The organism is Micromonospora sp. NPDC047730 (assembly GCF_043204765.1).
Lineage (GTDB): Bacteria > Actinomycetota > Actinomycetes > Mycobacteriales > Micromonosporaceae > Micromonospora.
The window spans coordinates 554,817-603,480 of record NZ_JBIDCU010000002.1 but is presented as its reverse complement, the minus strand read 5'-3'; the positions used below and the strand labels follow the sequence as shown (position 1 = coordinate 603,480).

At 69.8% G+C, this 48,664-nt stretch carries 90 protein-coding genes (2 of these 90 only partly in view); 17 read left to right on the top strand and 73 right to left on the bottom strand.

Translation table 11 applies throughout. From position 1 onward, the window contains the following. Positions 1–1,428 carry the 5' portion of a DUF2637 domain-containing protein gene (locus tag ACGF5G_RS08910; protein ID WP_393260434.1) on the bottom strand. Its footprint begins 369 nt before the window's first position, so the window shows 1,428 of its 1,797 coding nt (coding positions 1–1,428); it begins with the start codon at positions 1,426–1,428; its stop codon lies off the left edge, out of view. A 125-nt stretch (positions 1,429–1,553) separates the two neighbouring features. On the opposite strand from ACGF5G_RS08910, the gene ACGF5G_RS08905 reads away from it, so the two are divergent. Further along, positions 1,554–2,255 (top strand): GntR family transcriptional regulator, encoded by a 702-nt coding sequence (locus ACGF5G_RS08905; RefSeq protein WP_393260431.1) that lies wholly within the window; start codon positions 1,554–1,556, stop codon positions 2,253–2,255. Here the strand turns inward: ACGF5G_RS08905 and ACGF5G_RS08900 are convergent. From ACGF5G_RS08900 to ACGF5G_RS08545, 72 genes are all read right to left on the bottom strand, one after another. After that, positions 2,245–2,574, bottom strand: a complete 330-nt coding sequence (locus ACGF5G_RS08900) for a hypothetical protein (RefSeq protein ID WP_393260429.1) — start codon at positions 2,572–2,574, stop codon at positions 2,245–2,247. The genes ACGF5G_RS08905 and ACGF5G_RS08900 overlap by 11 nt on opposite strands. 94 nt (positions 2,575–2,668) lie before the next feature. Beyond that, positions 2,669–2,941 (bottom strand): hypothetical protein, encoded by a 273-nt coding sequence (locus ACGF5G_RS08895; protein ID WP_393260427.1) that lies wholly within the window; start codon positions 2,939–2,941, stop codon positions 2,669–2,671. After that, the gene (locus tag ACGF5G_RS08890) at positions 2,938–3,225 is read right to left on the bottom strand and encodes a hypothetical protein (protein WP_393260424.1); all 288 of its coding nucleotides are present in this window, start codon (positions 3,223–3,225) and stop codon (positions 2,938–2,940) included. The genes ACGF5G_RS08895 and ACGF5G_RS08890 overlap by 4 nt, the downstream gene beginning before the upstream one ends. A gap of 87 nt (positions 3,226–3,312) precedes the next feature. Continuing rightward, positions 3,313–3,627 carry a hypothetical protein gene (locus ACGF5G_RS08885; protein ID WP_393260421.1) on the bottom strand — a complete coding sequence of 105 codons (315 nt, stop codon included), beginning with the start codon at positions 3,625–3,627 and terminating at the stop codon, positions 3,313–3,315. Beyond that, complete coding sequence (locus tag ACGF5G_RS08880; RefSeq protein ID WP_393260419.1) at positions 3,624–3,914, bottom strand: hypothetical protein; 291 nt, start codon at positions 3,912–3,914, stop codon at positions 3,624–3,626. Before ACGF5G_RS08880 ends, ACGF5G_RS08885 begins: the two co-directional genes overlap by 4 nt. A gap of 82 nt (positions 3,915–3,996) precedes the next feature. Next, positions 3,997–4,392 carry a hypothetical protein gene (locus ACGF5G_RS08875; protein ID WP_393260417.1) on the bottom strand — a complete coding sequence of 132 codons (396 nt, stop codon included), beginning with the start codon at positions 4,390–4,392 and terminating at the stop codon, positions 3,997–3,999. Continuing rightward, positions 4,389–4,730, bottom strand: coding sequence for a hypothetical protein (locus ACGF5G_RS08870; RefSeq protein ID WP_393260414.1), 342 nt, complete (start codon positions 4,728–4,730; stop codon positions 4,389–4,391). The genes ACGF5G_RS08875 and ACGF5G_RS08870 overlap by 4 nt, the downstream gene beginning before the upstream one ends. Next, on the bottom strand, positions 4,727–4,921 hold the full coding sequence (locus ACGF5G_RS08865; RefSeq protein WP_393260411.1) for a hypothetical protein: 195 nt from the start codon (positions 4,919–4,921) through the stop codon (positions 4,727–4,729). The genes ACGF5G_RS08870 and ACGF5G_RS08865 overlap by 4 nt, the downstream gene beginning before the upstream one ends. A gap of 203 nt (positions 4,922–5,124) precedes the next feature. After that, positions 5,125–6,120: a hypothetical protein gene (locus ACGF5G_RS08860; protein WP_393260408.1), complete on the bottom strand. Its 996-nt coding sequence runs from the start codon at positions 6,118–6,120 to the stop codon at positions 5,125–5,127. Positions 6,121–6,210: 90 nt separating this feature from the next. After that, positions 6,211–6,498, bottom strand: coding sequence for a hypothetical protein (locus tag ACGF5G_RS08855; protein WP_393260405.1), 288 nt, complete (start codon positions 6,496–6,498; stop codon positions 6,211–6,213). A 75-nt stretch (positions 6,499–6,573) separates the two neighbouring features. Continuing rightward, on the bottom strand, positions 6,574–7,110 hold the full coding sequence (locus tag ACGF5G_RS08850) for a hypothetical protein (protein ID WP_393260402.1): 537 nt from the start codon (positions 7,108–7,110) through the stop codon (positions 6,574–6,576). Positions 7,111–7,199: 89 nt separating this feature from the next. Next, positions 7,200–7,622 carry a hypothetical protein gene (locus ACGF5G_RS08845; protein WP_393260399.1) on the bottom strand — a complete coding sequence of 141 codons (423 nt, stop codon included), beginning with the start codon at positions 7,620–7,622 and terminating at the stop codon, positions 7,200–7,202. An 85-nt stretch (positions 7,623–7,707) separates the two neighbouring features. After that, positions 7,708–7,920 carry a hypothetical protein gene (locus ACGF5G_RS08840; protein ID WP_393260396.1) on the bottom strand — a complete coding sequence of 71 codons (213 nt, stop codon included), beginning with the start codon at positions 7,918–7,920 and terminating at the stop codon, positions 7,708–7,710. Positions 7,921–7,971: 51 nt separating this feature from the next. Then, positions 7,972–8,217 carry a hypothetical protein gene (locus ACGF5G_RS08835; RefSeq protein WP_393260393.1) on the bottom strand — a complete coding sequence of 82 codons (246 nt, stop codon included), beginning with the start codon at positions 8,215–8,217 and terminating at the stop codon, positions 7,972–7,974. Beyond that, positions 8,214–8,564 carry a hypothetical protein gene (locus ACGF5G_RS08830; protein WP_393260390.1) on the bottom strand — a complete coding sequence of 117 codons (351 nt, stop codon included), beginning with the start codon at positions 8,562–8,564 and terminating at the stop codon, positions 8,214–8,216. The genes ACGF5G_RS08835 and ACGF5G_RS08830 overlap by 4 nt, the downstream gene beginning before the upstream one ends. Positions 8,565–8,641: 77 nt before the next feature. Further along, the gene (locus ACGF5G_RS08825) at positions 8,642–9,016 is read right to left on the bottom strand and encodes a hypothetical protein (protein WP_393260387.1); all 375 of its coding nucleotides are present in this window, start codon (positions 9,014–9,016) and stop codon (positions 8,642–8,644) included. A 72-nt stretch (positions 9,017–9,088) separates the two neighbouring features. Next, on the bottom strand, positions 9,089–9,478 hold the full coding sequence (locus tag ACGF5G_RS08820) for a hypothetical protein (RefSeq protein WP_393260384.1): 390 nt from the start codon (positions 9,476–9,478) through the stop codon (positions 9,089–9,091). Positions 9,479–9,568: 90 nt separating this feature from the next. Beyond that, on the bottom strand, positions 9,569–9,811 hold the full coding sequence (locus ACGF5G_RS08815) for a hypothetical protein (protein WP_393260382.1): 243 nt from the start codon (positions 9,809–9,811) through the stop codon (positions 9,569–9,571). 74 nt (positions 9,812–9,885) lie between these two features. After that, positions 9,886–10,263 carry a hypothetical protein gene (locus tag ACGF5G_RS08810; protein WP_393260379.1) on the bottom strand — a complete coding sequence of 126 codons (378 nt, stop codon included), beginning with the start codon at positions 10,261–10,263 and terminating at the stop codon, positions 9,886–9,888. 72 nt (positions 10,264–10,335) lie between these two features. After that, positions 10,336–10,665 carry a hypothetical protein gene (locus tag ACGF5G_RS08805; protein WP_393260376.1) on the bottom strand — a complete coding sequence of 110 codons (330 nt, stop codon included), beginning with the start codon at positions 10,663–10,665 and terminating at the stop codon, positions 10,336–10,338. A 74-nt stretch (positions 10,666–10,739) separates the two neighbouring features. Continuing rightward, complete coding sequence (locus ACGF5G_RS08800) at positions 10,740–11,264, bottom strand: hypothetical protein (protein ID WP_393260374.1); 525 nt, start codon at positions 11,262–11,264, stop codon at positions 10,740–10,742. An 80-nt stretch (positions 11,265–11,344) separates the two neighbouring features. After that, positions 11,345–12,562 carry a DUF932 domain-containing protein gene (locus ACGF5G_RS08795; protein ID WP_393260372.1) on the bottom strand — a complete coding sequence of 406 codons (1,218 nt, stop codon included), beginning with the start codon at positions 12,560–12,562 and terminating at the stop codon, positions 11,345–11,347. Between the two features lie 174 nt (positions 12,563–12,736). Next, positions 12,737–12,982: a hypothetical protein gene (locus ACGF5G_RS08790; protein ID WP_393260369.1), complete on the bottom strand. Its 246-nt coding sequence runs from the start codon at positions 12,980–12,982 to the stop codon at positions 12,737–12,739. After that, positions 12,979–13,275 carry a hypothetical protein gene (locus ACGF5G_RS08785; protein ID WP_393260367.1) on the bottom strand — a complete coding sequence of 99 codons (297 nt, stop codon included), beginning with the start codon at positions 13,273–13,275 and terminating at the stop codon, positions 12,979–12,981. Before ACGF5G_RS08785 ends, ACGF5G_RS08790 begins: the two co-directional genes overlap by 4 nt. A gap of 15 nt (positions 13,276–13,290) precedes the next feature. After that, on the bottom strand, positions 13,291–13,746 hold the full coding sequence (locus ACGF5G_RS08780; RefSeq protein ID WP_393260364.1) for a hypothetical protein: 456 nt from the start codon (positions 13,744–13,746) through the stop codon (positions 13,291–13,293). A gap of 97 nt (positions 13,747–13,843) precedes the next feature. After that, positions 13,844–14,110, bottom strand: a complete 267-nt coding sequence (locus ACGF5G_RS08775) for a hypothetical protein (RefSeq protein ID WP_393260361.1) — start codon at positions 14,108–14,110, stop codon at positions 13,844–13,846. Positions 14,111–14,229: 119 nt separating this feature from the next. Then, positions 14,230–14,670: a hypothetical protein gene (locus ACGF5G_RS08770; RefSeq protein WP_393260358.1), complete on the bottom strand. Its 441-nt coding sequence runs from the start codon at positions 14,668–14,670 to the stop codon at positions 14,230–14,232. A 73-nt stretch (positions 14,671–14,743) separates the two neighbouring features. Beyond that, entirely contained in the window at positions 14,744–15,256 is a 513-nt protein-coding gene (locus ACGF5G_RS08765) for a hypothetical protein (RefSeq protein WP_393260355.1), read from the bottom strand. Positions 15,257–15,347: 91 nt separating this feature from the next. Further along, a complete protein-coding gene (locus ACGF5G_RS08760; RefSeq protein WP_393260353.1) occupies positions 15,348–16,253 on the bottom strand; it encodes a hypothetical protein in 906 nt (301 codons plus the stop codon). A gap of 176 nt (positions 16,254–16,429) precedes the next feature. Beyond that, positions 16,430–16,717, bottom strand: coding sequence for a hypothetical protein (locus ACGF5G_RS08755; protein ID WP_393260350.1), 288 nt, complete (start codon positions 16,715–16,717; stop codon positions 16,430–16,432). Positions 16,718–16,788: 71 nt separating this feature from the next. Beyond that, positions 16,789–17,223: a hypothetical protein gene (locus ACGF5G_RS08750; protein ID WP_393260347.1), complete on the bottom strand. Its 435-nt coding sequence runs from the start codon at positions 17,221–17,223 to the stop codon at positions 16,789–16,791. Then, entirely contained in the window at positions 17,220–17,546 is a 327-nt protein-coding gene (locus ACGF5G_RS08745; protein ID WP_393260345.1) for a hypothetical protein, read from the bottom strand. Before ACGF5G_RS08745 ends, ACGF5G_RS08750 begins: the two co-directional genes overlap by 4 nt. 72 nt (positions 17,547–17,618) lie before the next feature. Beyond that, positions 17,619–17,939: a hypothetical protein gene (locus tag ACGF5G_RS08740; protein WP_393260342.1), complete on the bottom strand. Its 321-nt coding sequence runs from the start codon at positions 17,937–17,939 to the stop codon at positions 17,619–17,621. A 75-nt stretch (positions 17,940–18,014) separates the two neighbouring features. Then, positions 18,015–18,191 (bottom strand): hypothetical protein, encoded by a 177-nt coding sequence (locus ACGF5G_RS08735; protein WP_393260340.1) that lies wholly within the window; start codon positions 18,189–18,191, stop codon positions 18,015–18,017. 74 nt (positions 18,192–18,265) lie between these two features. Next, the gene (locus ACGF5G_RS08730) at positions 18,266–18,571 is read right to left on the bottom strand and encodes a hypothetical protein (RefSeq protein ID WP_393260339.1); all 306 of its coding nucleotides are present in this window, start codon (positions 18,569–18,571) and stop codon (positions 18,266–18,268) included. A gap of 70 nt (positions 18,572–18,641) precedes the next feature. Continuing rightward, a complete protein-coding gene (locus ACGF5G_RS08725) occupies positions 18,642–19,049 on the bottom strand; it encodes a hypothetical protein (RefSeq protein ID WP_393260337.1) in 408 nt (135 codons plus the stop codon). Between the two features lie 65 nt (positions 19,050–19,114). Beyond that, positions 19,115–19,348: a hypothetical protein gene (locus tag ACGF5G_RS08720; RefSeq protein WP_393260334.1), complete on the bottom strand. Its 234-nt coding sequence runs from the start codon at positions 19,346–19,348 to the stop codon at positions 19,115–19,117. 81 nt (positions 19,349–19,429) lie between these two features. Continuing rightward, the gene (locus ACGF5G_RS08715) at positions 19,430–19,813 is read right to left on the bottom strand and encodes a hypothetical protein (protein ID WP_393260331.1); all 384 of its coding nucleotides are present in this window, start codon (positions 19,811–19,813) and stop codon (positions 19,430–19,432) included. 87 nt (positions 19,814–19,900) lie between these two features. Further along, positions 19,901–20,368 carry a hypothetical protein gene (locus ACGF5G_RS08710; protein ID WP_393260329.1) on the bottom strand — a complete coding sequence of 156 codons (468 nt, stop codon included), beginning with the start codon at positions 20,366–20,368 and terminating at the stop codon, positions 19,901–19,903. An 81-nt stretch (positions 20,369–20,449) separates the two neighbouring features. Continuing rightward, positions 20,450–20,686, bottom strand: a complete 237-nt coding sequence (locus ACGF5G_RS08705; RefSeq protein ID WP_393260326.1) for a hypothetical protein — start codon at positions 20,684–20,686, stop codon at positions 20,450–20,452. Between the two features lie 81 nt (positions 20,687–20,767). Beyond that, the gene (locus ACGF5G_RS08700; RefSeq protein WP_393260323.1) at positions 20,768–21,181 is read right to left on the bottom strand and encodes a hypothetical protein; all 414 of its coding nucleotides are present in this window, start codon (positions 21,179–21,181) and stop codon (positions 20,768–20,770) included. Between the two features lie 78 nt (positions 21,182–21,259). Continuing rightward, positions 21,260–21,694, bottom strand: a complete 435-nt coding sequence (locus tag ACGF5G_RS08695; RefSeq protein WP_393260321.1) for a hypothetical protein — start codon at positions 21,692–21,694, stop codon at positions 21,260–21,262. A gap of 75 nt (positions 21,695–21,769) precedes the next feature. Beyond that, positions 21,770–22,093, bottom strand: coding sequence for a hypothetical protein (locus ACGF5G_RS08690; protein WP_393260319.1), 324 nt, complete (start codon positions 22,091–22,093; stop codon positions 21,770–21,772). Positions 22,094–22,169: 76 nt separating this feature from the next. After that, complete coding sequence (locus ACGF5G_RS08685; RefSeq protein ID WP_393260317.1) at positions 22,170–22,511, bottom strand: hypothetical protein; 342 nt, start codon at positions 22,509–22,511, stop codon at positions 22,170–22,172. Between the two features lie 3 nt (positions 22,512–22,514). Further along, complete coding sequence (locus tag ACGF5G_RS08680; RefSeq protein WP_393260314.1) at positions 22,515–23,000, bottom strand: hypothetical protein; 486 nt, start codon at positions 22,998–23,000, stop codon at positions 22,515–22,517. 73 nt (positions 23,001–23,073) lie between these two features. Next, positions 23,074–23,349: a hypothetical protein gene (locus ACGF5G_RS08675; RefSeq protein WP_393260311.1), complete on the bottom strand. Its 276-nt coding sequence runs from the start codon at positions 23,347–23,349 to the stop codon at positions 23,074–23,076. 85 nt (positions 23,350–23,434) lie between these two features. Beyond that, positions 23,435–23,896: a hypothetical protein gene (locus tag ACGF5G_RS08670; RefSeq protein WP_393260308.1), complete on the bottom strand. Its 462-nt coding sequence runs from the start codon at positions 23,894–23,896 to the stop codon at positions 23,435–23,437. A 92-nt stretch (positions 23,897–23,988) separates the two neighbouring features. Continuing rightward, complete coding sequence (locus tag ACGF5G_RS08665; RefSeq protein WP_393260305.1) at positions 23,989–24,381, bottom strand: hypothetical protein; 393 nt, start codon at positions 24,379–24,381, stop codon at positions 23,989–23,991. Positions 24,382–24,461: 80 nt separating this feature from the next. After that, positions 24,462–24,989: a hypothetical protein gene (locus ACGF5G_RS08660; protein ID WP_393260302.1), complete on the bottom strand. Its 528-nt coding sequence runs from the start codon at positions 24,987–24,989 to the stop codon at positions 24,462–24,464. 64 nt (positions 24,990–25,053) lie between these two features. After that, positions 25,054–25,350, bottom strand: a complete 297-nt coding sequence (locus ACGF5G_RS08655; protein WP_393260299.1) for a hypothetical protein — start codon at positions 25,348–25,350, stop codon at positions 25,054–25,056. Between the two features lie 82 nt (positions 25,351–25,432). Then, the gene (locus ACGF5G_RS08650; protein WP_393260296.1) at positions 25,433–25,903 is read right to left on the bottom strand and encodes a hypothetical protein; all 471 of its coding nucleotides are present in this window, start codon (positions 25,901–25,903) and stop codon (positions 25,433–25,435) included. A 79-nt stretch (positions 25,904–25,982) separates the two neighbouring features. Continuing rightward, positions 25,983–26,462: a hypothetical protein gene (locus ACGF5G_RS08645; RefSeq protein WP_393260293.1), complete on the bottom strand. Its 480-nt coding sequence runs from the start codon at positions 26,460–26,462 to the stop codon at positions 25,983–25,985. Positions 26,463–26,538: 76 nt separating this feature from the next. After that, on the bottom strand, positions 26,539–26,730 hold the full coding sequence (locus ACGF5G_RS08640) for a hypothetical protein (RefSeq protein WP_393260291.1): 192 nt from the start codon (positions 26,728–26,730) through the stop codon (positions 26,539–26,541). Between the two features lie 82 nt (positions 26,731–26,812). After that, a complete protein-coding gene (locus tag ACGF5G_RS08635; RefSeq protein ID WP_393260288.1) occupies positions 26,813–27,112 on the bottom strand; it encodes a hypothetical protein in 300 nt (99 codons plus the stop codon). An 81-nt stretch (positions 27,113–27,193) separates the two neighbouring features. Next, complete coding sequence (locus ACGF5G_RS08630; RefSeq protein WP_393260286.1) at positions 27,194–27,613, bottom strand: hypothetical protein; 420 nt, start codon at positions 27,611–27,613, stop codon at positions 27,194–27,196. Between the two features lie 76 nt (positions 27,614–27,689). Continuing rightward, positions 27,690–27,947: a hypothetical protein gene (locus tag ACGF5G_RS08625; RefSeq protein ID WP_393260284.1), complete on the bottom strand. Its 258-nt coding sequence runs from the start codon at positions 27,945–27,947 to the stop codon at positions 27,690–27,692. Positions 27,948–28,026: 79 nt separating this feature from the next. Next, positions 28,027–28,740, bottom strand: a complete 714-nt coding sequence (locus tag ACGF5G_RS08620) for a hypothetical protein (RefSeq protein ID WP_393260282.1) — start codon at positions 28,738–28,740, stop codon at positions 28,027–28,029. 81 nt (positions 28,741–28,821) lie between these two features. After that, a complete protein-coding gene (locus ACGF5G_RS08615) occupies positions 28,822–29,067 on the bottom strand; it encodes a hypothetical protein (protein ID WP_393260280.1) in 246 nt (81 codons plus the stop codon). 80 nt (positions 29,068–29,147) lie between these two features. Beyond that, the gene (locus tag ACGF5G_RS08610) at positions 29,148–29,477 is read right to left on the bottom strand and encodes a hypothetical protein (protein ID WP_393260277.1); all 330 of its coding nucleotides are present in this window, start codon (positions 29,475–29,477) and stop codon (positions 29,148–29,150) included. Positions 29,478–29,557: 80 nt separating this feature from the next. Then, positions 29,558–30,154, bottom strand: coding sequence for a hypothetical protein (locus ACGF5G_RS08605; RefSeq protein ID WP_393260275.1), 597 nt, complete (start codon positions 30,152–30,154; stop codon positions 29,558–29,560). Between the two features lie 79 nt (positions 30,155–30,233). Beyond that, positions 30,234–30,524 carry a hypothetical protein gene (locus ACGF5G_RS08600; RefSeq protein ID WP_393260273.1) on the bottom strand — a complete coding sequence of 97 codons (291 nt, stop codon included), beginning with the start codon at positions 30,522–30,524 and terminating at the stop codon, positions 30,234–30,236. Between the two features lie 66 nt (positions 30,525–30,590). Next, positions 30,591–30,947, bottom strand: a complete 357-nt coding sequence (locus tag ACGF5G_RS08595; protein ID WP_393260271.1) for a hypothetical protein — start codon at positions 30,945–30,947, stop codon at positions 30,591–30,593. A gap of 77 nt (positions 30,948–31,024) precedes the next feature. Further along, entirely contained in the window at positions 31,025–31,591 is a 567-nt protein-coding gene (locus ACGF5G_RS08590) for a hypothetical protein (protein ID WP_393260269.1), read from the bottom strand. A gap of 290 nt (positions 31,592–31,881) precedes the next feature. After that, positions 31,882–32,247 carry a hypothetical protein gene (locus ACGF5G_RS08585; RefSeq protein WP_393260266.1) on the bottom strand — a complete coding sequence of 122 codons (366 nt, stop codon included), beginning with the start codon at positions 32,245–32,247 and terminating at the stop codon, positions 31,882–31,884. Between the two features lie 79 nt (positions 32,248–32,326). Next, the gene (locus tag ACGF5G_RS08580; protein ID WP_393260263.1) at positions 32,327–32,707 is read right to left on the bottom strand and encodes a GNAT family N-acetyltransferase; all 381 of its coding nucleotides are present in this window, start codon (positions 32,705–32,707) and stop codon (positions 32,327–32,329) included. A 90-nt stretch (positions 32,708–32,797) separates the two neighbouring features. Continuing rightward, positions 32,798–33,223, bottom strand: a complete 426-nt coding sequence (locus tag ACGF5G_RS08575; RefSeq protein WP_393260260.1) for a hypothetical protein — start codon at positions 33,221–33,223, stop codon at positions 32,798–32,800. A gap of 79 nt (positions 33,224–33,302) precedes the next feature. Then, on the bottom strand, positions 33,303–33,872 hold the full coding sequence (locus tag ACGF5G_RS08570) for a hypothetical protein (RefSeq protein WP_393260257.1): 570 nt from the start codon (positions 33,870–33,872) through the stop codon (positions 33,303–33,305). Between the two features lie 78 nt (positions 33,873–33,950). Continuing rightward, complete coding sequence (locus tag ACGF5G_RS08565) at positions 33,951–34,202, bottom strand: hypothetical protein (protein ID WP_393260254.1); 252 nt, start codon at positions 34,200–34,202, stop codon at positions 33,951–33,953. Positions 34,203–34,212: 10 nt separating this feature from the next. After that, positions 34,213–34,581 (bottom strand): hypothetical protein, encoded by a 369-nt coding sequence (locus ACGF5G_RS08560; RefSeq protein WP_393260251.1) that lies wholly within the window; start codon positions 34,579–34,581, stop codon positions 34,213–34,215. Positions 34,582–34,660: 79 nt separating this feature from the next. Further along, positions 34,661–35,029 carry a hypothetical protein gene (locus ACGF5G_RS08555; RefSeq protein WP_393260249.1) on the bottom strand — a complete coding sequence of 123 codons (369 nt, stop codon included), beginning with the start codon at positions 35,027–35,029 and terminating at the stop codon, positions 34,661–34,663. 107 nt (positions 35,030–35,136) lie between these two features. Beyond that, a complete protein-coding gene (locus ACGF5G_RS08550; protein WP_393260246.1) occupies positions 35,137–35,529 on the bottom strand; it encodes a hypothetical protein in 393 nt (130 codons plus the stop codon). 87 nt (positions 35,530–35,616) lie between these two features. Further along, positions 35,617–36,099 carry a hypothetical protein gene (locus ACGF5G_RS08545; RefSeq protein WP_393260244.1) on the bottom strand — a complete coding sequence of 161 codons (483 nt, stop codon included), beginning with the start codon at positions 36,097–36,099 and terminating at the stop codon, positions 35,617–35,619. A 1,912-nt stretch (positions 36,100–38,011) separates the two neighbouring features. On the opposite strand from ACGF5G_RS08545, the gene ACGF5G_RS08540 reads away from it, so the two are divergent. From ACGF5G_RS08540 to ACGF5G_RS08465, 16 genes are all read left to right on the top strand, one after another. Next, positions 38,012–38,383 carry a hypothetical protein gene (locus ACGF5G_RS08540; RefSeq protein ID WP_393260242.1) on the top strand — a complete coding sequence of 124 codons (372 nt, stop codon included), beginning with the start codon at positions 38,012–38,014 and terminating at the stop codon, positions 38,381–38,383. Beyond that, positions 38,380–38,613 (top strand): hypothetical protein, encoded by a 234-nt coding sequence (locus ACGF5G_RS08535; RefSeq protein WP_393260241.1) that lies wholly within the window; start codon positions 38,380–38,382, stop codon positions 38,611–38,613. The genes ACGF5G_RS08540 and ACGF5G_RS08535 overlap by 4 nt, the downstream gene beginning before the upstream one ends. A 24-nt stretch (positions 38,614–38,637) precedes the next feature. Continuing rightward, positions 38,638–38,934, top strand: a complete 297-nt coding sequence (locus tag ACGF5G_RS08530) for an HNH endonuclease (protein WP_393260238.1) — start codon at positions 38,638–38,640, stop codon at positions 38,932–38,934. 21 nt (positions 38,935–38,955) lie between these two features. Beyond that, on the top strand, positions 38,956–39,513 hold the full coding sequence (locus ACGF5G_RS08525; RefSeq protein ID WP_393260235.1) for a hypothetical protein: 558 nt from the start codon (positions 38,956–38,958) through the stop codon (positions 39,511–39,513). After that, positions 39,510–39,878 carry a hypothetical protein gene (locus ACGF5G_RS08520; protein ID WP_393260233.1) on the top strand — a complete coding sequence of 123 codons (369 nt, stop codon included), beginning with the start codon at positions 39,510–39,512 and terminating at the stop codon, positions 39,876–39,878. The genes ACGF5G_RS08525 and ACGF5G_RS08520 overlap by 4 nt, the downstream gene beginning before the upstream one ends. A gap of 73 nt (positions 39,879–39,951) precedes the next feature. Then, a complete protein-coding gene (locus ACGF5G_RS08515) occupies positions 39,952–40,431 on the top strand; it encodes a hypothetical protein (RefSeq protein ID WP_393260230.1) in 480 nt (159 codons plus the stop codon). 3 nt (positions 40,432–40,434) lie between these two features. Continuing rightward, positions 40,435–42,132 carry a hypothetical protein gene (locus ACGF5G_RS08510; protein WP_393260227.1) on the top strand — a complete coding sequence of 566 codons (1,698 nt, stop codon included), beginning with the start codon at positions 40,435–40,437 and terminating at the stop codon, positions 42,130–42,132. 10 nt (positions 42,133–42,142) lie between these two features. Next, on the top strand, positions 42,143–42,517 hold the full coding sequence (locus ACGF5G_RS08505; protein WP_393260224.1) for a hypothetical protein: 375 nt from the start codon (positions 42,143–42,145) through the stop codon (positions 42,515–42,517). Between the two features lie 102 nt (positions 42,518–42,619). Further along, a complete protein-coding gene (locus ACGF5G_RS08500) occupies positions 42,620–44,218 on the top strand; it encodes a phage portal protein (protein WP_393260221.1) in 1,599 nt (532 codons plus the stop codon). Position 44,219: 1 nt separating this feature from the next. Beyond that, the gene (locus ACGF5G_RS08495; RefSeq protein WP_393260218.1) at positions 44,220–45,527 is read left to right on the top strand and encodes a hypothetical protein; all 1,308 of its coding nucleotides are present in this window, start codon (positions 44,220–44,222) and stop codon (positions 45,525–45,527) included. A 112-nt stretch (positions 45,528–45,639) separates the two neighbouring features. Beyond that, positions 45,640–46,032, top strand: a complete 393-nt coding sequence (locus tag ACGF5G_RS08490; RefSeq protein ID WP_393260216.1) for a hypothetical protein — start codon at positions 45,640–45,642, stop codon at positions 46,030–46,032. 63 nt (positions 46,033–46,095) lie between these two features. Further along, positions 46,096–46,374, top strand: a complete 279-nt coding sequence (locus ACGF5G_RS08485) for a hypothetical protein (RefSeq protein WP_393260213.1) — start codon at positions 46,096–46,098, stop codon at positions 46,372–46,374. Continuing rightward, positions 46,371–46,859 carry a head fiber protein gene (locus tag ACGF5G_RS08480; protein WP_393260211.1) on the top strand — a complete coding sequence of 163 codons (489 nt, stop codon included), beginning with the start codon at positions 46,371–46,373 and terminating at the stop codon, positions 46,857–46,859. Before ACGF5G_RS08485 ends, ACGF5G_RS08480 begins: the two co-directional genes overlap by 4 nt. A 424-nt stretch (positions 46,860–47,283) precedes the next feature. Next, complete coding sequence (locus tag ACGF5G_RS08475; RefSeq protein ID WP_393260209.1) at positions 47,284–47,865, top strand: hypothetical protein; 582 nt, start codon at positions 47,284–47,286, stop codon at positions 47,863–47,865. A gap of 48 nt (positions 47,866–47,913) precedes the next feature. Then, positions 47,914–48,306: a head decoration protein gene (locus tag ACGF5G_RS08470; RefSeq protein WP_393260207.1), complete on the top strand. Its 393-nt coding sequence runs from the start codon at positions 47,914–47,916 to the stop codon at positions 48,304–48,306. A gap of 17 nt (positions 48,307–48,323) precedes the next feature. Continuing rightward, positions 48,324–48,664: the beginning of a major capsid protein gene (locus ACGF5G_RS08465; RefSeq protein WP_393260204.1), read on the top strand. Its footprint extends 691 nt past the window's final position; only the first 341 of its 1,032 coding nucleotides appear in the window; its start codon is at positions 48,324–48,326; its stop codon lies beyond the right edge, outside the window.

Sequence of the window (48,664 nt, the reverse complement as noted above, 5' to 3'; positions counted from 1 at the left end):
GGCCAGCACCCTGAGGCCGGCCTCAGGGGACTGAGGCCGCGAGGCCGGGGCCGGCGAGGCCACGCCGGCGAGGCCGGCCTCATGGGGCCGAGGCCGCGAGAGTGGGGCCGTCGAGGCCGGGCTGGCCTCGTGAGGCCGGGGCTGAGCGTTGGCCTCAGAGGCTGCGAGGCCGGCCGGGACGAGGCTGCCGTCGATGGTGAGGCCGGCCCCAGTGGCCGGGCTGGCCTCAAGGGCCGGCTGCCCCGCGAAGGCCTCCGAGCCGACCTCGGCCACGCGGGCCAGGTGCGTCAGCGCGAGGCCGGCGTCACCCTTCTTGCCGGCCTTCACCGCGGCCTTCGCCGCGGCCTTGCGCAGGATCGCGTTGGCTCGCGCGACCTGGCGACGCTGCTTCTTCCGAGCGATCCTCTCGGCCCGCTCGGCCCGCATCTCGGCGCCGACCCGGATGGCCTCGGCACGGTTGCGCACCCACGGTCGGGCGACCATCGCAGACCAGGCCCAGAACGCGGTGCCCGGGTAGCGAAGCGCCAGGTCAAGGCCCAGGCTCGCCTTCGGCGCGGCCTTCTTCTCCGCCTTGCGCAGCTCCTTGCGGGTACGGGCGTTGGTCCGCATCTCCCACAGGACGATGCCGGCGATCGAGGAGGCGGCCAGGACGACGCCCATGACCTGGGCGACCCAGGGTTCCAGGCTGGGGTCGCCGGCGTGGGCGGTGTAGTTGACCCAGGCACCGAAGCCCGCCGCGGTGGCCGTCAGGCCGCGCAGCAGGAACGCCTTCTCGCCCTGCATGCGCTGCTTGTGGGCGGTGAGGGCGAACGCCAGGGCCAGGCCCTCAATGAACGCCGCGCCGCCGATGGCGCGCGGCCACGACCAGTCGAACAGGTCGTGTGCGACCTGCGCCTGAGAGGTGCCCGCCACGCCAACCGCAGCCCCGTAGATGCCCATCGAGTACACCGAGTCGGCGTGCTCCCGGGCGTAGGTCACGGCGCGGCCGGCGGCCCCAAGGGTGCGGGCCACGGCCTCACGCATCGCCGCGCGCCTGGCCTCCTTGCGGGCCAGCCTCTTGGCCTCGCGGGCCTCAGCCTGCCTCGCCTTGGTGGCCTCAACGGTCACCTTCTGCTCGGTGTGGGCCCTGAGGCGGATGGCCTCGGCCTCGGCCTCAGCGATGGCCCGCTGGCCTCGCGCGGCGATGTTGCTGGCCGTGCGCGAGGCCTTGAAGGCGGGGGCCTGCCTCACGGCTCCTGGCCTCATGGGGTCGGCCCCGTTGAGGCCGGCCGAAGCGGCGGCCTCAGTCGGCCTCGCCGTCGAGGCCTCGTCGGCCTCACGGGGGCCGGCCTCATCCTGGCCCACCGTTGCGGCCTCGTTGGCCCCATCGGCGGCCTCGTGGCCTCGTGGCCTCGTGGCCTCAGAGGCCGGCCTCATCGCGTCGATCATGGGGGCACCGTACTCCTGTCTATGCCAATCTGTCTAGTCAGATCTGACTATTCGGGCTAGAGTCTGCTGTCGTGTTCGAAGCGGCCAGCCCGGGCCCTTGCAGAAGAGGCGGTACCGTGATCACCATGTCGCCTGCGGACCCCGCTCGTTACCGGCAGATCGCCGACTCCCTCCGGAGCCGCATCGAGTCGGGCGAGTTGCCCGCCGGGTTCACGCTCCCGGGCGAAGTCACGCTCGCCGAGGAGTACGGAGTCGCCCGAGGCACCCTCCAGAGGGCCCTCGAAACACTGCGCGCCGAGGGGCTCATCGAGACGATCGTCGGCCGCGGCACCCAGGTCCGCGCCCGGCAACCCGTGCAGGAACTCGGTCCGGACCGGTACCGCGCCGGCTGGGGCGACCGCCTCACCGTCTACAACGTCGACCGCAGCCCCGCCACGGCCGACCTCGCCGAGCGGCTACGCGTCGAGGTCGGGACGCCGCTGCTCTGGCAGCGCTCGGTCCACTACGTCGACGACCGTCCGCGACGCCTGGAGACCAGCCACATTCCACTGGAGCTGGTCGACGGGCGCGAGGACATGTTCGGTGCCGCGAAGGCCGGCGACAACGTCGCGCAACTGGCAGCCGCCGGCATCCATGTCGACGAGATCTGGGAGAGCCCGCACTGCCGACTGGCGACCGAGGCCGAGGCGGCAGCGCTGATGATCCCCGGCGTCTCCCGGGTCACCGTCATCGCCCGCTGGATGACCGTCGGCGACCTCCGCGTGGAGACCGCCGACATCGTCATGCCCGCAGACCAGGTCCGCCCGGTCTACCGCGTCACGCCGTAGGGGCCACCAGCGTGCTCGGCGACGCCGAGGCCGCCGTGCCCGACCGACAGCTGTCGATGAAGGTCTGCTCCACCTCGCGCTGCCAATCCCCGTGACTGCCGACATCGACGCCGGGCAGGTCGTCCAGCGCCAGTGCGAAGAAGGCCCGCCGGCACCGCTTCTCGTCGATCTGCCCGCCCTGGGCCGCCATGCGCTGGTGCGCCTCCACGCCCCGTTGCGCTGTCTTGTCCAGATACGCGCGCCGCTCGTCGTAGCTGGCGCTACTGCACCCGGCCGCGCCAGCGGCCAGCCCCGCCGCGACGACCACGATCGCGGTCATCCTTTTGCTCTTCATCTCTCGGTCCTCCTGGTCCTGGCCCTGGCGGCCACCGCCGGGCTGGTGCGAGACCAGCCCGGCAGGAGCGGCCAGGCGCTCAGGTGGCCGGGCCCTGACCCCGCCGGTCAACGACCTCGATCGGGACGCGCCCGCCGATGTGCTCGCGCAGCCACAAGCCGAGCAGCTCCACGCACCGCTCGACCGCGGCATCCACGTCCCGGCCGTCGAAAGTCGCCAAGCCAGGAAGCGTCGACGTGACGGTTGCGTACGTGTTGAGCGTCGTGCCGGGGGTGATGGTGAAGAACTCGGCGTTCCCCTCGGTCTTGACGCGCACATCGCCGCGTCCATCGATAGTCAGGATCAGTTTCACTGCGACTCCCTCCTCAGCAGCCCGGCCTCGCGCAGCCCGGCCAGCAGGGAAACCTGACTCCTGACGGCCACGGCGAGCGAAAACCGGACGACGTTGGTACGCATCATCCGCCTGTCCGTATTCAGGTCGTTGATCAGCTCCTCGACCTCGTTCCCACCGGTATTGACGATGAGGTCCCGGTAGGGCTCCATCCACTCGGGCATCGTCCAGTGCGCTGGCTCGGCCGGCGGCTCGCCCTCGCGGCTCCACTCGGGGTTGCGGTCAGGGTCGACAGAACGGTCCATGCCTCGTGCCCTCTCGATCTTCGATTTCTCTGGCCGGTCGGCCACCGCGCCGCCCCGGGTAGCCCGGGGCGGACGGAAGCGGGTCGGTCAGGACCGCAGCTCCTCGGGGATGATGTGGAGCAGGATCAAGTCCAGCTCCGCCTCCAGTCGGTCGCACTCGGCGTCGTACTGCTCCTGCGGGGCGCCCCGCTCGCTGGCCGGCGACCAGTAGATGAGGACCTGGGTAAGCAGGTCCATGTCCAGCGGCGCCTTGCTCACCTCGTCGGACAGCCAGCTGCCGATGTCGCGCCAGCCGTCCTCGCAGACGATCTTCGCCCGCTGTCCACACCGGCAGGGGCACTGCCGGTCGGGCAGAACCGACCATGCCTCCACGACGTGCGCGGGGATTCTGGCGCGCCTCACAGCGCCTCGACCTCGCCGCGGCGAGCGGCCTGCCGACCGTGCAGGGTGCAGAGGTAGACACCCTCGCCCCTGGCGTGGCCGTAGGCGCCCTGGTGGATCACCTGGCGGCGCCGGGTTTGGCCGTCGCAGTCGCCGCGGTGGTCGTAGTCGGTCTCCTCGCAGTCGGGGATCAGCTCGACGGTCATCGGCTGGAAGTAGACGTGTGCGACGGCCTGCGGCTCATCGCCGGGCTGGATGGGGATTCTGACGGTCGTGCCGTCGCAGTTCAGGGTCAGGATCAGCTCCACGACTCTCCTCGGGTTGCTGTTGGCTCTGGCCGGTCGGCCACTGCGCCGGCCCGCGAGTGCGGGCCGGACAGAAGCGGGCCGATCAGTTCGAGCGTGGAAGGTAGCTCTCGTACCAGCCCTCCAGCTCACTTCGGATCACTCCGTCGTCGTGGCCACTGGCGGCCCACTCGTTCAGCACCCGATCTGCAGCGAGAAAGGAGTGCCCGGCAGCGACGCAGGGCCCATCCAGGGCGTGGCACGGATCCTGGACGTCGACCTCCCCCGGGCGCGGCCGACGATGGATCGCGAGGATCGTCGGCAGTAGTCGCACACCGTCCGGGGCCTCGACCGTCATCCCCTCGGGCGCTCGATCGTCGCCCCGCAGTAAGCGGGCCACCACGCTAACCGCCCCGGCTGGACCGCGCAGCGCCCACAGTCGCATCGGCCCGCCGGGTTCCAATTCGGGTACCTCGACCTGAAAAAAGCTGAGGTCGCTCACTGTCGCTCACCTCCTGTGGCGCTCTTGCGTGCGCCGGGGCGCCCTCCGCCGAGGACCCTGGCGTGCCATTCTCGGATCTCCGAACGCAGCTTGTGATGCCACAGCGGTGTCTTGCCGCGTCGGTTCGGCCGGTCCTTGGCGGTGTAGAAGGTCTCCGGGTCGATGGCCTCCACCTTGCCGCGGCTGTAGTAGGCCGTCGGTGGCGGGAAGGGGTCGCTGGCGTACCTTCCGCCTGGCCTGGAACGGATCATGTAGTTGGTGATCGCCTGCGGCTGCAGCGGCGGGTCGGCGATCAGCGCCGCGACATCGTCGCGCGAGTCGTAGTCGTTGAGGTTCACCGCGGCCGTCCCCGTCGCGCGTTCGGCTGGACGTGCGCCACCGCCGCGGCGGCTACCGCGAGCGCGACAAGCGCGCCGACGATGCCGTAGGCCATCGCGCCGGCGATGACTGCCGGGGCCATCACGACCGCGACCGCCACCCGGCCTGCTGTCGCGCCGGGGCGGTGCACCGGCGCCGGCTGCTCGGGCATTGGCTCTCCCGGTGCCGGCCGGTAGCGGGTTCGGGTGCGGGGTACTTCCTCCTGAGCGCACATCTCGTTACTCATCGTGCCTCCAGGTTTATTTAATGCATCCAAGGTAGACGAGGAGACGCACCCAGGCAACGGGGCGCCCTCGGATTGGCCCTGACGGCCACCGCCCCGCCCGGCACGCCGTCCGGGCGGGACCGAATCCGTCAGGACCGCAGGAACTCGACAACCTCCGGCCAGCGGCTCGACGCCTCGGCCAGCAGCCGCTTGTGCTCGTCCTCGATCGCCCGGCTGCGCTCATACAGGTCGTCGACGCGCAGCCCCTCGATGTGCTCGGTGATCAGCGCGGCCAGCGTCGACGGGTCCAGCGCGTCCAGCTCCCACGACTCGTAGCCGTGCTGGGCGATGTACCCCTTGGCGCGGGAGTCCGTCAACTTCGCCGGGTTCGGCGGCGGGTCGTACTCCTCCACCTGGTCGTAGTTCAGCGCGATGCGCCGCACCTCGATCGGGTCGCCCGAGACGTGCTCGCGCATCGACCGGCGGATCTCGGCGATCCACACAGAGTCCCCCTCGAACTCGTGGGCGTGCTCGTCGAGCCAGTCCTGGTTGAGGAACTTCTCCAGCCGGTCCTTGATGTCCCGGGTCATGTCGATGCCCGACGGGTCGTGGTCGCCCAGGTGTAGTACGGTCACACCCTGCCCGTCCTGGATGTAGCGCAGGTGGCGCCGCGCGGCGCCCCACAGCTCGCTCTGCGAGACGTAGCCCCGGCAGGAAAACCAGGCCACGTCATGCTGGTTGGCCACCCGCTGGACGATGCCGGCGAGGGCCTCCTTCTCGACCCACACCTCGACCCGCCGTGGCTGGTCGGCCCACTTGTCGACCTGGAAGCTGTACGCCGCGGAGTCGATGATCGAGTCCGGGTTCTCCCAGTGCGAGTTGGCGCGCAGGTTGCGGGTGCGGTCCACGATGTAGTCCCAGTCCAGCATGCCCGCCATGCGGGCCTTGTTGATGATGCTGCCCAGCCGGTCGTACGACCGCTGGGTGTTCGGTATCCAGTCCTTGGAGACGAACTGGTAGTACAACTGACGCAGGGTCAGGTCGTAGCCCTGCGCGGCGAACTCCCGGCAGATCATCTCCGCCCGCCGGATCTCGCTGCGGACCGCAGCCGTCGGACTCCAGTCCTCGTATTTGATCTTTGCCACGTCGCGTCCCTTCGGGGTCCGCGGCCGATCGCCGCGGCTGGCCCTGGCGGCCACCACCCCACCCGGCGCGGCCGGGTGGGGCAGAAGCGGTCAGGACTTCTTGGTCGGCACGTAGACACGCAGCCCCTGAACCTCGCTTCTGGCGAACTCACCCGGGGCGGCCGGCAGGAGGCCGACGTGCCCCTTCGGGTACATCTCCACCCTGGCGAACTGGTCAGCCTGCGCGTATCCGTCGAACAGGACCCCGCCGGCCCGGCGCACCCGGTCCTCGGAGCCCTTGCCGACCGCTACCGGCTCCAGTCCCCGCTGAAACTCGCACTTGCCCGAGTAGCCGAAGCCGCTGTGCTGCACGACCGTGTACCTCTTGCCTCCAGCCATCTGCCTTCCTCCTCCTTGGCCCTGGCGGCCACCGCCCCGGCCCGGAACGCGTCCGGGCCGGACGGAAAGCGCCAGCTACCTCGCCGGACCTTTGCCCAGGTCCTCCTCGTACACCGTGATCGCGTCGCCGCCCACCGGGGCGTACGCCCAGGCCACCCAGGGGCCAGCCTTGAGGTAGCCGCCCGACTCCTGGTAAATGCCCGGCTCCACCTCCGAGCCCGTGCAGTACCGCTCATCCGGCGACAGTTCGAGCATCTCGGTCAGGTCGGCAGCCAGCGCGGCGCGAATCTCCTCGGTGCGCTCCTCGATCGCCGCTCGGTATCGCCGCAGCAGGTCGTGCTTGGCCTGGGTGATCTGCTCCACCGTGGCGTCGCCCGGCAGCTCGGTCCAGAACACGCTCAGCCACTCGCCGCAGCCGTGCTGCTGGCTGACCGCCATCGCCGACCCCAGCGGGTTCGCGATCGCCGGCGCCGACTCCACCGTGGGCACCGGCTGTCCGCACCGGTCGCAGGTGCTGTAGGGGCGGTCCGCCCACACCAGCACCGACTCCACGTACTCGCCGCTCACCGGCGACACGGCGCCGATGCGCGTCTCGTGGATAACGTCCCCCATCGTCACCTCCTCCTCGTCTGGCTGCATTCTCCGCGCTCTGGCGCCCACCGCCGCGCCCCGCGCGGAAGCGCGAGGCGCGACAGAAGGCGTCAGCGCCGACGGCCACCGCCACCGAGAGACCCCCCGGAGGTGCGGCTGCCGCCCGTCGTGGACTGCCGCGTGCTGGTCGTGTTCGACCGCGTAGTGGTGCTCGTCTGCTTCTGCGTCGAGGCGCCCGAGGTGCGCGACCCCGTCGCCTTGCCCGTCGGCTGAGTGCCGATCTTGATCTTCGGCGCCTTCCAACCCTTCGGCGGCTTCGAGTCCTGGCCCTGGACGACCCAGGGGTACCAGACCCAGATGCCGGCCTCGTCGTAGTAGCCGCAGTCCTCGTCGCGTTCGCGCTGGTCGTCGACGTCGCAGTCCGCCGCCCCGTTGCTCGTCTTCTCGGTCGGCGCACAGGCGGCCACGGCGGCCGTCGGGATGGCCAGGGCGCCGGCCAGCATGACCACGCCGAACAGCTTCTTGATCCGCATCCTGTCCTCTTCCTTGTCGGTGATTCTGGCCAGGCGGCCACCGCACGCCCTCAGGACACGCCTGAGGGCCACGGAAGTCGCCGGGCTACCAGCTGAGCGCCTGTCTGGCCTCGGTGGGCAGGTAGTCCTTCTGCCCCCCGTCGACGAGGTACAAGACGTGCTTGCCGTCGACGATGGCTTCCTCGGCACTGTCGAGCCGGTGCTCGAATGGGCGCCTGGGAGAGATCGCGAGCGCCACCGCCGTGTCGTCGTCGTACTCCTCCAGCGCGGCCTTCAGGTCGCCCACACTTCTGATCATGTGCCCCTCCTGCAACTTGCGTTCTGGCACGGCAGCTCTTGCCGGGCATGGTCAGTCGTCGCCGCCCTCGACGAGGATGTTTGGCCGCGGCCGGCGCTGCTCCGGATCGCACCGGGGGCACACACACTTCGGCCACCGGCCGTTCTGCTGCCCCCATACCGCCGCCACCTCCGGGTGGTTGGCCCGGTGGCGCGTCCAAGCCTGCTCGAACGTCTCGTCGTACTCGTTGGTGCCCTCGGGCGCGAGGGCGTACGTGCCCAACCCCATGTCGATGGGGCGCTCGCTCGTCGCGCTCACCCGGCGTTCCAGCGAGCCGCGCCTGGGTCGCCGAGCAGCACCTCGCCGCTGCTCAGCATCCGCCCGAAGTCGTGGTCGCTCGTGGCCAGAGAGGCCAGCCCGGAACCGCGCAGCGCGTCGGTGGCGATCACCAGGTGCGGCCGGACGATCAGCTCGCCCAGGACGAACTGGTGGGTCCGCTCCGACCCGAACCGCAATGGGTGTCGTGCCGCCGCAGGCGCCATCGAGCCCCCTACGAACGACACCACGCTTGGGCCCTGGTTCTGCACGTACATCCAGGCGCCGACGTGCCTGGCGTTCTCGCCGAACATGACCTTCGTCATGTCGACCCCGTCCCCGTACAGCATCTCGTCCTCCTCGTCCTGGCCCTGACGGCCACTGCGGTCCGCCCGGTCGCCGGAGCGGCCACAGAAGCGGTCAGGTCTCAGCGGGCGGACAGCTCGTCGAGCCGGCGGCCGACGATCGTGCCGGCCGGCAGGTCCGCTATCGGCCCCACGATGTCGTCGGCGACAGCCTCCGCCACGCCCTCCTCAGCGCCCCACCCTTGGTCCGTCAGCGCCTTGGCCACGATGGCCGTCAGCTGCTCGAACGTTAGGTCCTGCTCCACCACCTCCGCGGTGGTCGTCCCCTTCGCGGACTCGACCCCGATCAGCGCCCGGCCGCAGCCGCAGCCACCCTCCGGGTCGGCCAGGTCTGCGTCGCACACGAACCCGGGGAAGACCAGCTCTCCGTCGTTGGTCCACGAGAAGTCCCCAGGGCGCTCGCCCTGACCTCTCCTGGTCGCTGCCAGCACCTTCATCTCTCGCTCCTCCATGTCGCTCTGGCGGCCACCGCTGCCCGCCCGACCAGAGTCGGGCGGGAACGGAGGCGGTCAGCGCAGCTCGATCAGATCGAGCCAGAGCAGGTCGCCCCGCTCGCGGAAGTCGAACCCTCCCTCGCCTGCGCCGCTCAGGTAGTCCTCGGCTGCCGTGTTGGGGAACTCGCCATCCTCATCCTCTTCCAGGTCGAACAGCACGGCTTGTTCGCCGTCCCCATAGACCCGGTGGATTATCGTCGAGGCGTCGAGGCCGTCGTGCCCCTGCTCAAAGGCAACCCAGCGAGCCTCGGGGAACTCCTGGCGGATCAGCCCCGCCGCCTCGGCCACCTTGTACCGGGCGAGCGTGTACTGCGCGTTCTCCAGCTCACGGAAGGCGTCGGAGAGCGCCTGCGCGCGCTGCTCTCCATCGAGCGCTGCGTATTCCACGGTGGTCAGGCCGGACATGTGTCTTGCTCCTTCATGCGGTTCCTCGTTGGCCGGGCGGCCACTGCGGCGCCTGGGTTGCCCCAGGCGCCACCGAAGCGGCCCGATCGGTCAGCCGCGCTCCTCGCGCGCCAGTAGTACGTCCACGGTCAGCTCGCGGTACGCGAGCAGGCCCTCGACAAGCGGGATCACTTCGCCCTTCTCGTAGCCGGGGATGCCGTTGGTGAGCAGGACGCGCCCGTACACCACGCCCTCCTCGGCGTCGCCACCCACCACCTCGATGCCGAGCCACTCGTCGACGCCCTGGGCGACGAACACCCGGTCACCACGCTCGAAGTCCCTCAGAAAGCCCATGTCTCCTCCTCGCTCAGGCCCTTGGCGGCCACCGCGGCCCACCCGGTCGCACCCCGGGTGGGCCACGGAACCCGTCAGGTCAGCCACACCTCGACGGCTGACGCCGCCTCGCACTGCCACTCCGCGTGGAGCCTCTCGGCCGCGAGGGCGTTCAGCAGCTCGCGCGGGACCGTGAGGTCGTTGCGGGGGAAGCTGAAGAGCAGCTTGTGGACCAGGTGCCACTCCCTGTCCAGGGAGCCCCGGTAGTGCAGCATGCCGCTGCGCCACTGGGCGTCCGTGAAGGATGCGCCCACCCACCTGCCGGGGTTGCCCTCCACCTGGGCGGCGCGCTCGTACGCCTCCAGACAGTCGCTGCGCACCATGGCGCGCTGGTCGAACACCAGCGTCGGCGTGATGCCCTTGTCTCGCAGCCGCTTGAAGGCTGCCTCCATCAGGTCCTGTGTCGTGGGCATGGTGCCCTCCCTTCTTGGCCTTGGCGGCCACCGCGCCGGACCGCGCGACGGGCGCGGTCCGGACGGAGGCGGTCAGGGCCGGTAGCCGGGGAACATCGACGCCATCACGATGTGGTGCGCCTCCTCGGGTGACACACCGAGGCGCTCGTTTGCCTCGTCGACGAGCCGCTTGGCCACCTTGAAGTCGTGCCCGAAGTACCAGGGCTGCTGGTGGTTCTCGCGGCCCTGGCGGTAGCAGCCGGTCTCGCCTTCGGCGACGAACACCGGCTCGTAGCCGTGCTCGGTGAGCATCGACTCGTCGACGAACAGGATGACCCGCCGCCTGCGGAGGGCCGCCTGGGTGTGCGCTGCGCCCATCAGGAAGTTCCTGACGATCTGCTCGTTCTCGTCCTGGTCGCTCATGATCCTCGAATCTCCTCGTCTTGGCCCTGGCGGCCACAGCCGGGCTCAGGTCGCCCTGAGCCCGACCGAAGCGGTCAGGCGCCCTCCTGCCGGACGATTGGCCGGCTGCGCAGGATCTGCCAGGGCATCACCTGCGCCGATGGAAGGTCAGTGGCGGGGTCCGTCACGACCCGGTAGCTGTTCACCCACACGAGGTGATACCGATCGGCCGCGTGGCCGGCCCGCGCGTTACCGGGGTCGCCCAGCGGGATCCCAACCTCCGCGGCCACCCCGACAGCCCTGCCGTAGCGGGCCATGCGTCCGCCGAGCATGGGGCAGGCGAGCGCGCTGTAGTGCGCGCACGCGGGGTGCATGCCGGGCTCTGGCGACAGAAGCCTCCGCAGGTCGACGTCGCGCATGGCGAACACGATCCGCTCGTCGAGCGGCTTGCCGCAGATCGAGCAGAGGTACTTGTCGAGGGCGGCGCGCAGGCGCGAGGCGTCCACCTTCCCGAAGAGGTGGCGGCCGTCGGGCAGTGTGGGCGTGATCCACGGGACGGCGAGCCCGGCCACGGTGGGCAGGTGGTTCAGGCTCAGTGGCACGGCGGGTGCATCGGGCATGTTGGTTTCCTCCGTCTTGGCCCTGGCGGCCACTGCCCGGCTCGCCCCGGGTGGGGCGAGCCGGACCGAAGCGGTCAGGGTCAGCGGCGGACCAGCAGCATCAGCCGCTTGTGCGCCTTGTTCTTGGCCTCGTCCCGGTCGCCCTCCATGACCGCGGTGGCGCGGGCGGCGGCAAACTTTCCCTTCAGGGATCCGGTCGGCCGGATGCTGACCTTGTGGTCGAGGAACTCGGTGATGGCCCGCTCGCCGGCGTAGGCGGTGTTGCCCAGCCGCTCGGCGTTGGTGGTGAACAGGTCGGTGAGCACGTTCTTTCGCGCCTCGTGCTTCTTGCGCTTCTTCTCCGAGGCGTCCTCGTCGACGGTGCCGAACAGGTCGTCGATGACCTTGTGGAACTCGTCGATGGCCAGGTCGGTCTGGGCCAGCGCCGTCTCCTCGGCGACGAACTCCTCGTAGTAGGCGACGGACAGGCCCAGGGTCTCGCGGGCCTGCTCGAAGCGCTCCTGCGCGTTGGTGGTGTGCCGGCAGCCCCACCGGGCCACGGCGTCGCGCAGGGCGAACCGCTCGGTGTTGCCGCACACCGGGCGCCAGGGGGTTAGGACGATCTCGAACTTGCTGCTGCCGTCGTGGGAGTTCATGGCCGCGACGAACGGGATGATCTCGTCGGCCACGCCGCCCTCGTCGATGACCAGGCTCTCGGGTAGCCGCATGCTGACGAACACGCGGCGACCGTCGCGCACCGCGCCGGCTGACTCCCAGATCAGCTTGCGGCTCGCGGCGAGGTCCTGGAGGAACTCGAACTGGGTCCGGTTCTGGAAGACGGTGTACTTCTCGCCGACGACACCGAGGCCGGCGTGGGTGTCCCCGCGGGTGGTGACGAACTTGCCCGGAAGTACGCGGGTCGGGCCGCCCAGCTCCTCCTGGAAGAGCACCGGCCGCTTGCGGACCTCCCAGTCGATCCCGCCTAGCTTGAGGACGGTGTCGATGTCGGCGGTGCCGCCGGGGACGACGTTGCCGAGGCCGTGCCAGGCCGGCGTGGTGGTGTAGAGGGCGACGGAACCCGTGGTCTCGTCGAGGCCGTGCTGCGGCATGATCTGCCCGAGGTTGTTGCGGAGCAGGATCTCGCCGTCGTCCCAGCTTCCCGGGTCGGTGACCTGGAAGCGGCCGTTGCCGAGGTTGCGGAGCTTGCCGTCGGCGAGGCGCTGATCGAAGTTGGCCTGCGCCTGGGTGGCGGCTTCGAGCTGCTCGCGACGCTCGGCCGCGAACGCCTCGTTGCGATCCACCGGAAGGGTCGTGGTCATCCTGAGGTGGTCCTTTCCTGTTCGGTTGTGGCTCTGGCCTGGCGGCCACCGCGTCCCGCCGGTCTCCCGGCGAGCACGGAAGCGGCCAGCTCCGTCGTGCTTAGGTGTATTTAATACATCCAAGGTAGAGCAAAGAACGGGGCCACGTCAATCCGTGGCCCCGTTCTCGCCCAGTCACAGCTCGTGCCGCTTGGCCTTCGCCTCCCGCAGGATGAGCACCGCCGCCATCCCAGGGGCCGCACCCACCGTCTCTGGGGGCAACCTCCTCAACTGCTCGCACAGGTAGGCGAACCGCTCCACCTCGTCGACCTGGCCGAGGTGGCGCACCTCCCGCTCGATCCAGTGGTCGACCCGATCCAGCGTCTCCGCGTACTCCTCGCCAATCAGCCGGAGCAGCCGGGCGCGCTCCTCCTCGCTCACCGGACGTCACTGGGGCTATAGCCCTGCTCGATCAGGCGAGCCCGGATCGCTTCCAGCGCCTCCCGGCCGGCGTCGCCCACCGCCTGAAAGTGGGCGCCAGCCTCGTTGGTTCCCATGAGGACGTGCCGGCCGACCCTCAGCACCGCCAACCCACCCTCCGACACCCCGAGGACGTACAGGCCGACCTCCTGCACCGCCAGCCGCGCCTGCTCGTTCGACACCCCGAGGGCATCCATCAGCCACACGCGCTCGTCGCCGAGCAGTGCCTGCCCCTGTCGCTCGTGCCCGTCCATGACTTCCTCGCTTCCTTAGCTCTCCAGTCGGGTCAGCCGGCGCCACACGTCCTTAGCGTCGGCCGTGCTCGGATCCAGCTCCCACGTCGCGGGCGCGAGGCGCACGCCGCCGTCGACCACCTTGCGGATCTGGTCCGGACTCTCGGCGGGGAAGGTGTCCATGTGGAAGTCGTCGCCGTCCCGCCAGACGCCCACGTACACCAGCGGGTCCTGGCCGATCTGCGCCTTGAGCCACTTGAACACCCCGGCCTGCGTGTAGGGGGTGCCGCCTTCGCTGACGGCCGACGCGATCTCCCGCGACGACATGCCCTTCAGGTAGTACAGGTCCGCCGCCATGAGCGCCCGTGACCGCTGAATCGACTTCTGCATGTCGTCGCGCAGGCGGGTGGCAGCCCGGATACCCTCGACGCCGGTCGCGCCGACCAGCTCGTCCAGCGCACGCTGGAGTCGCTCGGCTTCGTTTCTGATCATCACCGTCTCCTCGCTTTGTACCGGCGTCGAACCGCCAGGGCCGGGCGCCTGGGACAGCATCCCAGGTGCCGGATCCAACCGGGCCGTCACCTCGTCGTCACGCCGCTCGCTTGACCTGCGACATCTCCCACGCCTTGCGTGCGATGTTCGGCGGCAGCGACAGTCCGGCGGCCGGGTCGTGCCAGCCGGCCATCTGCACCAGGCCGCGGCTCGTCTCGATGCAGTCCAGCTCGGCGCGCTCCGGCCCGAGCACCCGCACCATGTAGCAGGTGCCCTTGATCGCCCGGACCGTCAGCTTGCCTCCTGCCATCCACGACGTCCCGAACGAAAGTGCCGCGTCCAGGTCCCGCATCATCTCCGTCATCTCGGCCAACGTGTCCGGCCGAACCCCCACCAAGTCCACCTCTCGACCACCCATCTCCGACCCCGCGGCCGGCGGCGCCGGCCGGACATGCGCCCGGCCCGCACCGTCATCCCTCGCGGTCAGCGGCTGAACACCTGGTACGCCCCGGCGTACGTCGCCACCCAACCCTCCCGGTAGCCGCCGAGGATCGAGCCGAGGTGCTCCTCGGCCTGCTCTGCCGAGTTCCGCGCCCCGCCGCCGCTCAGCGCGTAGACCCCCGGCTTGCCGGTGAGGACCATCGGGTAGAACAGGCGCGACGACTTCCACGGCCGCAGCATGGCCGCGACTACCCGCCACGGCGAGCGGGGCACCTCCGCCAACTGCGCGATGGTCTCGGCGGCCAGCACGAGCCGGCCCGCCTCCTGCCGGTCCGCCAAGACCGCCAGCGCGCACCTGGCCATGTCCGGCGTCCCGACCAGCGACCGGCACTCTCGGCAGTGGTCCGTCGCGTCGTACCGGCTCGGCAGGCGCGGCGGCTGGGCTGCCAGTTCTTCCAGTTCGAGGATTGCGGCTCGGTTCATGGCGCTCACCTGCGCCCTTTCTCCTCCGTCCGGAGGTGGCGAGGGCATCCGGCACCGGACGGATGCCCCACCATCAGCGGACGAGGCTCTCCCCGTTCCAGTCGTACTCGCCGGTCAGCAGGTCGCACCGGCCGTAGGCGTCCCGGTCGGTGACCTCGCCGACCGTGTCCAGGCCCTTGTACTCGGGGGTGTCGGCCCACTCCTCGGTGCCACCCACGTCGCGCAGGTCCCGGCAGGCGGTGCGCCAGATCCCCTCGGTCAGCCACCGCTCGCCGCTCTCGTGCATCACGTCGGTCTCGACGTAGAAGAAGTGGTCGATCACCGCCCACAACCCGTCGGGCATTCGGCGGGCGAACCTCCGGCCCCAGGCCGTACTGAGCTGCCCGTCGCCGCCCACCACGCCATGGTCCGTCGGCTCGGCCGGTGCCACCTCCCGCCAGACCCCGTCGACCAGGACGTCCTCGTGCGTCAGCAGCACCGCCCACCGCTTCGGCGCCCACAGCTGACTGTCGTCGGGGTATCCCGGCGCGTCCGTGAAGCCGACGCCCAGGATGCACTCCCGACCATCCGGGAGTCGCTCAATCACCGCGTAGGTCATCCCTGACCTCACTCTCTCCTCCGCACGGAGGTGGCGCGGCACCGGGCTCGCGCCCGATGCCACACCATCACCCGTACGGTCAGCGTCCGGCCGTTTCCCGGTCGCGCTCGAACTTGCGGATCTTGGCTTCCAGCTTCGGCTGGAGTCGAGCCTCGATCTCCTCGACGCTCACCCCGTCCTTGGCGGCCAGCGCCTCCGCGATCTGTCGAGCGAACTCTCGCTGCTCGGCCTGCCAAGCGCGGTTACTGGCCCAACCGCGCTCATCGCCGTTCTCCATGTGCCGCACCCACTCGATCTCGGCCGTGCGGCGGGTTCTGATCTCCGAGCCGTCCACCTTCAGCGGCTCGCCAGTGGCGGCGCCAATCAGCTTCGGGTCGTTGATCCGCGCCTCGCGGGCGGCGTCATCGGCCATCCGCTGGTGCTTGTGCTTGCGCAGGTTGCCCCGGCTGGACACCGGCACCCCGCCCGCGTCACACTCCCCGCAACTGCCGTAGCCGTGCCATCTGCGGCTCATCCTCGCCGGCACCTTGTTCAGGCACCACCCGTCGGCGGCTGCCTGCTCGGCCGCGTACGTGCCCGGGGTGCGGAAGTTGGGGTCCTTCGGGGCGTCGGGGTAGCAGGCGGTGCAGACGTGCCACCCGAACTTGCCGACCAACTCCTCGTCGCTCAGTCCGCTAGCCCGCGGGGTCAGGTTCCGCTCGGTGCTCTCGAACAGCGTCGAGCACTCACCCTCCCGGTGTAGGTGCCCGTTCGGCACCCACCACCACCGAGTCCACCGCCGGCGCTCATATGCCGCCTCCAGCGGATTCTCCTCGTCGGCGATCCGCGCCAACGCCTCTTCCGCAGCTGCCCGCTGCTCCTCGCTGACGTTCCGGCCGCCCAGGATCGCCTGGTGGTGAGCCTTGTCCCACGCCAGCCCCAGCAGCCGTTGGTCAATCTCGGCCGGGGTGCTATCGGCAGTTACGGGCCGCTTGTCCTCCGTCATCGCTCGCGTCCTCCCTCTCGGCCCTGGCGGCCACTGGCGGGCTCGGGGGTGCGCCCCGAGTCCGCCCGAAGCGGTCAGGTGTTGTGGTCGAAGGAGTCCCACGTCGTTCCCTCGTCGAGCACCCATCGGGTGCGCAGTGCCACGTCGCTCGCGTCGGGCTCGCACCTCACCGTCACTCAGGCGGGGATGGTGTAGGTGACGACGCCCGGCTTCTCGTCGACGTTTTCAGACTCGAAGCTGACCTCCTTGGTTTTGATCTCCTCGACCTCGCCCGGGAAGACCCAGGCGCCACCGTCGAGCCACCTCCACTCGCCCCAGCCTGCGTATCGGTGCCCCACCTCGTACTTGCTGCGCCCCAGGTCGTAGCCAACGATCACGGCGATGTACCGCTGGCCGTCCCCGTACTCGGTCACCTCCACGAAGGTTCCTACCGGCAGGTCGCACCGGCTGCTGTCGCCCTTCATTACCTCGCCTCACTTTCCTGGCCCTGGCGGCCACAGCCGGACTCGGGTCGCCCCGAGTCCGACCGAAGCGGTCAGGCCGAAGGCAGGCGCGCACAGAGGAAGTCCCGCACGGAGGCGGACACCTCAGCGCTACGAGGGGTGCCTGCGCTGATGTCGACGGCGCGCAACGGCGCCGTCCGAGGTGACGGCACCAACTCCTGCTCTTCCCAGCGCCGCAGCAGGGTGCCCTCCAGGCATGCCCCGTCCGCGTCCAGGTGCCAGCGCCCCTCCTGCACCACGAAGTGCTGGGCGTACAGCGTGCCGCCCCGGACGACCGCCCTGACGCGCGCCTCTCGCCCCAGCAGCTCAACCAGCCCTTCGGCCAGCAGCAGGCAGCCGCCGTCATTCCAGCCGTACGGGCCGGGTAGCAACGCCATCGCCTCGTGGGTCCAGAGCGCCCTGCGCAGTGCGTAACCGAAGCGGCGCGGGTTGTTGCGTAGCATCTCCCGCACCGCCTCGCGCGTCATTCCGACACCTCGCGCACCGACATGCGCACGATCTCGCCCTTCCCTCGCTCCTGCTCGGCCTCGGGGCCGTAGGGGAACTGCATCGTGAACATGCCGTAGTGCGGCTGGACCATCTCCGGCATGCCATCGGCCTGCGGGTGACCCGGTGCGTCGATCCACCCCCAGTAGGTGCCCTCGGGGTCCTCGGTCAGCTCGACGGGCACCGGCTCTCGGCCGTACGCCCGCACGTACCACGGGTCACCGAAGTTCATGAACTCCCGGCCCTCAACCGGGCTCTTCAGTCTTCCCGCGTACATTCGCCACCGTCGCGGCTCGCGTTCCATCTCGCTGCCTCCGTCCTGGCCCTGGCGGCCACCGCCGCGGCCCGCCCCGAAGGGCGGGCCGGACGGAAGCGGTCAGGCAGGGTCGTGGCGCTCGCCCGTACTCCAGTTCCACGTCGGCAGGTTGGGGTCGTCATCAGCGTCCCGCTCCAGCAGCACGTACTCGCAGCCGAGCTTGCGCGCATGCCGCCAGATCGCCTTGATTTCCTCGGGCACCTTCTCGTAGATGTCGAGGTTCGGGTCACTCGGCGCCCACACGAACCAGCCGTACGCCGTGTGCTCGTACGCCGTCACGCCGGGGTAGCCGCCGAGACCGTCGCAGACCTTCTCGGGCAGGTGGCTCGTCGACAGGTCGAGAAACTGCCGCACGGTCGAGCCGTTCGTCTTCGGATCCACTTCTCCTCCATCTTGGCCCTGGCGGCCACCGCGCACGCCCCGGGGCGCACGGTTCCCGGGGCGCGGCGGAAGCGGTCAGGTGCTGCTCGTCGGCGTGAACCAGACCTGGTATTCCTGGTCGCCGTTGCCGTACTGGTCGCCCTTGAAGCTCCAGTCGACCGACCAGCCGTGCTCTGCGGCCTTGTCACGCAGCATGTTCATGAGCTGCTGGTGGTCCAGCTTGGCGGGCTCCTCCGGCTGCTGCTCGTCCATCTCTCCTCCTCGTCCTGGCCTGGCGGCCACTGCCCGGCCCGCGTCAGGCGGGCCGGACGGAAGCGGTCAGGCGATCACTGCACGTCGCTGTAGTCGCCGTGGTCGTGCGGGTGCTCCGCCCGGGGCTCCGGCGTCTCGAACGGGTGGGAGGTCAGTCCTCTCACGCCGCGACGGACGACGGTGTCCTTGCCCTGCGAGATCCACAGCAACTTCTCGATTTCGCATGTGTCGTTGTAGACCTCCTGGAGCGTCTCCAGGGTTCGCGGGTCGTTCTTGTCGAGCACGCCCTCCCGGACCAGCCAGTCGAACAGGTCGTCCAGCTCGATCTCCAGCTTGTGCTGTTCTGCCACGTCCCACTCGAACGTCAGCTTCACGTTCATCTCCTCCATCTTGGCCCTGGCGGCCACCGCACGCGCCCCGGCAGTTCGAGGCGCGGCGGAAGCGGTCAGGTCAGAGGTAGAACCGCTCCGGCACGTGGGCGGTGAGCAGTTCCCGCCAGAAGTCGCACCCGATCAGTTCGAGCACGATGCGCACGCCGTCTGTCGTCAGGTGGTGCTTGCGCGCGTGGTCGGTGTGGAACGCCTCCAGGTCGAGGAAGGTGTCCCAGGCGGTGCGCCCATCCGGAACCACGTCCCAGACGCTGACCGTCGCCGGCACCAGCTCGGGATCCGGCGCACCGCCGTCTCTCTCGATCTTGTCGGCCAGCACGTCGCGCAGGCTCGCCAGGTAGTGCGCCCCGGGCGTCTCCGGCCCGCTCGGGCGACCCGTGCCGGCCATCGGGGCCAGGTCGGCCAGTTCTTCCGGCTGGAGGCACCGCAGGCCCCGCAGGACGATCTCCAGGTCGGACAAGGCTCCCATGTCGTCCTCACTCTCTCCTCCGCTCGGAGGTGGCGAGGGCACCGGCGGCGGCCGGTGCCCCACCATCACGAAGCGGCGGGCAGTGCGGCTCCCTCGGCCCGCAGGCGCCAGACGGTCCGAGAGTCGAGGTCGCGGATCAGCAGGGCGTCGTTGTTCAGCTCGGGCTGGGTGTTCCGGTTCGTGGTGATCCGTTCGACGATCGGAGTGAACCGCTCCGACGGCACCCCCGCTTCCAGGACCGTGAAGGTCTCGCCGCCGTCCCGGCTGATCGCGTACTCGATCGTGCTTGCCTGCGCCATCCTTCGGCGCTCCTTTCTCCTGCCGCGCGGCAGGCGGCGAGCCGCCGGACCCGAAGCCCGGCGGCCACCGTCAGTGCGCGGTCATCCCAGGTGGTCGACCGTGCCGTCAACCAGGTTGACGACCAATTCCGTTTTCTCCCCGGCCTCGTAGCTCAGCGTGCCGAGCAGGCCGCTGACCTCATCGCCCTCGAAGTCGAACAGGAACGGCTCCTCATCGCCCTTGAGGTAGACCCGGGCGCTGCGCTCCTTGTAGTACCAGCCGTTGGGGTAGTTGTAGGGGTCGAACAGGACCTTGATCGGCTCCTCGTCGGCCTCCAGCTCGCCGGAGGCCGCCAGTTGTTCTGTGACGACCCGCAGCAACTTGCTCTCCGTCCGCCGGTCGTATGCGTCCTGGTAGGCCCTCAATGCCGCCAACAGCTCGTCGTCCGACATCCGGTCCAGCTCATCCGCACTCGGAACCGCCATCGATCCCATCCTCACCTTCTCCCGCCGCGCGGCGGGCGGCGACCGGCCGGGCTCGTAGCCCGGCCGTCACCGTCAGCGCGCGGTGGATCAGTCGTCGGCTCGCTCGACGTCAACGTGCACGTCGTCGCCCACGACCACGACCTCGCTGGCGATCCAGCGGTCACCCGGGTAAGCGCGGTCCTCGAAGACGTCGCCCACCTCCAGGTCCTCGACCGCACAGCCGCCGTCATCGGTCTCGACCCAATAGCCCGTGTCGTAGATGCCGCAGCCGTCGCCAGCGGAGTGGCCGTCCTCGTCACCCTCGTCGTCGCCCGCGTCGCCCTCCTGGCCGTCGTCGCCGCTCTCGTCGTTCGCCCGCATCAGCTCCTCGGCCCGCCGCTGCGCCGCATCGTGCGAGTCGGCAAGGACCAGCTCCACCCACGATCCCTGCGGAAACTCACTGGGGAAGGCATCGGTCAGGCCGCCGGCCCAGTCGGTGCGGGTCGGGCGGCCCAGCGAGGCGACCGCGAGCGGCGCATTGTTCAGCCACACCCCGACGACCGTGTACATCTCCATCAGACTCCTCGCTTCCTCCCGTCCGTGCGGCGGGCGGCGCCGCACCGGACCTTCGCCCGATGCCGCACCGTCAGCACACGGTCAGCAGGTGATGCCGGTCTGCCAGGTTTTTGGATCGATGTGCGCCTCGTAGGTGGCCACCTCGCCGTCGTGCTCGATGACCAGCGCCCAGATGAAGTCCTCGCCCAGACCCACGACCTCCACCGAGTCGTCATCCCGCACTCGGCCGGCGTACCACGTCTGCACGCTCCCGAGCGCCTCGTAATGCTCCAGCGTTCGCTCCTGAGCCGCATTCAGCGGCCCGAACCTCTCCGCCACGCTCCGCCCTCCATTCCTCCGTCGTGCCACGGTGGCGAGCGCGCCGAGCCGCAGCCCGGCGCACCACCATCACCCGCACGATCAGAGCCCGTCCGGCAGTCGCTCTGCGACCTCCGGCCATCGCTCCAGCGCCAGGTTGGCCAGCAGCCGCAGCGCGCCCGCCTCCGCGTCCACCCGGCCCGTCCGTAGCGCGGCGCGGTATTCGCCGATGGCAGCGACCAGCCGCTCGGGGTCGACATCTTCTCCCCGCGTGGCCGGGTCGCTCATCCGGTCGAGGGTGACCGGATCGCTCATGCCCCCGTCGATTACCTGGACCAGCTCACCGTCGACCTGGATGCCCCAGGACAGCGAGCGCAGCAGCACGCCGTCGTCGAGGTCGTCCGGGTCGGCTTCCTGGATCTCGCGGACCTTGGCCGCCGCATCGAGCAGCGTCGGTGCGGTCACCGCGAAGGTCGCCGTCACCGCCGCGTCGAACAGGAACTCCCTGTCATCCATCTCCGCCTCACTTCCTCCGCCCGTGCGGCGGTGGCGACCGGCCGGGCGTCACCCGGCCGGCACCATCTCCCGTACGGTTCAGCCCTCCGTCAGCCCTGCGCCACTCGGCCGCCGGGGCAGTCGGATTTCGCGCACGTCGAAGCTGTCGGGGTAGTCCTCGTCGTCCTCGCGGTCGATGTGGGGCCAGTCGTCCTTGCCGCCCTCCTCCCAGGCTTCCTCGACCAGGTCCTGGATGGTGCGGTCGAGCTGGGGGTTGAGGTCGTAGTCCTCCAGGACCAGCCGCCTGCCGCGCGGCCCGTAGATCCCTGCCGCCATGCACCACACGTCGTCGCCCTCATCCACCGACACGCGCACCTTGACGGCCTCGGGGAAGCGCGCCCTGGCGGCATCGGCGATTTCGACCTCGGTCATGCGCCGCAGTCGCCGCGTCCCGTTGTTGACCCGCCGGCTCAGCGCCGCCCGTGCCTTCGCGCGCTCGGCCGTTCCCGCCGCCATGTACTCGCTGATCTTCACTTCGTCACCTCACCTCTCCGCCGTGCGGCGGTGGCGCGCCGCCGAGCCATGCTCGGCGGCCACCATCAGCGCACGTCAGAAGTGGATCGCGAGGATGCCGTCCAGCTCGACCTCGCGGCCACCGGCGAACGTGAGCCTCAGGCTGTTGACCTCGACCACGTCGCCGCTGATCCGGGTGACCGTTCTGCTAGTCGGACCCTCCTCGTAGACCACAACGTCCTCCACCGCGCCGTCGTAGTCGTGGCGCAGCATGTCACTGATCGCCTTCTCGATGATCGTGGCCTTCGTCCCCTGCCAGCTCACACCGTCGGCGATCAGGCTCAGGCCGTAGCCCGACTCGGGCCGCCGCGCCTCCTGCTCAGGCAGCCCGACCTGAATCTCCGTCTTCCTGTCGCTCACCTTGCACCTCGCCTCTCCGCCCGTGCGGCGGTGGCGAGCGCGCCGGTCACCCCGGCGCGCCACCATCAGCGCACGATCAGGGCATTCGCGAGATCAGCGTCAGCAGCCCGAGCAGCTCGTGCTCCGGGACGCATTGCAACTCGCATCCGCCGTTGCCGTAGTAGACATCACCCCCCTGACTGTCGACCGCTCGCACGAAGTCCTCGACCACCTGCCAGTCCTTGGGCAGGTGCTCGATGTGGTCGTCTGGGTCGTTCCCGGTCCACTCGACGACCAGTACGTCCACGGTGCCAGCCGCGTATCCGGGGATCGCTGGCTGGCGGGGGATGACCGACGCGCCGAGTCCGTTGGGCATCCGGTACAGCCGCCGCCATCCGCGCGGGTGCTCGATCTCGTATGCCGGCGTGAGCGCGTCCACCGCTCAGCCCTCCACCGCAGCTACGGCCTCGCGGACCTCCCGGACCACGTTGCCGGTCGCTCCGTACGCTCCGTTGGAGTTGTTGTGGAAGCCGACCGGCCCCTCGGGGACGATCCTCCGGATGAAATCCAGCACCTCGCCGAGGGGCTTGTGCCCCTCGGCCCACGCCACCCACTCGACCTCCAGCAGCCCGTCGCCGGTGAAGTCCTCGTCCCGGTGGTTGACCCCGGCCGCGCCGTAGTTGACGCAGATCGTCCGCTTCACCGCGTCGAGCTGGCGCACCGTCGCTCTCGCCCACGGCCCGATCTCGAACTCCGACCAGCGGATGATCTCGACCATGGTGACCGGGATACGTCCGCCGTCGTCCTCGCCGACGGTCACGTGGTCGCAGATGTTCTCCTCGCCGACCTCGGCTGCCGAGAAGTAGCCGTCGGCCAGGTAGCCGACCCCCGTCCTCCGGATGTCCCGCCCGTTCACGATCGTCCTCACTTCCTCCTGCCGCTCGACAGGTGGCGAGCGCACCGACCGAAGCCGGTGCGCCACCATCACCCGAGCGGGGTGCTCAGTCGCTGAGGTGATCGAACTCCCGTTCGTCAATCAGCCCGCGCAGGTACGCCTCCTCCGCGCACGCACCGGTGATCCAGAACGGGTTGGTACGGGGACCCATGCGCGCGAGGATCGCCTTGTGAGCGTCGCTGTCGACGCTCCGTGCTGCCGCGAGGACCTGTTCGTCGTCCAGGCTGCGGATGTGCAGGATGCCGTCGACCGCACCCTGTGTGTAGCCGTGCCTCCGCATCTCCTCGGCGGTCTCCTGCCGAGCCCTCGGCGGCGTCTTCATCGTTGGCCCTCTCTCCGTGTCAGTCATCCGCTCGACGGTGGCGCGCCGCCGAACCTCAGCCCGGCGGCCACCATCACTCGTACGGTCAGCTCAGCGCCCGACCCGCGCCGTCGACCTTGTCGCAGTGAATCTGCACGTGGTCGACCGCCAGGTCTTCCTCACCGACGTAGAAGACGGCAAAGCACCCCGGGCACTGCCAGTTCACCTCGCGCCCGTCCGCGCCTCCCTCGTCGTCGCCGCCGTCCTCGTCGCCCTCGTGCAGCAACTCGATGCCGAGCACCGTGGCCAGCTCGGCTCTGTCGTGGTCGAGCGGGTCGAGCGTCCCGTCCTCCAGGCCGCTCTTGAGGCGGTCCAGCAACTCCACCACGTCACCCTCGCGCGGCTGCCAGTCGTACGACTCGGCCGTCAGGCAGACGCCCGTCGCCACGTCGTGCACGTCGAACGACAGACCGTCGCTGTTCTTCCAGGCAATCCGCTCCACGCGGAAGCCTCGGCCGCGAACCGTCAGCACCGCCACGTCGCGCCGGTCCGCAATGTTGTTGCCCATCTCTCGGCTCCCTCTCCGTCCAGTTGTTCGCTCGACGGTGGCGCGCCGCCGGGCTGGAGTCCGGCGGCCACCATCACCCGAGCGGGGAGCGTTCAGGCTTCCTCTGCCTGTTCGAGCAGGGCGTAGACCAGCCGCCGCCCGATGCCCTCCAGCGTGCGGGTGGCCCCGTCGGTGGTCAGAGAGCGGTTCGGCGCGTCCTCATCGAGCCAGCCGCCCAGCCCGACGAACAGCGCCCATACGTGGGCGTCGTCGCGGGTGCCCAGCGGGGCTGCGGCAATCTCGTCCGGCTCCGCCTCGCGCGGGAGTCGGCCGTGCTCCTCAACGAAGTCGGCCAGCTCGTCACGAACCTCGGCGAGGTACGACGTACCGCTGAGGCTGAGCCTGTTGATCTGCGAAAGCCTGACCCCCGGCATCGCCAGGCGGGCCAGGTCACCATCGGTCGCCATTCGGCGAATCTCGGCGACGAAGCTGAACAGGTTGGCCATGACCGGCCCTCTCTTCCTCCACCCATGCAGTGGTGGCGCGGGCACCCGGCCGCACCGGATGCCCCACCGTCAGCGCACGGTCAGATTTCCTCGATCTGCACGTATCGGCCGCGCTCGTCGCCCGGCGGGTAGGTGAACCCGCGCACCGGGTGGTAGCCGATGCGCTCGCTCAGTCGCTTGCCGGCGTCGCCGTGCTCCCAGAGCCCGATGCCCTGGCCTTGCGAGTTGTAGATGTACAGCTCGCCCGCCCGGTACCAGGCGGTGTCGACGTCGTGGACGTAGGCGTGCCCGAGCCGACGCGCGTCCTCCAGGATCTGGTTGACCACCAGGGCCAGGTCGCCCGGGTTCTCGCCCGCGAAGTCTCCGAGCCGCTTGACGAACCGCGGCCGGTCGTCCGGGTGGATCGCGTCCAGTTCCCAGCCCCGCCGCTCGGAGTGCCACCACACGGCGTACGCCTCCTCCGTCTCGGCAGGGTCCTCCTCCTCGGTGACGACCTCGGCCGTGTCGAGGAAGCTTCGGGCGGCGCCGCTCAGGAAGGTCTCCACCCGCGACCGCCACACCTCCTGCGGGTCGTCGGACTGCGGGTAGTAGATGCTGTAGGAAGTCACCGCTTCCCTGCCTTTCTCCGCCACGCGGCGGTGGCACCGGCCGGGCAGCACCCGGCCAGCACCATCAGCGCGTGGAGTCGTGGTCGACCTCGTCGTCCGGGTCGTCCCCGCCGTCGTCCTCGGTGTCCGCCGGCCCGCTGGACAGGGCCACCTCGGCCACGCTCCAGTCCACGTGGGCCTCGCCGATTGCCAGCTCGTGCACGATCACCCCGGGGGCGAACTCGATGTCGGGGTTCTCCGCCCCGAGCGCCGCCCGCACCTTGGCCCACGCCTCTTGCTCGCTGTCCGCCTCGACGTGCAGCGTCACGGTGGCCGGTGCGTCGAAGGTGTAGGTGTGGTTCACGTACTCGTCGTCGCTCATGGTCGAGCCTCGCTTCCTCCCGTCCGTGCGACGGGCGGCATCCCGCCGGACCTCGGCCCGGCGAGCACCGTTCGCGCACGGATCAGTCGCCCTCCACCCGGAACGGACAGAGCAGCTTGAAGACGCTGTGCGGTACCAGCTCCCGCACGTCCTCGACGGTGATCTCCTCGCAGTCGGGGGAGTTGCGCACCCGGGCGACCATGTCGAGCACCGCCGCCAGGGCCTCCTCGCCCTCCGTGATCTCGCCCTCTCGGACCGGCCGGAACTTGGCCCGCTTGACCATGCTCCGCAGAGCCCGATCCTCGCTCAGGTCGTACTCACCCTCGAAGGCGACGAACGCGCCGTAGTGGTCTCCCGGCCCGTCGCAGCCGACCCGCCAGGTGACGTAGTCGCGCCCCGCCGGTCGCTCCGGGTCGTGGCACATCACGACCCACTGGTGGCAGCGCTCGCCGTGGCGCGCCTGGACGGGCATGGCCCCCATCACCACGAGGTGGTTGATGGTCGTCGGGACCGGGATCGGCATGACGCCACCCCGGGTCAGCGGCATGGTCATGGTGCTACCTCGTCTCTCTCCTCCCACGCGGAGGTGGCGAGTGCCCGGCACGCGGCCGGGCACCACCATCAGCGCGCGGTCAGGCGATGCCCTGACGAGGCTCCACCTCACACCAGGCACCGGCGTGGCCCGCCAGCACCCACACCTCGTCGGCGTAAACGCCCTCGCGTTGCGCCAGCTCGATCGCCTCGTCGGCACCCCTGCTGTACGCCCCGAGCGTCGCCTCCAGGCGGTCGCCGTCTCGGGTCGCGTAGACGTAGAACTCGTTGACCGCCACCCTCCCGGCGGCCAGGTCGTCGGCGACCCGCACGAAGAACAGCGAGTGCCGCGCGTGGCTCTCGATCTCCTCGCGGGCCATCGTCGCCAGTCCGCGCCCCCGGGCGGCGTCAATGGCCTTCCGCATCTCTTCGGTCAGGTGCTCGCGCACCCACTCGTGCGCGCCGTCCAGCGTGTCCGCTACCCGGTTGCCCTTACCGGAGAGCCACACCGTGAAGTAGCCCGTCCCGTGCTTCCGGTAGATGTCGTGGCCCAGGTGCCTGCTGTGAAACTTCTCGTCCACGAGTGCCCTCATTCTCCCGCCGTGCGCGGGCGGCACCGCGCGGACCCTGCGGCCCGCGTGGCACCGTCGGCGTACGTCAGTCGATCCCCAGCAGCCCTCGGGCCAACTCGGCTACCTCCTCGTAGTGGCTCTCGACCTCGCTGTACCCGAAGGCGTGCCCCCGCTCGTAGGCAAAGGCGTACACCTTGTTGTGCTGGGCTTCAGTCAGACCCTCTCCGTACTTCTCGCGCATCTCGGCGCTGTGCTCGCCGTAGGTCTTCTCCGGCACCGTCCCGACCTCGCATCCTCCCGCCGTGCAGCGGGCGGCACCGGCCGGACCTCGCGGTCCGGCCAGCACCGTCAGTGCACGATCAGGCGCGCTCCCGCCCGTACATCTGCTCCTCGGCTCGCTCGCGCTCCGCCACCTCGTCGGCGGGCACACTCGCCCAGGCGCACAGGTTCGCCAGATTGACCGCTGCGATGTCCTCGCCGTCCTGCGAGAAGATCACGCGCAGCTCGCCGCACTCGCCGGTTGCGCCCATCGCGTTGTCCAGGTGGCTGCCCTGCACGCGGGCGGCCACCTCCCGCTCGTCCGGCTCGTGCCAGTCCGGTCGCACTCCGAGCCGCCGGGCCAAGGCCACGAACTCGCGCCGAGTGTCGATCAGCTCCATGTCGATCCTCCCTTCCTCCTGTCCGTGCGACAGGTGGCGTGCCGCCGGACCTCGGCCCGGCGACCACCATTAGCCGCACGATCAGCCGCGCACCCACCACGTGCCGGCGAACTCGCCCAGCTCGACCGTCACGGGTTTGTAGTCCTGGCGCAGCGCGTCCGCGAAGTCCGCCCAGTTGACGTGCGACAGCACCGGGTGGTCGCGGTGGATGCCCGAGGTGTCCTCGACCTCGTCGCGGGCGAACTCCTCGAAGTAGTCGGCGGCGATCAGGGTGCACCGGTGGTCGGCGATGTACGCCGCGCCGAGGCCGGTCCCGTTCAGTCCCTCGATCAGCGCCTTCACCGACTCGATCCGGTCGAGCAAGTCCAAGTCCTCGGGCTCCTCCTCTGCCTCAGCGGCGGCTGCCGTCCGCTGGAGATCGCGCAGGATGTCGAAGACCCCCTCCGGGTCGATCCGGTCACCCCGGGCCGTCATCAGGTCGTCGTACGTCGGCTTACGCATGTCGCCCTCATCTCTCCCGTCCGTGCGACGGGCGGCGAGCCGCCGGGCGAACCCGGCGGCCACCGTCCATGCGCGGTCAGCCTTCGTCGTCGGGACCGATGTACTCCAGCCTCTCTGCGGCGGCGATCTTGTCGCCCGGGTAGTAGGCGAACGAGCCCAGGGTGATCGCGGTCCGGATGACGTCGGCGTGCTTGATCGTCAGCTCCAGCAGGCGCTCCTCGGTGAGCGGGGAGCCGTCCGAGTGGCCGTAGTTGTCCCGCAGGAAGCGCACCACGCGGTCCATGGTGGCCTCCTCCCGCCCGGTGTATGCCTCCTGGATCGTCTTGCTGTCCATCGCTGCCTCGCTTTCTCCTGCCCGTGTGGCAGGTGGCGCGCGGCCGGGCGCAAGCCCGGCCGCCACCATCGGCACACGGTCAGTGCCAGGACTCCCACTTGTTGAGCCCGTTCTGGTGCTCGGTCACGTGGTTCGGGTAGTTCGGGGTGTCGGGGTGTACGTGGCGCTCACAGCGCATCTCTGGGAAGTCCGGGTGCGTCGCCGCGCACCGCTGATGCTCCGGGATCGGCAGGCCGCGCGGCTCGACCAGCGTCAACCACCGCCGCTCGGTCTTGCTCCAGACGCTGGCGCTGGTCAGCTTGCCATCGTCGTGCGTGGCGCTCCACTGCCCGACCAGGTGCCGCGTCCCCTTCCACTGGATGGCCGCGCCCATCCGGCGCAGGTCGTCCAGTGTCTCGAACGCCGTCGCCAGGGTCGCCGGCTGCCAGTCGGCGTCCGTCGCCGGCAGGCGGACCTCGAAATACCCGCCGGGCTCCGGGTCGCCGTCCAGGGTCAGCGCGTAGGCGTCCAGCCAGGCGTCCAGCTCGGCCCGGCTGTAGAACGCCGTCCAGTTGAGCGACGGCCGACCCGGGAAGTAGATCAGGAACTCGTACGGCGCTTCGGCCCGAGGCGTCCGGCCCTGTCGCCGGTCCTCGATCTGCTCGGCCGTGAGTCGGTACCCGCGCGCCTCCGCGCCCGGGTTCATGAGGATGTCCTCCCCGTGCAGGTCGCGGCGGATCTGCCGCGACTGGTGCGGCAGTGGGTGCCGTCCGCGGTAAGTCGCCTCGCCGATTTCGACGAAGGTGCGGCCCATAATGTTGCCCTCACTCCCTCCACCACGCGGTGGTGGCAGCGCACCGACCTCGGGGGGCGGTGCGCCACCATCAGTGCGTGGTCACAGGATGTCGTCGGCCAACGCGGACCAGTCGATCCTGGTCTCCAGCTCCACGTCGGACAGCTCGCGGCGCGTGTACCACGCCGCCGTACCCTCCTTCGGTGCGCGCAGCACCCCGACGATGAACTCCTCCAGGTCCTCCGGGCTGCGCCGGGCGTGTCGCTGCGCCTCGAACAGGATCTCCGAGGGGTCGTTGAGCACCCACTTGCGGACCCATTCCGTGCAATTCTCCACGCTGTCGGCCATTGGTCGGCCCTGCCTCTCTCCACCCGTGCGGTGGTGGCAGCGCACCGACCCGGGGTCGGTGCACCACCATCAGCGCGCGGTCAGCGCCCGTAGGCGCGCAGTGCGTCGTACAGCTCCTGGACGTACGGCTCCGGGACCGGCATGGCGGCGTCGTGCCGCTCGCTGTAGTCCACGAACGCCGACATCGGGTCGCCGTCGGAGTCCATGAGGAACACCACCAGGCAGGTCGGACCATTGCCGGCCCTCGTGAAGACCACCGCCCGGCGCAGCTCCCGGCCGTACTGCTCGACCTTGCCCTCGTCGCGCAACTCCTCCAGCATGATGCGCAGCTCGCGCTCTGCCGCGTCCTGAACGGTGCCCGGCGTGTAGGTCGACGCCTGCCGTTGCGGCGACTCCAGGTTGATGATCATGTGCCTACCCCTGCTTTCCCCTCCCGTGCGGAGGTGGCAGCCGCCGGACCATCGGCCCGGCGGCCACCGTCAGCGCACGGTCAGTGGTCGAGGTTGCCTGACTCGTCGAACTCGGGCTCGTTCGCCTCGATCCAGTCGCGGGCGCGCTCCTCGCCGCCCTTCCACTCCTCCTGCTCCTTGCCTGCCTGCCAGGCGGCGTGGATGGCATCCTCGACGGCGCTCTTCATCGCCTCCGCCGCCGCGCCGACCCGCGCCACCTCCTCGTCGGTCTCGGCCTCGCCGTCTGTCTCGACGTAGACGGACTGGCCGATGCCGTAGCCCGGGATGCCGCCGAGGGTTACGGCCTCGACTCCATCGGCCCAGGGCAGCGCGGGGGCGTTCTCACGGTCCAGCGCTCCCTTGAAGCTGACCGCCTGCCCGCGCCCCAGGTCCCACTCGACCAGCTCGACCCCGGGGATTCCGGGGAAGTCTCCCTCCCCGAAGGTGTCCCAGCCCCGCGTGCGCAGCTTCTCGGCCATCTTGTAGACGATGGTCGCGCCGATGTCGTCGTTGTCGTGCTGGTCCCACCAGGTCGTCGCCATCTTCTCGGCGATCCGCTCAACCGCCCGCTGCTGCGCGTCCTCGCTCAACTCCTCGAACTTGAACACGGTGCGCGTGGTCGTGATGGTGCGCGGCATGATCCGCCCTGCCTCTCTCCACCCGTGCGGTGGTGGCAGCGGCCGGACCCTCGGCCCGGCCGCCACTATCAGCACACGGTTAGAGCTGCGCGTGCGTGCAGCCCCAGCCCGCCCAGATGCAGAGCACCTGCGCGGCCAGCGCTGGCCGTCGGGAGTAGGACCCGGCGCACTCGTCGCAGCACCCCTCTCTGGTCCTGCCGTCCGGCGGACCCCAGGTGACCACGTGCGTCACCTTCTCGCGGCGCCCGACCGTGGCGCACGTCTCCTCGGTCGAGGTGACCAGGGTCCACCGATCGTCGTTCTTGCACTGCTCGTATTGCTCCGGCAGCATCGCTGCCAGAGCGGTGGCGGTCACCATCACGTACCGCATGGTCAGCCCTCACTTCCTCCGCCATGCAGCGGTGACCCCGGCCGGACTCGCGCCCGGCCAGGATCATCAGCGCACGGCCACCGGCACCCGCCGGTGGTCAATGGGGCGCCGCTTGCATCCCCGGCACTCCCACGGCCGCAGGCTGTGCGCCTCGAACCCGCCCAGCTCGCACGGACCGTACCCGTCAGCCGGCGTGTCGTCGTCCCGGTAGTACAGGTGCCAGCCGTGCGCCTCCACCGCGAGTGCCTCGCGCCCACCCCTGCCCAACCCGACCTCGTCCTGGTTGATGTGGTTCAGGTCGAGCAGCAGCCACAGCATCCTGTCGCTGACGCCCATCGCAAGCCGGAACGCCTGCGCGGTCGTCGGGGCCTGCGCGATCCGGTCGTTCATCTCGCTGACCATCTCGTCGGTAATCCGCGCCATCTCAGCGCCTCACTTCCTCCGCCGTGCGGCGGTGGCACCCGCCCGGCCGAAGCCGGGCGAGCACCATCAGCGCACGGTCAGCCGATCCGGTGCCGGTTCACCAACCGCGCGACCCGGTCCGGGCTCACCTCGGCGTCCAGCTCGATCACGGCCACCTTGGCCGTGTGCAGGCGCTGCGCGAGCCGCCCGCCGCGCCGCTTGATGCCTGTCGCCTGCTCGGGGTGCGCGCCGTCTACGGCCCGCTCCCACGCGAGGAACCGCCTCGTGCGCAGCAGGCAGGATAGCGGCAGGTCGGCCGGCTCCCGGTCTTCCTCCCGCACCATGAGCACCTCGAACCCGTCACCCTCGGCGAGCCCGCGCACCACCAGGTGCGGCGCGCTGCCGTCCACGGGCATTGCCGGGCGCTCGTCGGCCGGCAGGAACATGGCGGCGAGCGTCATCAGTCGCTCGCGCCCGTCGATCAGGTGCCGTCGCTCGTAGTCGATGACGACCGCACCGATCGGCGCGCCCGTCAGGACCGAGTTCGCCAGGTCGATCACCTCGCGGTACGCCCAGCTCGACCCCCGATGCCCCTCGGCCGGCGTCAGCTTCCCACGGCTCACGTCCTCGATCAGGTTCGTCAAGTCACGCGACGTGATGTGCATGTCCGTTCCTCACTCTCTCCGCCATGCAGCGGTGACCCCGGCCGGACAGCAGCCCGGCCAGGATCATCGGCGCACGGTCAGTCCTCGTCCTCGTCGTCCTGCGGTAGGTAGTCGTCCGGGTCGTATGGCTCGTCGTAGGACGGGTAGTCCCACCCGATCGGCTCCCCAGCCTCGTTGCGTTCCACCGAGGCATACGCTCCTGGAAACATGGCCCTCCCTCGTCAATCCCTGCCCGCGCGGCAGGTGGCGACGGGCCGGACGATAGCCCGGCCCGCGCCAGGTGCGCACGGTCAGACCAGCGCCCCGGCGTCGATGTCGTCGGGGTCCGGCAGGTAGTGCTGCCCGAGCGCCAGCGACACGCTCCGGTCATCCAGGTCGAGCAGCTTCAACAGGATGTCCCGCAGCGCGTTGGCTGGCAGCACCTCGTCGATGTACTCGCGCAGCTCGTCCCGGACGTAGATGCCAACCACGTCGGCGTACTCCCGGAGGTCGCCGCGCCCCTCCTTCGCCTTCCGGTAGTCGTCCAGCGTCAAGCCGGTGGCCATGCCCTCCAGCACGGCCCTGCGCGACGCCTCGGTCAGCCGCCGGTACAGCTCCCCGCCTGGGTAATTGTCCGCGACCTTGTTGAAGGCGTCGACGATGTCCTGCTCACACATGATGATCTTCGCCAATCTCCTGCCGCGCGGCAGGTGGCACGGGCCGGACTTCCGCCCGGCCCGCACCAGGTGCGCACGGTCAGCGCGGCACGCGGCGCATGGCCTCACTGATCGTGAGATCCGCGTACCGGCCCCGGTTCCTGATGAACCCGTGCCGCCCGTAGAACTTCTCCAGGCGCGCCACGGAGGTCGCGCCGAAGCCCTTCGACGGCGTCAGGGTCAGGGTGTACCCCATCCGGTCCGCCCAGGCCGCCACGGACCACATGACGGCCGTGCCGACCCCCTCGCCGCGCATGGCGCGCGGCACCACGAAGCGGCTGATCTCGATGTGTCCGCCAACCCTCGGCGCGAGTTCGAGGGACAGCCCCCCGACCTCGATCGACATGCACTTGCCCGCCCACATGGTCAGGTGCTCCGCGACCTGCGCGCGGATCTCTTCCCTCGTCTCGGCGATGTTCACCGGGTGACCTCGTCAATCTCCCGCCGTGTAGCGGGCGGCGACCGGCCGGACCGCGTCGGTCCGGCCGGCACCGTCAGCGCACGCCGAAGGTCACCGCTCCAGGTCGGCCAGGTGCTCGCAGCCCGGCTCCGCACACGGCCACACGTACAACCGGGAGCGGTCGCTGATGTCCAGCGGGAAGTGCTGCCGGATCAGTGTCTCGATCGTGTCCGCCCACATCTCCGGCTTTCCGGCGTACAGCGGCGCGTTGGCCCGGTCGTTGCTGAACGTCTCCGCCAGGATCGACAGGTGCTCGGCGCGCGTCTTGAGCTTCCACGCCTCCGAGAAGTCCGCGGCTTCGGCCTCGCTCCGGGACCCCTCGTCCTCGGAGTCGGCAGCCTGCCGCAGCTCGTCGCGGATCAGGTCCGCCACGTCGGTCAGCTCGATCGCCGTGCCGTACCCGTCCGCCCCGTCCGGGCCGTAGCCCACCAGGCCCGTTGCCACGTGCCAGTGCCTGACGGCCGTCGTCGTGGTCATGTCAACCTCGCCAATCTCCTGCCCGCGCGGCAGGTGGCACCGGCCGGACTCTCGCCCGGCCAGCACCATCCACACGCGGTCAGCGCGGCGGCAGCTCCATCGTGTCGGACAGGATGGTCTCGACGAAGTCCAGGCCGCCCACCCGCGCGATGGTCGCCGACCGCTCGTTGTCGATCACGAACCCGCCGCCTACGAACGCCCCGATCGCCATCCCGAAGTCCTCCCGCGCGATGGCGTGCCGCTCCGCTTCCTCGTCGTGACGGGCGTACGGCACCAGGGACACGCCCCACCCGTTCGGCAGCTCCCACATCCGCGCGCCGTAGCGCCCGGACTCCGCCGGCCGCTCGTACTCCCGGTAGGGGTCGAGCAGCTTGGCCCGGTCCGCCTTCTCCCGGCGCAGCGCGTCCACGCAGTACCCGATGTCCTCGCCGGAGTCGATCAGCGCGTGGTAGACCGCGTCCGCGTCCACGTCCGGGAAGGCGTGGGTCAGCGTGCGCTTCAGCGCCCGCTCGATCATCCCGTACGGCTCGTCCACACCAGTGAACCCGATGTCGTACGGATGACCCGCCAGGTTCGCCTCCCGGCGCGCCGTGTCCAGCGCGACCAGCACCCGCTCGACGTGCGGGTTCTCGTGCAGCTTGCCACCCATGGTCTCCACCTCGTCTCTCCGCCATGCGACGGTGGCACGGCACCGGGCACACCCGATGCCGCACCATCACCCGCACGGTCAGGCGTAGCTGGGTTCGCCCCAGCCGCCCCGCCGGTACGTGTCCCAGACGCTCTGCCCGAACGTCTGGACGGCCCACCGCTCGTGTGCGACATAGTCCGCCTCGGTGGGCTGACGCTCCCCGCCGTCCGGGTCGCACCGCTCGATGGCCTTCAGCGCGTCGTACAGGTTGCCGTCGGGCATGATTGCCCTCACTTCCTCCCGCCATGCACGGGTGGCGGCGGCACCGACGCGCAGTCGGTGCCCCACCATCGATGCACGGTCAGTCCTGCTCCGGCTCCGGCTCCCAGGCCGGGTTATTCGGGGTGGGCTTGACCTTGGACTCCAGGACCTCCCACCCGGCTGGCACCAGCTCGTCCACGGACGGCTCGTACTCGCAGTCCGCGTAGCCGTAGAAGTAGTCGGTGTCCTCGCCCGGCTTGGCCACGACGACCTCCCCGTACCACAGCGCCTGCTGCGGGTGCGCGGCCCAGATGCTGCCCGGGAACGACCGCTGGGACCAGGCCGGGTGGTGGGCGCTGTCGGTGTGCCCGGCATCGTCCCACTCGCCAATCTTGCGCGGCGCGCCCTCCTCTGGCGACTGCCCGCAGGTGACGCAGAGGATGTCGGACAGGTTGATCGTGACGGACATGACTCGTCCCTCGCTTTCTCCGCCATGCGACGGTGGCGGAGAGCCGGGGCGCGCCCGGCTCCCACCATCACTCGCACGGTCAGTCCGCGACCTCGGCCGCCCGCCGGTAGATCCGGTCGCACAGCTCCCGGTCGTCGCCCAGGTAGCTGAACGTGCCACCGTTCACGTACTCGCCGCCGATGCCCTCGACGTCGCCACCCGTAGCCCAGACGTTCGGGCAGGTGTACTCCGACCAGGGCTGGCCGAGCCGCTGCTCCCCGTAGACGTGGTAGACCGACACGGTGACCGTGTTGGTCTCGTCGTCGTGCTTGCAGGGGGTCAGTTCCGACGGGTGGCAGTCGCCGTACTGGCGCACCTCCACCCACCGCAGGCCGAACTCCAGGGGGGTCAGCTTGCCCTCGTTGAACAGGCCGCCGATGGTCTCCTCGGTGATGGTCCGAGCGCCCATGTTTTCACCTCGCCAGTCTCCTGCCCGTGCGGCAGGTGGCGGTGGCACCGGTCCGGCCGGCCGCATCGTTCGCGACCGGGGCACGGTGCCCCACCGTCAGCACACGGTCAGTACGCCCACCCGGCGGCGCGGCAGGCGTTCTGCACGTAGTGGCGCAGCGCCCACAGCGGCGTGATCTCCGGCCGGTACATGTCCTCCGTCCCGATCTCCCGGTCGATCTCGTCCAGGATCACGGGCCGCTCGCGCTCGACCCGGGTCGGCTCGTCCTCCGGCTCCCACTCGCGCTGGAGTAGGGTCCCGGTGCTGGCGAACGCCGTCAGGCCGGCGTAGTGCGGCGCGGGGGCGTGCCACCACGCCGCGATCTCGCGGGCGATCTCCGGGTGTACGGGCAGGCAGCTCCGCTGCCACTCCTCCACCTGGGCGTAGACGTACATGCTCGTGTTGTCGGCCGGCTCCGGCTGAGTCGCCGCCGGAAGCATGTGCTGACCGATTCCGCGCATGATGATCCCTCGATTCTCCTGCCGTGCAGCAGGTGACGGCGACCGGACCGCGAGCGGGCCGGCACACCATCAGGGGTGCACGGAGGGTCAGCGCCTGCTGTAGCGGCGACCGGACGGACCCTGCGCGGACCGGGCAAGCTGCCGCCCGGTCAGGTCGTACGCGGAGATCCGGCTGACCATGGTCACGTGGAACCCGCCCGACTCGCCCTCCCACCGGCCGTCGGACGCGCGAGGCTTCCGGTTCGGCTGCGGGCTGCGGTGATCCTTCTCCCGGACCGGACCGGCCGGGAACCACTCCTGACGCGGCCCACCGACCGTCACTTCGGCGGAGGCCAGAAAGGTGCGCGTGGTCCTGTCTTCCATGACCACGCGGATCATCTTGGCCCGGTTCTGCACGAACGGAACCCGGGACCGAATCCGGACGCCGTCGATTACCAGGCCCGGCTTGAGGATGTCAGCGCGCATGATGCACCCCTTGTGTTCGTTACGTGAGGTATAGGCACGGTGCCGGATGGCCGATTGAGCCAGACCACCCGGCACCGTCTCCACAAATCGCGTACCGAACGCCACCCGGGACCGTGCCAGGTTGGCAACGGTCCCGGGTGGGATCAGATTTATCCCGTACGCCACCCGGGGGAATCCGTGCCAGGAAGACACGGCCCGGGTGGCGGACAGACTTGCGCCCGCGCCGCATGCGTTCACGCTCGTGCCAGCCTTTGCCCGTCGGATGGATAGTCCGACAGACTCCGGTACTGTCTTTGAATGCTCCCGCATGCTAAGCGGATTTGTTCACTGAAGAGACAATCCTATTACGTGGATTAATCCGTGCGACTTGTGTTTCAGCATTATCCCGCAATCGTCTATGGCAATTGCGCATGCCTCCACCGGGGTATAATTCCCCCCATCATTCACTCCCCCCGACCGGTAACGTTGCAGCCATGGCTTCCACGCCCGAAACAATCCCGCGCACGGTTACCCGCGCCGTTCTGATTGTTCGGTATCCGCCGTTACGTGTGCGTGTCTCTTGATCCGTCATCTATCCCATACGTTGATAGCCATCCCACGCGATTACGCGCGCCGGGTCTAACCGGGTAGCAGGTTCTATCTTCCGCGCGCCGTGCCGGATATAGGGATACAGGGAGTACCGTTCGGCATAATGCACCTACTAAGGTCCCATTAACGCACCCCGCCATCTCACCGGCCGGTCGCTCCCCCGGTTCCGCCCCGGGGGAATGGTTCGTGACGTTGCCTAGCACAACGTGCCTAGTCACGGTGTCTGAACAGGCCACAGGGTCCCTCACCCCTAACGGGGTGGCCCTGTCTCCACCCGGGCAATAGCACCCCGGGCCGTTCAGCTCTGGCAATCTAGTTCCCCCGTCGCAAAGCGGGGAACGCAGCCACTGCTCTTGAGTTCTCAACAAACAACGACACACCATCCAGGGTCACCGCCGAAACGGCTCCCCCAGGGGGGTCGCCCCGGTTCCCCGGGGGATTCGATCCTCTCACCCGTTCGAGCTAGCTGTCAACCTGAGTTTTCAGCCTGCCCAATCGGAAGATCCGACCGCCCCCGGTTTCCCGGGGGATTCGATCCTCTCACCCGTTCGAGCTAGCTGTCAACCTGAGTTTTCAGCCTGCCCAATCGGAAGATCCGACCGCCCCCGGTTTCCCGGGGGATTCGATCCTCTCACCCGTTCGAGCTAGCTGTCAACCTGAGTTTTCGGCCTGCCCAATCGAAAGATCCGACCGGCCCCGGTTGCCCGGGGCGCAAGTAGTAAACGATGCGGTACGCCAGTCTGTCAACCCAGGTTTTCAAAGTTGACACAAACCTTGATACAAACCCGATCCCTCCCTGTTGGTTGCCACAACGGGTGACACAAACCAGCTCCACCCCGGGGCGGCCCGGTTGATACAACCCCTGACACAATCGGATCGCCTTTTCAGACCTGAGACTGTGTTGTCTTGTGTGCGTTGTGCGCGGCGCGCGGCGCGCGATCGAACACCATTACCGACCGGTAGTCAATAGCTAGAGGACATTTACCGATATCGAATTGATCTTGACTCCGTGCATGTCTCCATACCGGCCACCTCGTGAAAGTCGTTCAGCGTGGCTCTGAGGGCCTTTTAGACGTTTATCTAGATACCCACGTATCCCCCCGAATCGGACACGCTGACGAACGTATGAATTTCGCTGTCCCCCGTTCGGACGATTGACCCGGCCGACCTGCCTGCCGGACGATGCCCAACCCTGCCCGCCATACCCCGGGGGGGTACCCTCCCCCCCGGGGCCGCGCGGCACCGGTACGTTCTGGGCCTCGCGGTGCGTCCGGGTTCGAAAACTTTGGGTGATCGAATTTCCGTGTCAGTTGCCGTTTCTGCCCGGTTCGTGTCATCGTGTGCTCACGGGTGATCTCTACCCACACGGCGCACGAAGCCCCAGGCCAACAGTGGTCTGGGGCTTCAGTGTTTCCATGGGAGGTGACTGATGCGGATCAACCGGGACGCCTTCGTCACCCGCGCCCAAGCCGCGATGGTGACCGCCGTGAGCCCCGATTCGATCGGCAAGTGGCGTGCTCGGGGCTGGCTGAACGACGCTGGAGAGCGCCAGTTCCTGACCACGAAGCGGCTGGCGAACGGCAACCTGCTCTACAGGCTCGGGGACATCCTCGACGCCGAGCGCGATACCGCGCACAACCCGAACTCGCGGCGAGGCGGCACGAGGCCCGCAGCCCAGCTCCGAGCGACTCCTTCTTCCTCCCGCGTCCGCGCGCACGAGGAGCGGCAGGCGCCGAGCACTGGGGCGGCCCAGCAGGAAGCCCGCCCGCCGCGTTCTCGTTCCACCCTGGTCGCTGCGTGACGTCGCCACGAACGAAGAGGATCCGCACCCGGGTCGCCTGGGTGCTGTTGATCGGGTCGATCGTCGGCTGGCCGGCGTCGGCCTGGTGGGTCTGGTCGTACCAGGGCAAGTTCGCTCCATTCGAGCAGCTGATGCTGTTCCTCTCATGCCTGGCCATCACGATCGTGGCCGCCGACTTCCTGACTACCTCCCAGGTGCACGAGGACCAGGGGGAGGGCGACCGCGGCTGACCGCGCGCCGGCAAGGAGGTGTCGGTGTCCGGGAAGTGGGCGGGAAGCACTCGCCGGCGGCGCCTGCCGCCGAACTGGCAGCAGCTGCGGGCCGAGGTGCGTGAGCGCGCCGGCGGCCGATGTGAGCACGTCGGCGACGACGGTCGCCGCTGCCCGCTGGCTGGCCGAGACTGCGACCACGTCGAGGCCGGAGACCTGCACACCCTCGACAACCTCCAGTGGCTCTGCCCTGGACACCACAGCTCGAAGAGTGGCCGAGAGGGCGCTGCCGCGCGACCGCGCGAGCGCCGACCGGTCGGCAAGCATCCCGGACTGCTGTAGTCCCGAGCCTCTGGAGGTACGGTGACGACGGTGGTCGCTGCTGCGGTCGACGGCAAGGTCTTCATGGCGGCGGACAGCTGCCTGACGCTCTACAACCGGCCGGTCGTCGGACTCGGCATGAAGATCCTGCGCCTGGACGCTGGCGACGACGAGGTCCTGCTCGGACTGTCCGGCCACTGGGGCTTGTCGGGCTTCCTGTCGAAGCTGAAGCTGCCGGTTGCGCCGGATGAGAGCGAGAGCTATCAGGCTTGGGCGCACGAGCTGGCTGGCGTCATCACGAAGGCCGCGGTCGAGGCTGGCATCGTCGACGACGGGCAGATGGACAACCATCTGCTGCTCGGCTGGAACGGCCTGCTCTGGACGCTGCACCACCACACCGCCCTGGCGCACCTGGACGGCCGCGCGGCGATCGGCTCCGGTGAGGCGGTCGCGCTTGGCGCGCTGGACGCCTTCCTGGCCACCGACGTGCCGACGGCTGCCGCGGTGGCGGGTGCCGCCGACATTGCCTGCCGGCGCGACATCTACTCCCAGGGCCCGGTCCAGGTCGAGGTTCTCGACGCCCCCGAGGAGGCAGCATGAGCGGCTTCGGCGGCATGGAGATGCGCAGGTACAGCCCGTTCGCGCCGGACGAGGTCCACGCTGACATGCGCGCGAACCCGGGGGCGACCCTGCGGGCGATGACGAAGAACCCGGCGGTGGTCGAGGCGCACCGGGACTGCTCGACGTGCGCAGAGCTGACGAGCGCGCTGACGCCGGAGACGTCTCGACGGGCGAAGGTCACGCTCTCGATGCCGCAGCTCGCCAACGCCCTGCGGCTGCCGCCTGGGACTCGCGCGGTCCGGATGTACGTCACCAACGATCCCCACCTGCTGCACCTGGTGGTGGAGGGCGAGCACCTCGACGAGGTGCCGCTGACGGCGCAGACGCCGCTTCTGCAGCCCTGACTTCTGCACCTTCCACGAGTCGCGGCCCCGGCATGGGCGCCGCGGCTCCTTCCCGCCATGGGAGTTGATCATCATGGCCAAGACCGGCCCGGCCGCCAAGGCCAACAAGCACGGACGGGCCCCCTCTGGGGACTGGACCGAGGTCGTCAACCTGCCGTACGAGGGTCCGTCCCTCGACTTGCCGAAGCCCAAGCGTGGTGGCCCGAAGTGGCTGCCCGAGGTGGAGGCGTGGTGGGAGCAGGTGTGTCGCATGCCGCACTGCGTTCTCTGGGAGCCGTCGGACTGGGTGTTCGCCCTGGAGACGGCGTACATGAAGAACGACTGGTGGGCCGAGTACCACTCGGGCGTCGTGCACTCGACCAAGAGCACCGAGATCCGCCGGCGCGAGGACCAGATGGGCACCACCCGCGAGGCGCGCCGCAAGCTGATGATCCGGTACGTAGACCCGGTCGACGAGGTCGAGGAGGAGCCGTCGCCGGCGACGGCTCCTGGCGAGTTCGGCGGGAACGTCGTGGGTATCGACTCGCGTCGCGCCCGCGTCGCGGCGGGCTGACGCATGCCGCGCACACTGGTGCGCGCCCCGGGCACCACCCGCACCCGCAGCCTTGGGTGGCTCGCCAATGCCTGGATGGAGTGGTTCGTCCGCCACGGCAGGGGCGGCGTTATCGGCCAGCCGATCCGCCACGGCGACGAGATGATGGGCTTCGTCGTCGACGTCTACGCGCTCGATGAGAACGGCCGCTCACCGTACGACTCGGTGTTCTTCTCGCGGCCGAAGGGTTGCGACAAAAGCGGTTTGGCGGCGCGGTTCGCGCTCTTCGAGGCGCTCGGTCCGTGTCGGTTCGCTGGCTGGGCGAAGGGCGGCGAAGTCTACCGGGACCCGTGGGGGCTCGGCTTCACCTACCGCTACGAGCCGGGCGAGCCGATGGGCAAGCCGGTGGCGTACCCGATGGTCCGGATCATGGCGACCGAAGAGGGGCAAAGCGGGAATATCTACGACTCGGTCTACTACAACCTGACCGACCCGTCGTGCCCGCTCGCGCACGTCCCTGGCGTTGACGCCGGCCTGACCCGGGTGTTCCTGCCGGAGGGCGGGGAAATTCGGCCGTCGACCGCGTCGTCCGCCTCGAAGGACGGTGGCCTCGAAACATTCGTGGCCTTCGATGAGACGCATCTCTATACGACCCCTGAGCTGCGGCGCATGTACGACACCACGAGCCGCAACCTGCTCAAGCGCAAGGCCGAGGGCACCTGGTACCTGGAAACGACGACCATGTTCGCCCCTGGGGAGAACAGCGTCGCGGAGAGCACCTTCGAGTTGGCCGAGGCCATCAAGGAGGGCCGCACCAGGCGATCGAGGTTGCTCTATGACCATCGCTGGGGCGAGGTCAGCGACCTGACGAAGGCCGACCAGCTGCGGGTCGCGATCGAGGAAGCGTTCGGCGAGGCGATTGCCTGGCAGGACATCGAAGCGATCATCGACGAGTTCTACGACCCGCGCAAGCAGGTCGCGGACTCCCGTCGGTACTTCCTGAACGCCCAGACCTCGGCATCCGACGCCTGGATCGCGGCAGAGGAGTGGGCGGCGTGCAAGCGTCCGGACAAGCGCCTCGTCGACGGCGACCTGGTCGCGCTCGGACTCGACGGCGCCGTCCGGGACGATGCGGTCGCGCTCGTTGCCTGCAGGATCTCCGACGGGCATCTGGAGCTTCTCGGCGTCTTCCAGCGGCCGGCCGACTACCTCGGCGACGACTGGCGCGTGGACAGCGCCGCTGTCGACGCCCTGGTAACGAGCACGATGCAGCGCTTCCGCGTCGCGGCCTTCTTCATGGACCCGCCGTACATGCAGGAGTGGTGCGACAAGTGGACCTCGGAGTACGGCGAGCAGATGCTCGTCAAGGCCACCCAGGGTCGACCCTTGGAATGGTGGACGAACCGACCTCGGGCGATCGTGGCCGCCCTGGAGCGCTTCTACGAGGCGGTCCAGTTGCAGACACTGTCCTACACCCCCGAGTTCGAGCTGGACGACGAGGACGCCAAGGCCCGCGCGTCAACGCTGAAGACGCACGTTCTTAATGCTCGCCGTCGCGTCTCTCGGGCGGGCATCACCATCTCGAAGGATTTTCCGAAAAGTCCGAAAAAGATCGATGGTGCCATGGCTGCCGTGCTCGCCTACGAAGCTCGGGGCGACTGCGTCGCGGCCGGCGTCGGCGCTGACGACGGGATGAGCTTCGTCCCGATGCGTGTCCGCTGAGGGGGTGCCCGTGATCATCCTCCGCGACTATCGCCAGGCCCGCCGGCGCGCCCGATGGGCCGCTGCGCGCGGGCATCCTGCGGGCGTCTTCGGCGGGCCGATGGACTGGTTGCGCTGGAGCATCGAGAGCGAGCTGCAGAGCGCCTGGACGGCCGCATGCGTCGCCTTCGACAGGTGGGCTCCGCTGCCGGCGCCATGGGATGTGGCGCTGAGTCGCAGGGTGCGCAGCGGGCGCCGCTGGCCACAGATCGACTACGACCTGCCGGGCTGCTGCGCCGTGTGCGACGCCCGGTGGCATGCCGGGCGATGTCTCCGGAACCACCCCGCCTGCTGGCGCGCCATCGAGCGCGCCGGCGAGCTGGCCTTGCAGGGCCGCGAAAAGTGACCGGCCCGCCAGATGCGAGCCGGCGGGCCAGTCCACCGCCCAGTGCGTCCCGAGACGGTGTTGTGGGCCTGAGTGCAGCAACCAGCCCGAGAGGGGGTGTCGGTGGCGATCGACGTCAGTCAGCGGCGCTCTCCGGGGTGGTGGCTGCACAGGCTGTTCAACCAGCTCGCGGACCGCAACCGGCGCAACCGGCTACAGCTGCTGTACGACTTCGGCCGCGGCGAGGCCCCTCTGCCCGACGGGCTGGAAGCGGCCCGAGAGAGCTTCCGGATCTTCCTCAAGCAGAGCCGCTCGAACTTCGCGGGCCTGATCGTCAGCGCGGTGTCGGAACGGATGACGCCGACTGGATTCAGGACCGCGGTGGACGACGACGAGACCGGTGACGCCGACGCCGCCGCGCTGTGGAAGCGCGCCGGCATGGACGTCCGCTCGGCCGACCTGCACCGCATGATGCTGACGATGGGTGAGGCCTACGTCATCGTGGGCCCCGTCGACGAGGAGACCGGCGCTCCGGTTATCACCGCCGAAGACCCGCGGACGATGGTCGCCGAGCCGGACCCTCGGATCCCGTGGCGCCCACTGGCGGCGCTCAAGATCCAGCATGACGACGTCGACGGCGTTGACCGCGCGTACGTCTACCTGCCGGGCAAGGTCTACGTGGCGACACGGAAGAGCAGGCTCGGCCTGGCCGGGTGGGCGCCGACCGATCGTTCGCCCCACCAGGTGCTTTCGTCGCTGGTGCTGTCGTTCGATCCGCGCACCTGGGACTGGGACACCGAGCGCGGCGGGGCGGAGGGGCAGACGCTCCCGCACAACCGCATGCCGGTGGTCCGGTTCGTCAACGAGGACGGGCTCGGCGAGTTCGAGCAGCACATCGATCTGCTCAACCGGATCAACAACGTGATCTTGCAGCGGATGACGATCACCGTCCTGCAGGCCTACAAGCAGCGGGCCGTGAAAGGCGTCCCGCTGGAGTACCCGGCGGGACACCCGAAGGCGGGCCAGAGGATCGACTACAGCCAGGTCTTCTCCATGGACCCGGCGGCGCTCTGGCTGCTGCCGGCCAGCGCCGACATCTGGGAGTCCGGCCAGGTCGACCTGACTGGCATCCTCAGCGCCGTCAAGGACGACATCCAGACGCTCGCCGGCGTGTCCAAGACCCCGATGCACAGCTTCATGCCGAGCGGCGCGAACCAGAGCGCCGAGGGCGCGATGCTGCAGCGCGAGGAGCTGGTGTTCAAGGTCGAGGACCGGATCACCCGCACGTCCCACCCGTGGGCGTGGGTGATGAGCCTCGCCTTCGAGCAGCTGCGCCAGGTCGATCGCGCAGACCTCGCCAAGCTGCAGGTGCTGTGGCGCTCCCCGCACCGGCTGTCACTGATCGAGCGCGCGGACTCCGCGAGCAAGGCCACCGACATCCCGTGGCGCACCCGCATGTCGACGATCTGGGAGTTCTCGCCCGGCGACATCGACCGGATGGCCGCGGAGCGCGCCGACGAGCTGCTTTTCGAGGCTCAGCTGGCCGCGCAGGCCGCGCAGCTGGCAGGCACAGATCTGGCGCCACAGGGTCCGCCGGGCTCTCGGCCGCAGCGCGGTCGCGCCGCGCCGGGCGTGCCGGACGTTCCGACGCCGGATGACCCGCTGGCCAACCCGACGCAGGGCTTGCCGACAGCCAGGAGGAGCCGCGCGGAGGTGAGCTGACGTGCCCACCCGCGACGGTCAGCTCACGGCCGCCGAGCTGGCGCAGATCTACGCGCTGGTCGAGACGTACGCGACGATCCGGGAGCAGCTCACGCAGCTCGCGGTGACAGGTGCGCTGGCGCCGTTCCGGGTGCTGCGCAACTGGTACGACACCGGGCTGATCGCCGTGGCCGCCCTGGAGGCGCTGCGGGTGGTGCAGCCCGCGCAGCGGCGCATGGCTGAGGTCACCGACGCCTACCTGGCGCGGGTGATGACCACGATGACCGGCCGGACGCACCGTCCGGTCGGCGCGGTGGATGTCACCCGGCTGCGGCGAGCCCTCACCGACGAGCTGGCCGACGTGGTCGACGACATCGACGACCTGGAGGTCATTCCGTCCGGCGAGCTGGGCATCGGCGACTACTTCGACGACGACTACCCGTTCGACGACGATGTGTGGGCCGACGACGACACCTGGGACGACGACGGGATCTGGGAGGACCCGGCGTTCGACCCGGACGTGGAGCCCGAGCGCGAGGACGTCGACCGGCCGCGCCGCCCTGTGCTGCGCGAGCCGGATCCGCGGCTGGGCGACTTCGAGCCGATCGACATGGTCGAGGTCTACTCGCGCATCGCCGCCGAGTACCGCTACCAGGTGTCGACGGGCGTGACGAAGGAGAAGGCGAAGAAGGCCGCGCTCGACCGGGCGGAGACCATCGCCAAGACCGACATCGCGCTGGCCGCCCGCGAGCAGGAGCACGAGTTCTTCACCCAGCTCGACGACCGGGAGATCATCGGCTGGCGTCGGATCCTGCGGCCCGAGCTGTCGAAGAGCAAGCTCTCGTGCGGCTTGTGTGTGGTGGCGGCCGACCGGCTCTACCACCGCGAGCACCTCAAGGAGATCCACGCCAACTGCAACTGCGCAGTCCTGCCGGTGCGGCGCACCGCGGACCCGGGGTTGCAGCTCAACGACGAGGACCTGCAGCGGCTGTACAAGGCTGCCGGCAGCACCGGCGGCGGCAAGCGGCAGTTCGGCGCCCTGAAGTACGTCAGGGTGGTCGTTACCGAGGACGGCGAGCTGGGTCCGATCGTGGCCGAGGCCCCAGACACCCTGAAGCGGGGCCGTTCCCGTCGACGCACCGCCAAGCAGGCCGCCCGGGCGCAGCGACGCTACCGGGTGCTGCCGCCCGAGGAGCGCCTGCCCGGCCTGGAGCGGTACGCCGCCGACCTGCGCCGCCGCTATCTCGCCGGCGAGCAGAACCTGGCGCTGGCCATCGAGCACGCCGACCGGCTCATCGACGACGTGCGCGGGCAGCTGGCCCGCGTGTAGCCGTCACGTCCACAGACCAGGGTCGGGCGGCGCGAGGGGATGCGCGCCGTCCGGCCCTTCTCCATCCCCACGCGTCCCAGCTTGGAGTCCCGCCGACGTGCGCATTCAGGTCATGAACCTTCCCGACCAGATGATCGACGGAGCGATGCACAACCGCTTCCTGCTCGTCGTGGACGGACATCCGGCCGCCGGCACCTCCCAGGGCGATGCGTTCGCGCGCCGGTTCGACGAGTTCGCGCGATCCGTGGGTGCCGCTGGCGGTCTCGTCTCCCGCGAACCGGTGGAGATCGAGGAGCCGACGGCGTCCGCCGAGATGCTGACGGAGATCGTCCGCCAGCTCGACGAGCTGATCTCTCGCCGACTCGACGAGCACGTGGCCGCGCGCACGTCGTTCCACGTCCACGGCGTCACGGTCCCGCAGCGGCCCCACGAGGACACCGTGCGGTGGATGTGCGAGGCGAGTCGACGCGCCCGGGTCACCGCGGAGCGGCCGGCGTCCGCCTAGGCGACGGATCCGGTCGCGACATGCCAGTTCCCAACCCCGCCGCATCACGAGAGGTGGTGTGACATGGCCGGATCTCCGCAGCACGCGACCTTGGCCGCGAACACCGTCACCACGCTGACCTTCGACGAGGACTTCCCCGAGGTGGAGGTCCTGAACGTAGACGGTGCCGAAGCCGTCTACTTCCGCACCGACGGACAGAACCCGACCGTAGGCGGCACCGGCTCGCAGGTGATCCCCGCAGTCATCGGTGGTCTGATCGTGCACCCCAGGACCAGCGGCAACACGATCGTCAAGCTCATCTCCACCGGGACGCCCCGGGTGTCGGTGAGGGGGATCGCGTGACCCGCACCGTGTACGGACCGGCCGCAGGCGACGGCGCCCTGGAAGCGCACGCCGCCACTCACGAGCCGGGCGGCAGCGACCCGCTGGCCGCCAACGCCGCGGCGGGCGTCGCCAGCCTGCGCTCGCTGGGCACAACAGCCACCACCGCAGCCGCCGGTAACCACAGCCACGCTGGCCTGACCGCCGACCAGGCGGCAGGAACAGCCTCGGTGCGCACGCTCGGCACCGGGGCGCAGCAGGCCGCCGCCGGTAACCACAGCCACGCCGGTCTGACCGCCGACCAGGCGGCAGCGACTGCGTCGGTGCGCACGCTGGGCACCGGGGCGCAGCAGGCCGCCGCTGGCAGCCACGGACACGCTGGGCTGCTTACCGGTTCGGCGACTGCCGTCAACAACAGCACCGCAACGGACATCGCCGGCTTGGTGGCGGACTTCAACGCCTTGCTGGTCGCCCTTCGAGCCCGGGGCATCATCTCCGGCTCCTAGCAGGCGCAACGCGCCGCTCACCCGCCCATCGAGGCGGGTTTTTTCATGCCCGCCATGGGCGCTTATCCGACCAACCCGACATGGGGAGATCATGCGTTTTCAGCCCGACCTGCCGGTTCACCCGCACCTGACTCACCCGCGCACGGGCGAGCCTCTGCGGGCACTCGGCGTCACCAAGCGCGGCACCGAGATCTGGCCCGTCATGGGCGGTTCCCAGCCGACCGGTGAGCCCCCGGCCCCGACCGGCGAACAGGCGTCGACGCCGCCTGCCCCGGTCCCGACGCCGCCTGCGCCGACGCCGCAGCCGCCGGCCCCCGCGCCGGCGCCGCAGCCGCCGACGAACCCTCCGGTTCCGCAGCCCAACCCCGCGCCCGCCACGGGCAACGGTGAGCACGGATTCCCCGAGGGCACGCCGCTGGCGCAGATGACCGAAGGGCAGCAGGCCGCGTACTGGCGCTACCACTCGCGCAAGTGGCAGAGCCGCGCCGAGTCCATGTCCGACTACGACCAGCTCAAGGCCCAGGCCGCGGAGCTGGAGCAGCTCCGACAGGCCTCGATGACCGAGCAGCAGCGCGCGGTGGAGGCCGCGCGTCAGGAGGGCCGGGCCGCCGCACTGGCGGAGTCCGGCGCCCAGCTCGTCGAGCAGTTCATGATCGCGGCCCTCGGCGACCGGCTGACACCGGAGCAGAAGACCGCGCTGATCTCCCCGCTCGATCGCAAGCAGTTCCTCGCGGCCGACGGGCTCCGGGTCGACACCGCCAAGGTGAACGCCTGGGCCTCGGTGGCCGCGCCTGTGCAGGCCGCACCGGCCGTGCAGGCTCCGCCGCCGGCGACCACGCCGGCTCCGGCCGCCCCCGCCGCGCCGCCCGCCACGGGCGCCCCGGCTTCTCCGCTCGACATGGGCCAGGGCACGCCGACGACCAGCAAGCCGAACGGCCTGGAGGCCGGCCGGCTCATCGCCCAGCAGCGCTTCGGCACCGCGAAGCAGCCCGCGCCCGCGCAGTAGCCGCGGTCCGCGCTGGGCGCCTCCAGCATTCGAAAGGACACGTCCAGCATGGACATCTCCCTCCAGACGGAGGCCTACGTCGTCGAGAACCGGGCGTGGCTCGGCTCGCGCGACGGCACTGAGGTCACCCAGGGAATCACCCTCGACCCGGCCCTGTTCACGGCCGCCACGCACTTCCCGGACGGCTTCGTGCCGTCGGGAACGGTCCTGGCGAAGGTCACCGCGACCGGCTTCTACGGGCCCTACGACAACACCAAGACCAACGGCCAGGAAGTGGCCGAGGGCTTCCTCTTCAACTCGACCCCGATGCGTACGGGCGGCCCGCGGGTCGGCGCCCCCCTGCACTGGCGGGGCGTCATCCGCACGGCGAAGTTGCCGGCCAACAGCGGCCTCGACGCCGCGGCCCGCACGGACCTCGCCGCCAAGTTCCGGTTCCAGTGAGGGGCGGCAACTAAACCATGATCGTCGATGAGTACATCGAGCCGGCCGTCCTGACCGGTTTCGTCCGTGAGGTCCCCGCCCCGGCGGAGCTGATCCTCAACCGCTTCCTCCCCGACCGCTACATCGCGGACATCGAGGCGGCGTTCGACCAGGTCACCAAGGTCAACCGGGCCGCGAGCTTCCGCGCCTGGGACGCCGAGACCAAGGTCGGCGAGCGGGACCGCTTCCAGCGCTCGCGCATCAAGCTGCCCCCGCTCGGAGTCAAGACCCCGATCGGCGAGCAGGAGCGCCTGCTGCTGGAGCGCATCCGCACCGGCGGCGACAACCGCAACGGCTACGTGGACGCGATCTACGACGA

Excerpts from the sequence above, each read along its gene's own strand:
- ACGF5G_RS08905 (WP_393260431.1), top strand. The coding sequence starts at position 1,554 with ATGTCGCCTGCGGACCCCGCTCGTTACCGGCAGATCGCCGACTCCCTC.
- ACGF5G_RS08900 (WP_393260429.1), bottom strand. The coding sequence starts at position 2,574 with ATGACCGCGATCGTGGTCGTCGCGGCGGGGCTGGCCGCTGGCGCGGCC.
- ACGF5G_RS08890 (WP_393260424.1), bottom strand. The coding sequence starts at position 3,225 with ATGGACCGTTCTGTCGACCCTGACCGCAACCCCGAGTGGAGCCGCGAG.
- ACGF5G_RS08865 (WP_393260411.1), bottom strand. The coding sequence starts at position 4,921 with ATGCCCGAGCAGCCGGCGCCGGTGCACCGCCCCGGCGCGACAGCAGGC.
- ACGF5G_RS08855 (WP_393260405.1), bottom strand. The coding sequence starts at position 6,498 with ATGGCTGGAGGCAAGAGGTACACGGTCGTGCAGCACAGCGGCTTCGGC.
- ACGF5G_RS08850 (WP_393260402.1), bottom strand. The coding sequence starts at position 7,110 with ATGGGGGACGTTATCCACGAGACGCGCATCGGCGCCGTGTCGCCGGTG.
- ACGF5G_RS08845 (WP_393260399.1), bottom strand. The coding sequence starts at position 7,622 with ATGCGGATCAAGAAGCTGTTCGGCGTGGTCATGCTGGCCGGCGCCCTG.
- ACGF5G_RS08840 (WP_393260396.1), bottom strand. The coding sequence starts at position 7,920 with ATGATCAGAAGTGTGGGCGACCTGAAGGCCGCGCTGGAGGAGTACGAC.
- ACGF5G_RS08830 (WP_393260390.1), bottom strand. The coding sequence starts at position 8,564 with ATGCTGTACGGGGACGGGGTCGACATGACGAAGGTCATGTTCGGCGAG.
- ACGF5G_RS08825 (WP_393260387.1), bottom strand. The coding sequence starts at position 9,016 with ATGAAGGTGCTGGCAGCGACCAGGAGAGGTCAGGGCGAGCGCCCTGGG.
- ACGF5G_RS08820 (WP_393260384.1), bottom strand. The coding sequence starts at position 9,478 with ATGTCCGGCCTGACCACCGTGGAATACGCAGCGCTCGATGGAGAGCAG.
- ACGF5G_RS08815 (WP_393260382.1), bottom strand. The coding sequence starts at position 9,811 with ATGGGCTTTCTGAGGGACTTCGAGCGTGGTGACCGGGTGTTCGTCGCC.
- ACGF5G_RS08810 (WP_393260379.1), bottom strand. The coding sequence starts at position 10,263 with ATGCCCACGACACAGGACCTGATGGAGGCAGCCTTCAAGCGGCTGCGA.
- ACGF5G_RS08805 (WP_393260376.1), bottom strand. The coding sequence starts at position 10,665 with ATGAGCGACCAGGACGAGAACGAGCAGATCGTCAGGAACTTCCTGATG.
- ACGF5G_RS08800 (WP_393260374.1), bottom strand. The coding sequence starts at position 11,264 with ATGCCCGATGCACCCGCCGTGCCACTGAGCCTGAACCACCTGCCCACC.
- ACGF5G_RS08795 (WP_393260372.1), bottom strand. The coding sequence starts at position 12,562 with ATGACCACGACCCTTCCGGTGGATCGCAACGAGGCGTTCGCGGCCGAG.
- ACGF5G_RS08785 (WP_393260367.1), bottom strand. The coding sequence starts at position 13,275 with ATGGACGGGCACGAGCGACAGGGGCAGGCACTGCTCGGCGACGAGCGC.
- ACGF5G_RS08780 (WP_393260364.1), bottom strand. The coding sequence starts at position 13,746 with ATGATCAGAAACGAAGCCGAGCGACTCCAGCGTGCGCTGGACGAGCTG.
- ACGF5G_RS08775 (WP_393260361.1), bottom strand. The coding sequence starts at position 14,110 with ATGACGGAGATGATGCGGGACCTGGACGCGGCACTTTCGTTCGGGACG.
- ACGF5G_RS08770 (WP_393260358.1), bottom strand. The coding sequence starts at position 14,670 with ATGAACCGAGCCGCAATCCTCGAACTGGAAGAACTGGCAGCCCAGCCG.
- ACGF5G_RS08760 (WP_393260353.1), bottom strand. The coding sequence starts at position 16,253 with ATGACGGAGGACAAGCGGCCCGTAACTGCCGATAGCACCCCGGCCGAG.
- ACGF5G_RS08755 (WP_393260350.1), bottom strand. The coding sequence starts at position 16,717 with ATGAAGGGCGACAGCAGCCGGTGCGACCTGCCGGTAGGAACCTTCGTG.
- ACGF5G_RS08750 (WP_393260347.1), bottom strand. The coding sequence starts at position 17,223 with ATGACGCGCGAGGCGGTGCGGGAGATGCTACGCAACAACCCGCGCCGC.
- ACGF5G_RS08745 (WP_393260345.1), bottom strand. The coding sequence starts at position 17,546 with ATGGAACGCGAGCCGCGACGGTGGCGAATGTACGCGGGAAGACTGAAG.
- ACGF5G_RS08735 (WP_393260340.1), bottom strand. The coding sequence starts at position 18,191 with ATGGACGAGCAGCAGCCGGAGGAGCCCGCCAAGCTGGACCACCAGCAG.
- ACGF5G_RS08730 (WP_393260339.1), bottom strand. The coding sequence starts at position 18,571 with ATGAACGTGAAGCTGACGTTCGAGTGGGACGTGGCAGAACAGCACAAG.
- ACGF5G_RS08725 (WP_393260337.1), bottom strand. The coding sequence starts at position 19,049 with ATGGGAGCCTTGTCCGACCTGGAGATCGTCCTGCGGGGCCTGCGGTGC.
- ACGF5G_RS08720 (WP_393260334.1), bottom strand. The coding sequence starts at position 19,348 with ATGGCGCAGGCAAGCACGATCGAGTACGCGATCAGCCGGGACGGCGGC.
- ACGF5G_RS08715 (WP_393260331.1), bottom strand. The coding sequence starts at position 19,813 with ATGGCGGTTCCGAGTGCGGATGAGCTGGACCGGATGTCGGACGACGAG.
- ACGF5G_RS08710 (WP_393260329.1), bottom strand. The coding sequence starts at position 20,368 with ATGGAGATGTACACGGTCGTCGGGGTGTGGCTGAACAATGCGCCGCTC.
- ACGF5G_RS08700 (WP_393260323.1), bottom strand. The coding sequence starts at position 21,181 with ATGGATGACAGGGAGTTCCTGTTCGACGCGGCGGTGACGGCGACCTTC.
- ACGF5G_RS08675 (WP_393260311.1), bottom strand. The coding sequence starts at position 23,349 with ATGAAGACGCCGCCGAGGGCTCGGCAGGAGACCGCCGAGGAGATGCGG.
- ACGF5G_RS08670 (WP_393260308.1), bottom strand. The coding sequence starts at position 23,896 with ATGGGCAACAACATTGCGGACCGGCGCGACGTGGCGGTGCTGACGGTT.
- ACGF5G_RS08665 (WP_393260305.1), bottom strand. The coding sequence starts at position 24,381 with ATGGCCAACCTGTTCAGCTTCGTCGCCGAGATTCGCCGAATGGCGACC.
- ACGF5G_RS08655 (WP_393260299.1), bottom strand. The coding sequence starts at position 25,350 with ATGAGCGACGACGAGTACGTGAACCACACCTACACCTTCGACGCACCG.
- ACGF5G_RS08650 (WP_393260296.1), bottom strand. The coding sequence starts at position 25,903 with ATGACCATGCCGCTGACCCGGGGTGGCGTCATGCCGATCCCGGTCCCG.
- ACGF5G_RS08635 (WP_393260288.1), bottom strand. The coding sequence starts at position 27,112 with ATGGAGCTGATCGACACTCGGCGCGAGTTCGTGGCCTTGGCCCGGCGG.
- ACGF5G_RS08630 (WP_393260286.1), bottom strand. The coding sequence starts at position 27,613 with ATGCGTAAGCCGACGTACGACGACCTGATGACGGCCCGGGGTGACCGG.
- ACGF5G_RS08625 (WP_393260284.1), bottom strand. The coding sequence starts at position 27,947 with ATGGACAGCAAGACGATCCAGGAGGCATACACCGGGCGGGAGGAGGCC.
- ACGF5G_RS08620 (WP_393260282.1), bottom strand. The coding sequence starts at position 28,740 with ATGGGCCGCACCTTCGTCGAAATCGGCGAGGCGACTTACCGCGGACGG.
- ACGF5G_RS08615 (WP_393260280.1), bottom strand. The coding sequence starts at position 29,067 with ATGGCCGACAGCGTGGAGAATTGCACGGAATGGGTCCGCAAGTGGGTG.
- ACGF5G_RS08610 (WP_393260277.1), bottom strand. The coding sequence starts at position 29,477 with ATGATCATCAACCTGGAGTCGCCGCAACGGCAGGCGTCGACCTACACG.
- ACGF5G_RS08605 (WP_393260275.1), bottom strand. The coding sequence starts at position 30,154 with ATGCCGCGCACCATCACGACCACGCGCACCGTGTTCAAGTTCGAGGAG.
- ACGF5G_RS08600 (WP_393260273.1), bottom strand. The coding sequence starts at position 30,524 with ATGCGGTACGTGATGGTGACCGCCACCGCTCTGGCAGCGATGCTGCCG.
- ACGF5G_RS08595 (WP_393260271.1), bottom strand. The coding sequence starts at position 30,947 with ATGGCGCGGATTACCGACGAGATGGTCAGCGAGATGAACGACCGGATC.
- ACGF5G_RS08590 (WP_393260269.1), bottom strand. The coding sequence starts at position 31,591 with ATGCACATCACGTCGCGTGACTTGACGAACCTGATCGAGGACGTGAGC.
- ACGF5G_RS08585 (WP_393260266.1), bottom strand. The coding sequence starts at position 32,247 with ATGTGTGAGCAGGACATCGTCGACGCCTTCAACAAGGTCGCGGACAAT.
- ACGF5G_RS08575 (WP_393260260.1), bottom strand. The coding sequence starts at position 33,223 with ATGACCACGACGACGGCCGTCAGGCACTGGCACGTGGCAACGGGCCTG.
- ACGF5G_RS08570 (WP_393260257.1), bottom strand. The coding sequence starts at position 33,872 with ATGGGTGGCAAGCTGCACGAGAACCCGCACGTCGAGCGGGTGCTGGTC.
- ACGF5G_RS08565 (WP_393260254.1), bottom strand. The coding sequence starts at position 34,202 with ATGGTGGGGCACCGACTGCGCGTCGGTGCCGCCGCCACCCGTGCATGG.
- ACGF5G_RS08560 (WP_393260251.1), bottom strand. The coding sequence starts at position 34,581 with ATGTCCGTCACGATCAACCTGTCCGACATCCTCTGCGTCACCTGCGGG.
- ACGF5G_RS08555 (WP_393260249.1), bottom strand. The coding sequence starts at position 35,029 with ATGGGCGCTCGGACCATCACCGAGGAGACCATCGGCGGCCTGTTCAAC.
- ACGF5G_RS08550 (WP_393260246.1), bottom strand. The coding sequence starts at position 35,529 with ATGCGCGGAATCGGTCAGCACATGCTTCCGGCGGCGACTCAGCCGGAG.
- ACGF5G_RS08540 (WP_393260242.1), top strand. The coding sequence starts at position 38,012 with ATGCGGATCAACCGGGACGCCTTCGTCACCCGCGCCCAAGCCGCGATG.
- ACGF5G_RS08520 (WP_393260233.1), top strand. The coding sequence starts at position 39,510 with ATGAGCGGCTTCGGCGGCATGGAGATGCGCAGGTACAGCCCGTTCGCG.
- ACGF5G_RS08515 (WP_393260230.1), top strand. The coding sequence starts at position 39,952 with ATGGCCAAGACCGGCCCGGCCGCCAAGGCCAACAAGCACGGACGGGCC.
- ACGF5G_RS08510 (WP_393260227.1), top strand. The coding sequence starts at position 40,435 with ATGCCGCGCACACTGGTGCGCGCCCCGGGCACCACCCGCACCCGCAGC.
- ACGF5G_RS08490 (WP_393260216.1), top strand. The coding sequence starts at position 45,640 with ATGAACCTTCCCGACCAGATGATCGACGGAGCGATGCACAACCGCTTC.
- ACGF5G_RS08485 (WP_393260213.1), top strand. The coding sequence starts at position 46,096 with ATGGCCGGATCTCCGCAGCACGCGACCTTGGCCGCGAACACCGTCACC.
- ACGF5G_RS08475 (WP_393260209.1), top strand. The coding sequence starts at position 47,284 with ATGACCGAAGGGCAGCAGGCCGCGTACTGGCGCTACCACTCGCGCAAG.
- ACGF5G_RS08470 (WP_393260207.1), top strand. The coding sequence starts at position 47,914 with ATGGACATCTCCCTCCAGACGGAGGCCTACGTCGTCGAGAACCGGGCG.